Consider the following 57671-nt stretch of genomic DNA (forward strand, 5'->3'; position numbering starts at 1 on the left):
TCATCCGCAGGGACAACTCGGGAATCAGCCGTAAGAGGTCGGCGTCGGCGAGCTGCCATGCGGCCACATCCTGTGGCGCGGAGAGCATCTCGCCGAGATCCATGCTCGAAGCCTACTCGAACATGCGTTCGATAGCAATAGGGTGAGCTACGGCTGCCAGACGTAGACCTTGCCGGCCTCGTACCCGCCCCCGTACTCGGCCCCGGAGCCCGAGCCCGAGCCGATGAACGCGATGGCGGCGAGCAGGTTCTGCAGGACGTGCACCTTGCCCTGCGGATCGGCCTGCACCACAGAGAAGAACCCGTGCCACGAGCCGCAGGAGATGCGATCGGTGCCGTACGGGCTGATGACGACCATCTTGTCGGTGGTCCAGGCCTGCGGGTCCAGTGGCACCACGAAGTGATCGCTGCACGGATACATCTCCGGCCCAGTTTGCCCCCTGGCCGCAGCGGCCGGGGCCAGCAGGGTTCCGAGACCGACGGCCAGGGCGCAGGACCCGGCGAGGAGGGTGCGGTTCATCGTCGATTGCCTCTCGGAGAGGTGGAACAGCACGGACAGTATGTTTGTCGGCCGGGAACCGGGCCCCGTTACCGCACCGTCGCGCGCCCGGCGGCGAGCGCGGGATCGCCCAGGACATCGCCGATCCCGCGGGCGGCGCCGCGCTCGAACTCCTCGGCGAACACGTCCTCGGACACGGTGTCCCGGATCAGGGCCTCGATCCGGTTCACGTCGCCGCGCTCGGCCTCGGGTAGCGGCTGCCCCACCGAACTCCTGGCCGCGGCGGCGGCTCCCAGCAGCCTCGCCGCGAGCTCGGGGCGGCCGCCCAACGCGTGCGCGCCTGCGATCCCCTCCAGCGCCAGGGCGATCGCGCGGGGGTCGCCGGTCTCCCGGACGGCGGCGAGTCCCTCGTGGTGCAGCGCCAACGCCTCCTCGACCTCGCCACGCTGCTCGGCGTTGAAGCCCAGTTCGGCGAGGATCAGCACCACCCCGTAGAACGGGACGCCCTGGGCGGCCTCGAGTCGCCGATTCCACGCGAGCCAATGCTGGAGATGCCCGCGGGCCGTATCCAGATCGCCCCGCCTGCGGGCCACCAGCGCGAGCCCGACCTCGGCGAACTGCTCGGCGAACCGGTGCGACTGTTCCGCGGCGACGCGCATCGCCCGTTCGTGCAGGTCCATGGATTCATCGAAATCACCAGTGAGCAAAGCGATTCGACCGAGTCCAGACAGCCGGTAGGAGACATCGACCCACAGGTGCAGGTCCTCGGCGAGGCCGATCCCCTCACGGTGCAGGCGGGCGGCCTCCGGATAGTCCCCGGCGATCTCCGCGAGCGCGGCCAGCACGTCGGTGGCCTGCATCCGACCCCATCCGTCCCCCAACTCCTCGAACAGGGCCACGGCCGCAGCGCCGTGATGCCCGACCGAGTCGAGTTCGCCGCGGAACAGTGCGGCGGTCGCTCGGGCGTGCTCCGCCGCCCCGATGCCCCAACGATCGCCGAGTTCACGGAAGGTCCCGATCGCCGGGTTGATCAGCTCGGAGCTCACGTCCAGCGCGCCCAGCCGCAGACAGACGTATGCCAGGAACCACTGCGCCCGCGCCCGCCCGCCGCGATCGTCGGTACCGTCGAAGGCCCGCAACGCCGCCCGGCTCCGCTCCGCCAGGCCGGCGCCCTCGCCGACCAGCATCGAGAACCCGACGAGCCAGGCGCCCGCCCTGGCGGCACGGGCGGCCGTGGCATCCCCCTGGACCGCCAGCGCCGCGTCGAGCGCCCGGCGCCCCTCGGACAACCTGCCGCGCAGAAACCAGTACCACGCCATCGCATCGGCGATCCGCAGCGCGAGGTCCACGTCTCCGTGCTCCGCGGCGCCGTCGAGCACGGCACGGACGTTGGCCGCCTCGGCGTCGAGTCGGCGCAGGCTCGCTTCTTGGCCTCCGTCCCGCAGTCGCGATTCCGACCGTTCGGCAAGATCCGCATAGAATGCGTTGTGCTGCAGCCGAACCTGTTCATACTCTCCGGACTGGTGCAGTTGCTCGAGGCCGTAGATCGCAACCGACTCGAGCAGCCGGTACCTCGGCTCCGCTCCGTCGTCCGCGACCACCACGAGCGATCGGTCGACCAGACGGCTCAGCAGATCGAGCACCTCGACGGTGTCGACGCCGACACCGGCACACACGGCCTCCGCGGCGTCGAGGGCACACCCGCCCGCGTGCACCGCCAGGCGGCGCAACACGATTCGCTCCCGCTCGTCGAGGAGGCCCCAGCTCCAGTCGATCACCGCCCGCAGGGTCTGCTGGCGGGCCGGGGCGCCCCGCCTGCCCGCGGACAACAACCGGAAACGGTCGTCGAGCCGGTCGGCGAGCTGGTGGATCCCCAACGCGCGCACCCGGCTCGCCGCCAGCTCCAACGCCAGCGGGATGCCGTCGAGACGGCGGCAGATCGCGGCGACGCTGCGCGCGTTCCCGGCGTCGAGCGTGAACCCGGGGGCAGCGGCCGCGGCGCGCGCCACGAAGAGCTGCACGGCGGAGGAGCGTGCCACGGCCGTGAGTTCCGCGTCGGAATCGACGTCGGGCAGGTGCAGCGGGGGCACGGCCAGCAGGACCTCCCCCTCGACGGCCAGTGGTTCCTGACTGGTGGCCAGGACCCGAAGCCCGGGCGCGCGACGCAGTAGCAGATCCACAAGCGCTGCAACGGAGTCCGCCACATGCTCGCAGTTGTCCAGCACCAGCAGCGACCGCCTCGATCGCAGTGCACCCGCGAGGAGGTTCGCCGGGTCGGCGGACTCGATCGCAGGGCGTGGACCGGCGGCCGCATCATCGCGGAGCCCGAGCGCCACAGCCACTGCCGCGGCCACCTCGCGGGTGGACGACGACTCCGGAGCGGCCGGCCTGCGCAGCTCGGCGAGCTCGACGAGCCACACCCCGTCGGGGAAGCCCTCGGCCGACGCCTCGGCCGCGGCCAGCGCCAGGCGCGTCTTCCCCACCCCGCCGGGTCCGGTCAACGTGACCAGGCGGGCGCCGGCGAGCCGATCCCGGGTCTCGGCCAGCTCCCCGGCCCGGCCGATCAGGTCGTTACGCGCGGCGGGCAGGTTGTCGCGGGCGCGCGGCCCGGCAGTCGGTGCCGCATGGAGACCCGGGTCCTGGTCCAGGATCGCGTGGTAGAGGGCGACGAGGTCCGGGCCGGGGTCGACACCGAGCTCCTCGGCCAGCACCTCCCGCAACTGCCCGTAGCTCGCCAGCGCCTCGCTCTGCCTGCCGGCCCGGTACAGGGCCCGGACGTGGGCGGCACGGAGGCGCTCCCGCAGCGGATTGGCGGCGACCGACGGGCCCAGCTGGTCGGCCAGCAGATCGTGGTCGCCGAGCTCGAGGCGGGCCTCGGCGTGGTCCTCGAGGGCGGTCAGCCGCAGTTCCTCCAGGCGGGTGGCCGCCTCGCGCGCGAATCCCTCGTCGGCGAAGTCGGCATAGGCGGGTCCCCGCCACAGCGCCAGCGCCTCCGCGAGCAGCCCGGCCCGCTCGCGCGCATCGACGGCTGCGCGTGCCCGCGCGGTCAGCGCGACGAACTGGCCCGCGTCCACGGCGTCCGCGTCGACCCGCAGCAGGTAGCCGGGCGGGCTGTACCCGACCAGGTCCCGGCCGCCCGGCTCCGCGCTCTCGAGGGCCCGGCGCAGCTGGGAGACCTTGGTCTGCAGGGTGTTCGTCGGGTTACCGGGGAGGTCCCCACCCCACAGGTCGTCGGCCAGCCGCGCGGCCGTCACCGGCCGTCCGTGGTGCACCAACAGGTCCGTCAACAGGGCACGAACCTTCACCTCGGGGACCCGCACCGAGGCGCCGTCGGCGGTCCACACCGCGAGCGGACCGAGTACCCCGAAGCGCATTCGGCCACAGTAACCCAGCGGATCGGGCCTCTCATGGTTCGCCGTGCGTGACCCCCCAGCGAACCGTGCGCGGTTCGTGCGCGCCCGTCGGCACAGTGGTTTCCAGCGAGGCCGGAGGAACCGGCAACCGCCTCGACGCGAACAAACACCGACCAAGAGAAGAGAGACTCATGACCGCGAACCAGACCGCCGCCACCCCGCTCACCGGCCGTGAGATCCACCTCGCCTCCCGCCCGGTCGGCGAGCCAGGGCCGGACAACTTCGAACTCGTCGAGGTCGCCGTGCCCCAGCCCGGCGAGGGCCAGATCCTGGTCCGCAACACCTGGATGTCCGTCGACCCGTACATGCGGGGCCGCATGGACGATGCCGAGTCGTACATCCCGCCGTTCCAGCTGGGTGCCGCCCTCGACGGCAGCGCGGTCGGTGAGGTCGTCGCCTCCCGGTCGGAGTCGATCCCGGTCGGCGCGACGGTGACCCACTTCCTCGGATGGCGCGAGTACGCGGTCCTCGACGCGGCCGACGCCACCGTCATCGACACCACGATCGCGCCCGCCCAGGCCTACCTCGGGGTGCTCGGCACGACCGGCCTGACCGCCTATGCCGCGCTGACCGAGGTCGCGCCGGTGCGGGAAGGTGACGTGGTCTTCATCTCCGCGGCCGCAGGAGCGGTGGGATCGGTCGCCGGCCAGATCGCACGGAAGTTGGGCGCTGCCAAGGTGATCGGATCGGCAGGCGGTCCGATCAAGACGAAGAAGCTGATCACCGACTTCGGCTACGACGCCGCGATCGACTACCGAGACGGCCGGTTGGGCGAGGGGCTCGCCGAGGCGGCCCCCGACGGCATCGACGTCTACCTCGACAGTGTCGGCGGAGATCATCTCGAAGCGGCCATCGGGTCGGCGCGGGTCGGCGGCCGAGTCGCCCTTGTCGGCGCGATCAGCACCTACAACAACACCGCACCCGCCCCCGGTCCCACCAACCTGTTCCAGGCCGCCGCGAAGGAACTGACCCTGCGGGGCCTGCTGATCGGCTCGTACTTCCACCTGTTCCCGGAGTACGTCCCCCTGGCCGCGGGCTGGCTCGCCGACGGGACCCTGCGCACCGAGGAGACCGTCGTCGGCGGTCTCGAGCAGGCTCCCGCCGCCTTCATGGGTGTGCTGCGCGGGGCGAACACCGGAAAGATGCTCGTCCGCCTCGGCGCCTGATCCCCGCCCTCACCGGACCACTCCCCCGAAAGGACCTGCGATGTCGCACTCGATCATCAACCCCGAGACCCTGCACAACCCGGTCGGATTCGGCTACAGCCACGTCGCCCGCACGCGCGGAGACGTGGTGTTCATCGCCGGCCAGTACGCCTCCGACGGCGACGGCCACGTCACCTCACCCGATTTCACCGACCAGGTCGAACGGTCGCTGGCGAACCTGCGGACCGCGCTGGCCGCGGCGGGTCTCGACCACCGCCACGTCGTCGCCCTCCGCACCCACATCGTCGACCACGACGCCGACAAGCTCGCGGTCGTCGCCAGACTGATCGGCGAGATATGGGGTGACCGGCCGCCGACCCAGACGCTGACCGGGGTTGCCGCGCTCGCCCTCCCGGACATGCAGTTCGAGATCGACGCCGTCGCGGTCACAGACTGACCACGACCTTTCCCAAGGCCGCGCCCGAGGCATAGTGGCGGTAGGCATCGGGCGCGTCGTCGAAGGCGAACACGCTGTCGACGACCGGGCGGATCCGGTTCGCCTCGATGACGCGGTTCATCGCGAGGAACTGCGCGCGGCTCCCGACCGCGACCGCGCGCACCGTGGCACCGGAGGCGAACAACACCCGGGCGTCGAGGGGCGGCGGTGCGTTGTCGGAGACGAAACCCACGCAGGCGACATGACCCGCGGTCGCCACCGCCAGGAGCGATTGCTCCAGGAATCCGGTGACGTCGACGATGCGGTCGGCGCCTCGCCCGCCGGTCAGCTCCCTGACCTCGCTCGCCCAGTCGGGCGTGGCCCGGTAGTCGATGACCGCGTCGGCACCGAACTCGGTCAGGCGGGCGGCCTTGGCCGGGCCGCTGGTGGTGGCGATCACCCGGGCCCCGAGCGCCTTGGCGAACTGGAGCGCGAACAGCGACACCCCGCCCGATCCCTGCACGACCACGGTCTGCCCGGCCCGCAGGCCGATCCCGTCACCGGTCAGGGCGTTCCACGCGGTGACCGCGACGCACGGCAGCGTCGCCGCCTCCTCGAAGGACAGATGCTCGGGGACCGGGACGAACTCGTCCTCGCCGAGGACCACGAACTCGGTGAGCATGCCGTCCAGCGAGCCGCCCCGCTGCGGCAGGTGCTCGGCCCCGAACGGCCCGTCCTGCCAGCTCGGGAAGAGGGTGGCCGCGACGCGGTCACCGATCCGGGCCGCGCGGACCCCCGGTCCGACCGCGACGATCTCGCCCGCCCCGTCCGACACCGGCACCACGTCCGGCTTCACGGGCAGCACGTAGTCGCCGCGGAGCACCAGCAGCTCGCGGTAGCTGAGCGAGACGGCACGCACCGCGACCAGGACCTGTCCCTGGTCGGGGACCGGGACGTCGTGCCTGCGGATCTTCAGGCCGTCGATCCCGGCCCCCTCGTCGACGTGGTAGCTACGCATCGGCGCTCTCCGTTCGGTGTCCGGCATCGGCAGCCAGCGGAACCTCGCCCGCGGTCTTGCTGTAGCCGAGCGCCTCGACGATCAGACCGTCGCGGACCCGCATGAGGTTCACCCCCTCGACCCAGTCGGCGGGGCCGTCGCCGAATCGGTACCGCCAGCGGATCGTCGCCCGGTCCCCTGCCACCACCACCTCCTGGGGCAGGAACTGGGTGGCACGGTCCGCCACGAGCGCTCCCCACCAGGCCAGGCAGGCCACGCGGCCCTCGACGCGTTCTCCGGTCGGGGCCGGCTGGACCGACTCCATCACGCAGTCCTCGCCGATCAGGTCGGTGAGCAGCCCGGGGTCGGCGTCGATGAAGGCCTGGTTGAAGAGATCGATGACATCGGTGGTGGTGCGGAGCGACATGGTGACAATCCCATCAGTAGATAGAACGTTCGGTCTCCTCGGAATATATAGAACGGTTGATCTACCCGTCAACACCTGGAAGGCTGGTCTCATGAGCACCCGCACCACACCAGGGCCACGAGAGCGCCTGCTGGACGCCGCCCAGGAGCTGACCTACAGCCACGGCATGGGCGTCGGCGTCGACACGCTCCTCAAGTCCGCAAGCGTGGCGCGGCGTTCCCTGTACGAGCACTTCGGCGGCAAGGACGGGCTGATCGCGGCCGTGCTCGAGCGCAGCACCGCCGAGGACGAGGCCGACTACGAGCGGACGATGCGCGCCGCGGGCGAGAACCCGCGCGATCGCCTGCTGGCCATCCTCGACAGGCTCGCCGAGGTCATCGCCCAGCCCGACTTCCGAGGCTGCCGCTATCTCGCCGCCGACCTGGCGCTGGCCGACCCCGACCATCCAGGGCACGCCGTCACCCGCGCCTACCGCGAGCGCGTGCACCGGCTCCTCGAAGCGGAGTTCGTCGCCCTCGGGCACCCGCGGCCCGCGCACGCGGCCGATCAGTTCCTGTTGCTCATCGACGGCACGCTTGCGGCCGGTGTCACCCGGCCCGATACCGACCCCGCGGCCTCCGCCCGCGAGCTGGCCGGGCAGATCCTCGACGTCCCGCGCTAGGACCGCCGCTCGCACCCGTCACGGCGGTCGAACCGCCGTGACGGGTTGCGGCTCAGCGCAATCCGTGGCGGCGCGCCACCAGCTTCTCCACCATCGTCCGCGGCAGCACGCGGCGCAGGGCGAAGGTCAGCGGGGCGTTGCTGCCCACCGCGTAGAGCTGCTTGGGCCGGTCGGCCTCGATCGCCTTCACGACGGTCTCGGCCACCTTCTGCCCGGTGATGCCCGCGCGCTCGTTGGCGTCGAGCGCGGCGATCATGGTCCGGTACTCGTCCGTGTACGGCGATCCGTCGGCGAGGTAGTGGGTGCGGCGCTCGCCGATGCCGGTGCTGATCGACCCCGGCTCCACCGTGGTGATCCCGACGCCGTAGGGCGCGACCTCCCGCCTGGCCGCGGTCGCGAAGCCCTTGATCGCCGCCTTGGTGGCGACATAGGACGAGCGGTAGGCCAACGGGAAACTGGCCAGCATCGAGCCGACCATGACGACCCGCCCGTACCCGCGCGCACGCATCCCGGGCAGCACGAGCTGGGTGAGCCGGACCGCACCGAAGACGTTGGTCTGGAAGAGCCGCTCGACCGCCTCCATCGGAAGCTCCTCGATCGGCCCGCTCTGGCTCTCCCCGGCGTTGTTGACCAGGACGTCCACCTCGCCCGCCGCTGCGGCGCACGCCTCGATGCTCGCCGGGTCGGTCAGGTCGAGGGCCAGGTACTCGACGCCGGCGATGGGGTCGCTGATCGACGAGGGGTTCCTGCTGGTGCCGAACACCCGATACCCCCGGCCGACAAGAGCTTTCGCCACCGCAGCGCCGATACCGGAGGACGCCCCGGTCACCAGCGCGGTGCGCGTGCCGGTCACGCCAGCTCCCGCGCCAGCGCCCGGCCCGCCGCGCGTCCGGAGAAGATGCAGCCGCCGAGGAAGGTCCCCTCGAGGGCGTTGTAGCCGTGCACCCCGCCGCCGCCGAAGCCGGCGACCTCGCCCGCCGCGTACAGCCCCTCGAACGGCTCGCCGTCGGCGCGGATCACCTGCGAGTCCAGGTTGGTCTCGAGCCCACCGAGAGTCTTACGGGTGAGGATGTTCAGGCGCACCGCGATCAGCGGTCCGTGCTCGGGGTCGAGCAGCCGGTGCGGCTTGGCGACCCTGGTGAGCTTGTCGCTGCGGTACTGCCGCGCGTTGGTGATCGCCATCCGCTGCAGGTCCTTGCCGAACTTGTTGTCGAACTGGCGATCTCGGGCGAGTACCTCACCCTCGACCTGATCGAAGTCGAGCTGCGGGCCGCGGGCGATCTTGTTCATCCCGTCGACCAGCTCGCGCAGGTTGTCCGCCACGACGAAGTCGACGCCGTGCTGCTTGAACGCCTCGACCGGACCGGGTGCCCCCTTGGCCAGCCGGCTGCGCAGCAGCAGCTTGACGTCCTTGCCGGTGACGTCAGGGTTCTGCTCGGAGCCCGACAACGCGAACTCCTTCTCGATGATCGACTGGGTGAGGATGTACCAGGAGTAGTCGTGCCCGGTCGCCAGGATCGCCTTCATCGTCTGGTTCGTGTCGAAGCCGGGGAAGTTCGGCGCGGGCAACCGGCGCCCGGTGGCGTCGAGCCACAGCGACGACGGGCCCGGGATGATGCGGATGGCATGGTTCGGCCAGATCGGGTCCCAGTTGACGATGCCCTCGGTGTAGTGCCACATGCGGTCGCGGTTGACGATATTTCCGCCCGCGTTCTCGGTGATGGCCAGCATCCGGCCGTCCACGTGCGCCGGCACGCCCGAGATCATCGTCTCCGGCGCGGGGCCGACGCGCTCGGTCGGCCAGTTCTTGCGCACCAGCTCGTGGTTGCCGCCGATGCCGCCGGACGTGACGATCACCGCCTTGGCACGGAACTCGAACTCGCCCACGGCGGTTCGCGAGGATGCCTTGCCCCGCTCGAGGTCCGTCGGCTCCAGCACGGTCCCCCGGACGCCGACGACCGCGCCGTCCTCGACGATCAGATCGTCGACCTGGTGCCGGAACTCGAAGTCGACCAGGCCTCGCTTCTCGCCCTCCAGAACCGGCTCGGCGAAGATGCGCACGACCTCAGGCCCGGTGCCCCAGGTGAGGTGGAACCGGGGCACCGAGTTGCCGTGCCCGGCCGCGCTTCCGCCGCCACGCTCGGCCCACCCGACGGTCGGCACGACCTTGAGCCCGAGCTCACGCAGGTACTCTCGCTTCTCGGTCGCCGCGAAGTCGACGTAGGCGCGCGCCCACTGCCGGGGCCAGTGGTCCTCGCGCTCGCGGTCGAATCCGGCCGATCCCATCCAGTCTGCAAGCGCCAGCTCGTGGGAATCCTTGATCCCCAGCCTGCGCTGCTCGGGAGAATCGACGAAGAACAGGCCGCCGAGCGACCAGAATGCCTGTCCACCAAGGTTGTTGCGATTCTCCTGGTCGAGCACCAGCACCCGGCGTCCGGCCTTCACGAGCTCGTGGGTGGCCACCAGTCCGGCCAGGCCCGCCCCCACCACGATGACATCGGCGTTCACATTCACACTTCCTCGCTGTAGTTGCGCAGCACGCTCACGAACAGGTTCGTGCGCGCCCGTCGGACGGTGTCACTTTCTGGTTCCATCAGGCATTGGACGGTGGTCCCGTCGTGCACGGCCACCAACGCCCGACCGAGGGCCTGCGGGTCCGTCGCCCGCCGCCCGGCCCGCGCCAGTGCCGCTTCGACGATCGGCAGGATCGTGGCGAGGATGGCCTCTTCCCTGGCGGCCATCACCCGCTTGAGCGACGGGTTTCGCAGGGCGTGCGCGGTGAATTCCGCGGTGATCCGGTACCACTGGTCGTCGATCGGGATCGCGTCGAGAATCCGCGCGGTGGACTCCACCACACCGAGCTCACCCGACTCCCCGGTGTACTCGCCCGACACCGCTTCGCGGAGGTCGGCGAGCATCTGTGCCGATCGCTGCTCCCACATCGCCAGGAACAGCTCGTCGAGGGAGGCGAAGTTCGAGTAGAAGGCACCCCGCGTGTAGCCGGCGCGTTCGCAGACCTGCTCGACCGTCGAGCGCCCGAAGCCCTCCTCGGCGAAGACGAGCAGCGCGGCGTCGAGCAGGCGCTCCCGCGTCTGGATGCGGCGTTTCGTCACGCGCTTCGGCGTCGCGGACTCGGCCGTGCCGTCCAGTCGCATCAGCCGCTCCTTCCCGACTCACCGCGGGGCAGTTCGATACATTCTTGCATCCGATGCGAAACCGTATCAGTTTCGCCGCCGCCCGTGTCGGGAATCGGTCGGTGCCCGCAGACGAAAGCCCCCGGCAGGTCCGGGGGCTTCGCCGCGGTTCGGATTCGTCAGTTCCGCCGCGCGGTGACGAGCATCGGCTCGTGCAGGTCGAAGTACGACACGTCCCCCATCAGCCGGCCCTCTTCCTCGAAGAGCGAGCGCAGGTCGTCGGGGATCTCGATCTTCTCGTGGGCGCGCGCCTCGGCTTCGGACGTGAAGTAGATGGTCTCGACGTACCCGCCACCGTCGTCGGTGGCGAGGGTTCCGCCGACGATCTCCGGGCGCAGCTGGTGCACCTGGTCGCCTGCCTGCGTCAGCACTTCCCGCATCCGGCCCGCGTCGCTGGTGTGGCCCTCCATGATCTGCACGAATCCGGCATCGTCCGAGCCGCCGCCGAGCCACTCGGTCACCTCAGGGCAGTCCATGAACGAGACAGGGCCCTCGAAGCAGCGCTCCGTCTCGGCCCACCAGGCGCCCTGCTCGGGGCGCTCGCTGTTGCGGCGGGCCGCCTCCTCGGACTCGAACCGTGCCACCACGATGAAAGTCCCGTCATCGGACATTCCCCTGGTCGAGCCCAGAAAGCCGGTCGCCCCCGGCTGCAGTTCTTCCGCCCACCGGTCCATGCACCGGCGTAGACCCTCCTCGTCGGACACCTTTCCTTGGACGACTTGGATGAACATCTCTGCCTCCTCGAGCCGGAGCATGGGCCCCGGCCCAACGGATCCCGGTGACCGACCGACGCGGTCCACCGATCGGCGGGCACCACCCGGCCCGCGCGGCGGCCACTACGGGTTCAATCCTTCGCCCGGCCCCCGCCGGGCGCAAGGGCAGTCATCGACCGGACCGGCCGGACGCAAGACGGTCCGCTGCCTGCATGAACCGGCCACGATCACCGTGCATCACCGATATCCAGCTCCAATCGGTCCTTGTCGACCCGGACCACCCGGACGACGCGGTGCTCGCCTGCCGCCGTGGTCACCTCGAGGCGCTCGTTCTCGGTACTCGACTCCCAGGTCCCGTCCCGGGCGTCGGTGGCGTCACCCCGGCCGATCGCCCAGTCGACGTAGGAGCCGTCCGGGCGGAACTCGATCCCGTCGCGGCCACGCGCCCGCGGGAAGTCGAACCCGGCGGGCCGGTACACCCGGATTCCGTCGTGGTCCTCCTCGAACGAATGGCCCCATCGTCCACAGACTTCCGTCATGCCGTACTCCGCGCCTACGTGGAGGCCGACATTTCCGATGGTGCGGCCGCCACCTCACCGTCGCCCGGGTGCCAGGCTGCTCGGGGGGCGGGCTCGGGTCGGCCGAGCGACTCCCAGCCGTCCTGCGACGGGCGCCACCCGGAGCCGTCCCACCACTTGTGGTGGACGGCGCCCTCCGTACCCGTCACGAACACGTCCATGCGACCGGAAGGGCTGGTGACCACCGTCGGCTGACCGATGGCGGACGCGGAGGTTCCGACGGCAGACGCCTGGCCTGCCGGTGCCTCCACTCGCGGGAGCCGCGGTTCCGGTTCGTGCCGCTCGGTCCACAACTGGCTGCGCACGCCGTCCAGGCACGCCGTCATCCTGGCGACCTGCCCCTTGGTGAACATCACCATCCCCGCGTCGTGGGTGTAGTCCATGTAGTCCATGAACAGGTCCCCATTGGGGCCGTTGTTGCAGGTGACCCTGGGGAAGGTCGGCATGCCGCCGTTGGAACCGGCCTGGTTGGGCGTGTCGTCGACCTCGTCACTGCCGCGGCAGCCGGTGCCGTCGTCACCCCAGATGTGGAACAGATTGAGATAGTGGCCGATCTCGTGGGTGGTGGTGCGGCCGAGGTTGAACGGGGCCGCCGCGGTGCCGACGGTGCCGAAGCCGGTGTGCGTGATGACGACGCCGTCGGTCGCGACCGGGCCGCCGGGGAACTGTGCGTAGCCGAGCAGTCCGTCCGCGAGCTGGCAGACCCAGATGTTCAGGTAGCGCTCGGCCGGCCACGCGGTGGCCCCGCCGCTCTCGACGAACTTGACGCCGTCGCCCTGGTCGAATGCGGCGACGTTCGTCGAGGTGCGGGTGATGCCGGTTGACGGCCGCCCCAGCGGGTCGGCGGTGGCGAGGAAGAACTCGAGTTGCGCGTCACCGACCAGCTCTTCGAAGACGGCGGGCACCGTCGACACGTCCGCGTTGGCAGCACGGAAATCCCGGTTGAGCACCTCGATCTGGCTCTGTATCTGCGCATCGGAGATGTTCTGCTCTTGGGTGTGCGCCACCACGTGCACGACGACCGGAATCCTGGCGAGGCCGCGGGCCGCGGCCGCACCGGTCGACTCCAACTCGATCGTCTGATTCTCGATCTCCGAGCGCGCGATGCGGTACGACTCCGACTCGGTCAGCAACCTGCGGTGCACCTCCATCGCTCCGCACTTGCGGCGGGTCGGCAATCCGACACTGGGATCGTTGCTTGTCATGGCGATGAACTCCTTTGTGGGCGTTGACCTTCAGAGAATGAGGTCCTGGGGGCGGATCAGTTCCCTCGGCAGGGCGCTTGCCTCGATCCGCTCGAGCGGGTCGGCCGCGACGTACGCGTCCATGCCGAGCCCGGTCAACGCGACGATCCGCCGGACCGGGACCTGGAAGGTGCGGTACGCGCCGAACGAGAACGACTCCTCCCCCTCCGCGAACTCCTCGAGCAGGGCCGCCTGGCTCAGCAGGTAGCCGGTGACCGACAGCTCACCGTCCTGCCTGACCATGGCAACGGCCTTCCAGAACTGCCGGGGCAGGGACACCCCGCGGTAGTGCGGGTCGTCGGCCGCAAGCACCGGCCCCGACACGACGCTGACCGCGATGTCGGCGTTGTCGGCGTTGTTCAGGATGTAATCCTCCAGCCCCAGCCAGAGTGTGCTGCCCGCGTTGAAATCGTGGTGTTGCGGAGAGCAATTGGTGAAGTGGAAGGTGTCGTCGTTCGCGGCCTTCGCGGACGGACCCCAGGCCGGGTCGAGCCGGCGCACCAGGTGCCCACGGTCGAGGGGATTGTCCCGGTAGACCGCCTCACCGGTCTGTTGGTTCGCGGGCAGCCGGGGATCGAGGATCCAGCGGTCGCTCTCGCGCCGCAGGTCCTGCGACTGCTTGCCGTCGATGTTCACCGCGGTGAACATCGCGAGCGCCCTTGTCCGGTGCATGACGACGCTGAAATGGTGGTAGCGCAGCTCCGCGGAGGCGACCGCCTCCAGCGCCCCGCCGTGTTCTGGCAGCGGCAGCGGTACGCGCAGGAACCCCGCGTCGTAGCCACCGCGGTTGCGGTAGTCGGGGTCGATGGAGATCGCCTCCGGCTCGGCGCCGACGGCCTGCATCGACGATCCGCCGACGGCAATCGGCGGCGATCCGCCTGTCACGGACTGCGAGGTGTCGCCTCGGGAGGCACCGACACGCACGGTGATCTCGAGTGGAATCTGCACTGTCACCTCGCCCTCGCGGGAACTCTGCCCCCGCCTTGTGGCGTCGGACATCGGCAGGTCCTCCGCCGGGGTCACCCGCTCCACCCGTTCGGCGGCAATGACCTCGTCCACGAGTCGACGCCACGCGGGCGGCAGGTCTAGGCCGCGGAGGTGCTGGAGGATCCGGCTGACCCGCACCCCCTCGTTGAGGACACCACCGAACTCGGTGTGCGCCGGGGCGGGCACGCTCGCGTGATGCAGGGCGACGACCTCCCATTGGTCGTTGAAGACCGGAGATCCGGAAGACCCCGGTTCGGTATCCGCCGAGTAGTGCAGGAACCGTTCCGGAACGTCCACGATCCGGTTCTCGCGCAGAGCGATCTGCTTCTTGGCTCCTCCTGGGTGCTGAACGATCGTGACGAAGTCACCGATGATCGACTTGCCCTCCGACTCGATCAACCGGTTGAAGCCGAACGGCGCGAGCAACTCGGGCCTGCCGCGAACCGCGACGAGGGCGAAGTCCCGCTCACGATCCGCGACGAAGAAGGCTCCCGGGTCGAGCGGGAAGGTCTGCCTCGGCAGTTCCTTGCCGTCGATGCCGTCCTGGAAGTTGAACTCGACAACACTGTTGCGGGCCGTGTCCGCGTTCGGCAGCACGTGATGATTGGTCAGCATCAGCGCGGGCGAGACGAGCGACCCCGTCCCGAAGCCCTGGTCGATCCCGCGCCCATCGCGAATGACCACCCGACAGACGGCGCGCGACGCCGCCACACCGGCGTCGAGATACCGGACACCGACGAAATCCGCTGTGTTGATGATCTTCTCGAGCACGACCTCGGCGCTGCCGTCGACGTCGGCGACGTCACTGATCCGGTTCAGCGCCTCCTCGACCACGGCCTCCGGCGGGTCAGCCGTCGGCTGTGCGGACGGCTCCTCACCGGCGTAGTAACGGCTAAGCCGGTCGAGCCGTTTCGCGATGCGCTCGGGAGTGTCCGCCGCGGCGACACCGCCGGGCCCGGACAGCACGCTCACGTGCTCGCCCCGTTGCGGGGCCCGCTCTCGCGCGCGCCGCTCGGCGGCCTCGGCCTGTCGCCTGCGCTCCGTTTCGAATGTCCCCGTATACCCTGCGGCACTGCCACTTTCCTGTCCTCCCCGGGGCCGGGGAGTAACGATCGTCATCACGATTCCTTTCGACTCACGCCCCGCCGTGCCGATCTGCTCCCGGTTCGACCGGCGTCCTTCCCTGCCATGGCACGGTCGCTGCGCTCGAGTGCCGCCGCGATCGGCGGTCGTCGCGCCCGTCCACGGTCGCCGACGGACGGCGCGTTCCCGGTGCGAAGAAGTCCGGCGGCACACCGTCGGAGAAGGTCGACTCGAGGGGCAGGAGCTCGACCGTCGCGGACTCGGTGCCACCCGGCAACAGCACGGCTATGTCTTTCATGGCGCTCTCCGCGTGGAACGGCCCTCGATCATGCGGGCCCACCACTCAGTCTCCCGGCGCGCGACCCATATCACATGAGTACTCGACTACTCGAATCGGCGATGCCGGGCAGGGTTGCGCGGGGCCTTCGAACGCGGTCGAATTGATTCGTGGACCCCGAGGAGCGCTTCACCGCGCTGGTCGACGAGTTCGCCGGCCTCGCGGGCGTGACGGTGCCCGAACAGTGCACCCGGCGGGGCTTCGGATCGGGTGCGCTCAAGGTCAACGGCTCGATCTTCGCCATGCTCACGGGCGGCCGACTGGTGGTCAAGCTACCGAGGGCCCGGGTCGAGGCCCTGGTCGGGAGCGGAATGGGCGGGACGTTCGAGGCCGGCAAGGGGCAGCCGATGAGGGAATGGCTGACGGTCACCATGGACGACGACCGGACGTGGATCTCGCTGGCCAGGGAGGCCCTCGAGTTCGTGGGAAGCAGGCGCCCGGCACCCCGATAGGAGCGCTCAGAACCCCACAAAGTACTCCCCGCCGTAGACGGAGCGGCATCGAGGTGGCATCCTTTACTCGAGACCAGGGTTCTCGACCTGAGGATCCGGCTCGCAGTAACAGGAGTAATAACGTGGCACAAGGCACCGTGAAGTGGTTCAACGGCGAAAAGGGTTTCGGCTTCATCGAGCAGGACGGTGACGGACCCGACGTGTTCGTTCACTACTCCGAGATCCAGGGCAGCGGCTTCAAGTCCCTCGACGAGGGCCAGCGCGTGGAGTTCGAGATCGGCCAGGGCCAGAAGGGCCCCCAGGCCACCGGCGTTCGCACCGTCTAAAGCGACTCAAGTCTCCGGGCGCGCGCCACACGGCGCGACCCGTCAGACCTTCCGAAGGGCGTCTCCGTTCACGGAGGCGCCCTTCGGCGTTCCTGGCCCGGCCCCCAACCAGGGGACTGGACAAACGTTCAATCATTTCACTCATTCTCGTCACCTCGCTGACCCGGCTGTGCTCTACTCGGATCTTTGGTTTCACCCCCCTCTCCGAAAGACCGGGTCACCATGCCTAGCTCAACCCTGCGCCGCTCCGTGGCGCCCGTCGGCGTCCTCGCCCTGACCGCAGGACTCGCCCTCATCGGCGCGCCCGCGCACGCCGGCACCGTCAACTTCCAGACCGCATGCCAGGCCACGCCGTCGACCTCGCTCGCCGGTCCCCAGCATCAGGTTGTCGCGGCGTCGGCCTCGGTGACCGCGCCTGCGACCGTTGCGCCCGGCGAGACGTTCACCTACCGGATCCAGCCGGGCCCCGGCTCCTACCCGGATTCCCAGTCCGGTGGCACCACCGCCGGACTGTCACGGCTGAAGTTCGACTTCGAGATCCCCGCGAACTCGACGTTCGTGAACGCCGTCGTGGCGGCCGGCACCGGCGCCAACCTCGGCGGGGTCGCCCCGAACGTGCTTCGCGTGAGCACCTCCGGCACCGTCGACGCCGCCGGCCCGATCCTGCGCCTCTCCGGCGACAACCAGACCATCGGCAACGGCCCGTCCTCGAGCGGCAACAGCGAGGGCGGCATCACCGCCCCCAAGCTGAAGAAGAACCTCGACGGCACCAGCAACTCCGGCGGCAACAGCGTCTTCCAGTTGCCCGCCGTTGACGTCACGGTCGTGGCGGGCGCCGCGGGCACCATCACCCCGAAGCTGCGGGTGAGCGGGAACGCCGCCGGATACAACAGCGACGAGAACTACAGCACCTCCCTCGCCAAGGCGAGCGCCCCGTTCGTCGGCACCGTGTGGGCGCCCACCCGCTGCGTGCCCAAGGACAGCAGCGGTGGCGCGCTCAACGCCGGCGGCGGACCGCTGGCCACCGTCAACGTCGTCGCGGCCGCCGTGGCCACCGCCACGACCGTGACCGCGCCCGCCACCGCAACCACGGGCACCGCGATCGACCTCAGCGCGGCCGTCGCGCCCGCCCCGAGCGGCGGCACCGTCCAGTTCAAGGACGGCGACACCAACATCGGCGCACCGGTCAACCTCGCAGGCGGCAACGCCACCCGCAGCCACACCTTCGCCACCGCGGGCGCCCACTCCATCACCGCGGTCTACAGCGGCACGACCGGCTTCACCGGTTCCACCTCCGCGGTCGCGACCGTCGACGTCCAGGGCCCGGCCCCCGTCGACGTCGCCACCGCTACCACCCTGACCATCCCCGCCACCGCGACCACGGGCTCCGCCGTCGGTCTCTCCGCGACCATCGCGCCCGCCCCGACGGGTGGCACCGTCCAGTTCAAGGCCGACAACACCCCGATCGGCGCACCCGTCGAGGTCGTGGGCGGCGTGGCCACCCTGGCGCACACCTTCACCACCACCGGGCACCGCAACATCAGCGCCTCCTACTCCGGCAGCGCCGGATTCCTGGCGTCGAACTCCGCCTCGCAGACCATCGACGTGAACGCCCCCGCTCCCACCGACACGGCAACGGTGACCAAGGTGACCGCGCTGAGCACCGCGACCGTCAACAAGCCGATCGACCTCTCCGCGACGGTCACCCCCTCCCCGGCCGGCGGCACCGTCCAGTTCATGGACGGCACCTCCGCGATCGGTGGACCCGTGACCGTGGTGAACGGCGCCGCGATCCTGTCGCACACCTTCACCTCGGCCGGCGAGCACAGCATCACCGCCGTCTACAGCGGGGCGCCGGGATTCGTGGCCTCCACGTCCTCGCCCTTCGCGGTGACCGCCTCGGCCGCAGGGACCCCGGGCGGCAGCGGATCCGCCGGCAGCCCGTTCGGTTCCTGATCACACCCCCTAGACCCACCCCCTCAGGAGTTGTTTTGACATCCCCCACCCCCCTGCGCCGCGGTGCGGCGGCCCTCGCGGCCGCCGGATTGACCGCGGGCGCACTGCTACTGGCCACCCCGGCCTCCGCGGCGCCGACCACCACCGGCTTCGACGCCGCGTGCTGGGGCAAGTTCAAGAGCCTGCTGGACAACACCCACAAGTCCATCAGCACCGGCGTGACCGTCGAGGCACCGGCAAGCGTCGTCACCGGCGAGACCTTCACGTACCGCCTTCAGCCCGACACGATGACGCTGGCGCGCAACGGCGAGAACCTCCGCATCCGTTCGAGCGTGTCCAGGATCAAGTTCGACTACGAGATCCCCGCGGGCGCCCAGTTCGTCTCTGCCACCGTGGTTCCCGGCACCGGGGTCAACCTCGCCGGGTCGGCGCCGACGGTCACCCGGGTGGCCGAGAACGGTAGCCCCTCCGCCACGGGCACGATCCTGCGCCTGTCCGGCAACAACGAGACCGTTGGCAACGGACCCGCCGCCAACGACGGCGCCGAGGGCGGCATCGTCGTGAACGCGGGCTCCGGCGACACCTCGTACCGACTGCCTGCGATCGAGGTCACGGCCGTGGCGGGCCCGGCCGGATCCGTGGTGACGCCGAAGCTCCGCACCACCGGGGCGGCTGCGAACTACAAGGCCGACGAGAACTTCTTCACCTCTCTTGTCCGCGAGAAGGACCCGGTGTTCTCGGTGTCCTACTGGTCCGCCACCCGGTGCGTGCCGAAGAACGGCACCGACCCCGGCAGCGGCGTCCCGCTCAACGCGGGCGCAGGCCCGCTGGCCACGATCAACGTGACCGCCCCGCCGGACGCGACGACCACCACCGCGGTCGCCGCGCCTGCGACCGCGAACACCGGCGCGGCCGTCGATCTCACGGCCACCGTCAGCCCCGCCCCCGCGGGCGGCACTGTCCAGTTCAAGGACGGCGACGACAACATCGGCGGACCGATCGCCCTCAGCGGCGCCACCGCCACCCTGAGCCACACCTTCACAGCCGCGGGCGCGCACGCCATCACCGCGGTCTACAGCGGCGCACCGGGGTTCGCGCCCTCGACCTCGGCGCCGCGCTCGGTCGAGGTCAGCGTCGCCACCGTCGACACGACCACCGTGCTGACCACGCCCACCCACGCGAAGACCGGGGTGTCGGTCGGCCTGGCCGCGACCGTCGCGCCCGCGCCGAACGGCGGGACGGTGCAGTTCCTCGACGGGGGCGCCCCGATCGGCGCCCCGGTGACCGTCGCGGGGGGTGTGGCCACTCTGGCGCACACCTTCGACTCCGCAGGCAGCCACTCGATCACCGCCTCGTTCAGCGGTGCGCCCGGCTCGGCCCCCTCGACGGCGGCGGCCAAGACCATCACGGTCTCCGTCCCGGCGCCGAACGAGACGGCCACCAGCACCACGCTGGACGCCCCGACCCCGGCCACCCAGAACCAGGCCGTGACCCTCACCGCCACCGTGGCGCCGAGCCAGGCGGGTGGCACCGTGCAGTTCTTCGACGGTGTCACCGCGATCGGCGCCCCGATGCCGGTTGCCAACGGCACCGCGACGCTGTCGCACGCCTTCGGCACCGTCGGCGCGCACGGCATCACCGCCGTCTACAGCGGTGCGGCGGGATTCCTGGGCTCCACCTCGGACGCGCACGTGGTCAACGTGACCGCAGTTGGCACCCCCGGCGGCGGTAGCGGCTCGGCGGGCAGCATCTTCGGCTCCTGATCGAACCGCTCGCCCCACGGCGGGTGCGTCGCCTTCCGGTGACGCACCCGCCGTTTCTCGTACTGCGGGCCTGTTCGCGGCCCTGCCGATGCGCCGGCCGGGAGAAAAATGTCGATTTGATGCCAGATTCGGGGCGCGTAACCTATCATCTGAGGCTTTTGGCGCTGGTTGGCGCTACTTGTCGCCCGGCACCACGCCGAACAATCACGAAGATTGGAGCAGAGATGCGTATCTTTCGTGCGTTTGTAGGAGCGGTCGCCGGGGCGATCGCCCTGGTTCTGGCGCTATCTCTTCAGGCGCCCTTGGCTTCCGCTCAGGCCGAGTGCATGAGAATGCCGTACTTCACGCCGTTCGGATATGCCAACTTCGATTTCCCCCCGCGAATCGTCGGGCTGCTGAACCAAAACGAGATCGCGGTCGAAGGCATCACGCCGTTCCAGGCCAAGCCCGCGAAGACCGGTCTCTATCTGCCGATCGGCTCGCACACCAATTATGTCGACGCGTGCATGGGTGTGTACTACCCCGGCGGGCCGCGGTTCGTCGGCAAGACCGGGAACTCTGTTTCGGTCGAGAACATCTGGCTGCGGATGGACGGCGCCTACGGGACCGTGAAGGTCAACGGGGTCGCCCAGGGCGAGAGGATGGTGGCCACCTACAACATCGGCGAGATGATGCCGACGCTCATGACGCCGCACGGTGGCGGGATCGGCCCCACGTACTGGCCGTTCCGCTTCACCCCGTACTTCGCGCAGGCCTTCAACGAGACGGCGGGCGCCAACCTCGTCACGGCCGGTGAGGTGTTCGCCAACCTCGACGCCGTCGGGAAGTTCGCGCCCTGATCTGACCCGAAGCAGACGACTGCAGGGGGCACCCCCAACACGAATTCGCGTGAGGATGCCCCCTACCGGGCGCGGGGTGTGCCCCCGCCTCGATCAGCTCTCGGCCAGCGCAGGCATCTTGACGACCTGGCCGGCGTAGGACAGGCCGGCGCCGAACCCGAGCAGCAGCGCGGTCGCACCGGGCTGAACCTGACCGGTGCGCAGCATCTTCTCCATGGCGAGCGGGATCGACGCAGCCGAGGTGTTGCCGGTCTCGATGATGTCGTCCGCGACGGGAACGCCCTCGGGGAGGTCGATCGACCGGACGATCACGTCGTTGATGCGCAGGTTCGCCTGGTGCGGCACGAACGCGTCGATCTGGTCGATCCGAAGGCCTGCGCGGTCCAGAACCGTCTTGGCGATCTTGCCCATCTCGAATGCAGCCCACCGGAAGACGGCGGTGCCCTCCATGATGATCCAGGGGCGCTTCTGCGCAGGGTTCTGCGCGAAGCCGACCCAGTCCGGCTCCTGCCGGATCGAGCGGCCCTGCGCGCCGTCGGAGCCCCACACCGTCGAGCTGATGCCGACCTCGTCGGAGACGCCGACCACCACGGCGCCCGCACCGTCACCGAAGATGGCCCGCACCGAGCGGTCGGTGGGCTCGGTCGAGTCCGTCATGCGGTCGACCCCGACCACCAGCACCTTGTTCGCGGTGCCCGCCCGGACCAGGTCCGAGGCCACCCCAAGGGCGTAGCAGAAGCCTGCGCACCCGGCGGCGACGTCGAAGGCCGAGGGGCCGCCTGCGCCCAGCATGTCGGCGAGGATCGCCGCGCCCTGCGGCGTCTGGATCGGGTAGGTCGACGTGGCCAGGATGACCACGTCGAGCTCGGCCGGCTCGACTCCCGCGGCCGCGAGCGCGGACCGGGCCGCCGACTCGGACATGTCCAGCACGGACTCCTCCGGGTAGGCCTTCGCGAACCGCCGCTCCTTGATCCCTGTGCGCGACTGGATCCACTCGTCGGTCGAGTCGATCGACTGGCAGATCTCCTCGTTCGTCACCACGCGCTCGGGTCGGTGCACCCCGAGTCCGAGCATGGCGGTGTTACGGATTTCGGTGGAGTTCGCGATCACTGCACCCATGGTCTATCTCCTCTTGTTCAAAGTTCCGCTTCGGGATGCTCGGGCGAAACCCACGAACTCTCCTCGCTCGACACCGTAGCGCCCAAACCAACTGGACGGTGATATAGCCCACAATGGTGATGCAGTACACAACCGCTCACATGGGCGTCCGATCGACTCAGTACCCCCAGCGAGCTGCCACGTCCGGGTGCGCGCGCACCCTGCTCTTCCACGCGTTCGCACCGTAGGTGTCGAAGATGTGGTTGCCCGGGTCGGTGCTGACCCCGCGCGCCCGGCCGGCCAGCTCCGCGGGCAGCGTCAGCACCGGCACCACCGCGTCGAGCGCGGGGTTGAAGAAGTAGGGCACCGAGATCCGCTCGGGCGATCCGGGCGGCGAGAGCACCCGATGCCTGGTTGCCCTCAGGTATCCCGCGGTGGCCACCTCGAGCAGCTCGCCGATGTTGACGATGAAGGCCCCCGGCAGCGGCGGGGCGTCGATCCAACCACCGTCGCGCCCCTCCACCTGCAATCCGCTCGACCCCGGCTCGACCAGGAGCAGGGTGAGCACGCCCGAATCCTTGTGTGCACCAACACCCTGGTCGCCCTCCCGGTCCGCCACCTCGCCGACGCGATGACCGGGATAGCGCACCACCTTGATCAGGGTCGCCGGGTCCGTCACGAACGCCGGATCGAACACGTCGGCACTCGCACCCAGCGAGACCGCCCACTCCCGCAACAGTTCCAGGCCGAGCCGCGACAGTTCGGCGTCCCAGCGGATGATGGTCTCCCGCAGCTCGGGCAGCGCCTTCGGCCAGCGGTTCGGCCCCTGCAGATTCCAGTACCCGACCGCATCGGGGATCGCCGCGCGCTCGGGCCCGATGTCGATCTGCTCCCGCCAGTCGGTGCGACCCTCGGTGAGTTCACCGCCGAGCCGGGTATAGCCGCGAAAATGCGGGCTACCGAGCATCTCGATCGACATCTTCTCCTCGACCGGCAGCGCGAAGAATCTGTGGGCCACATCGAGGACCTCGTCGATCAGCACCCTCGGCACGCCGTGCCCCGTCAGGTAGAAGAAACCGAGCTCGTGCGTCGCCCGGCGCAACGCCAGTCGCCCCCGCGCACTGGTCAGTTCGCCGAAGTCGACCACCGGCAACATGAATACAGGGTATCCCCGTGAATCCCTGCAATCCGGGCCATTCATTACTAGGATCTACCTGGCGTGCGCATCGCCGCTCACGCCACGGGAACTGGTGTCCATGACCAACAGTCGCGGTGAACGTCGATGGGGTGGTGTGATCGTGGGAACTTCCAAGAGATTCGTGCAGGTCTCGGCGATCGGAGCGGCGGCGCTGCTCCTGCTGGCCGGTCCCGCCTCGGCCGATCCGAACACGGTGAACCCGATCCCCGGGCTCAACGGGACGAACGGGCTGCCGGTGCTGAACGGCCGCTCCTCGGCCGTCGCCCAGGCCACGGGCCTGCTCAGCCCCAATCGAACCCAGGACGCCAACGTCCTCGGCACCGACCTCGGCATCATGTGGGACAACGGAAACGGCGAGGTACTCACCGCGTTCGGCGATTCGGCCGGGCTCGGCATCCCGAATCTCTTGAACGGAAGCCTCTGGTCGTGGCGGAGCAACACCCTCTTCCGCAGCGCCGATCGAAATCTCGCCGACGGCATGAGCTTTGACAGCTCGCCGCGCGATTTCCTCGGCCAGGCCAAGGAACTGATCCCCAGCCCGAAGATCCCGTACGTGGAGATCAGCAGGATCCCGACCGCCGGTGTCGCGGTGGACGGCGTGCAGTACATGTCGCTGATGTCGGTCAAGAACTGGGGCGAGCCGGGCCGGTGGGACACCAACTACTCCGGCCTCGCGTTCTCCACCGACAACGGGGAGAACTGGACCGTCGCCCCCGAGACCAACCGCCCCGCCACCGACGGCAACCGGAACTTCCAGATGAGTGCCTTCGTCAAGGACGGCGGCTTCGTCTACCAGTACGGCACCCCGCCGGGCCGCGGCGGACTCGTGCACCTGGCCCGGGTGCCGGAGAAGCAGATCCGCGACCTCGGCGCCTACGAGTACTGGAACGGCCACGAGTGGAAGAAGGGTGACCCGAACGCGGCCGCACCCATCGTGTTCGGCGGTGTCGCCGAGCTGTCCGTGCAGTACAACCAGTTCCTCGGCCAGTACCTGATGCTCACCACCGACAACTTCAACTCCGTGGTGATGCGGCGCTCGCCGACACCCACCGGCCCCTGGAGCCCCCCGGAGGTACTGCTCGACGCCCGTGAGCTGCCGACCGCCTACGGGGCGTACATCCATCCCTGGTCCACCGGCCCCGATCTGTACTACCTCACCACCGTGCACTCCAACTACAACGTGCTGTTGATGCGCACCACCCTCAATCGGTGAACGCAGGCCGGCAGCGCACCGCTACCGTCACCGCAATGGACGCAGAGGACTGGAACGAGAAGTACGCAGGCGCGGACCTGGTCTGGGGTGCGCCCGCCAACGCGGTGGTGATGGAGTTCGCCACCTCCCTGCCCACGGGGCGGGCCCTGGATCTCGCGTGCGGCGAGGGCCGAAATGCGTTGTGGCTGGCCACTCGTGGCTGGCAGGTCACCGCGGTGGACTTCTCCTCGGTGGCACTCGAGAAGGGGGCGAGGGCCGCCGCACCACTGCCGCGGTCCGTGCGCGAACGACTCGAGTGGATGCACGGCGATGTGACGAAGATCGAATTCCAGCAGGAGTATGACCTTGTTCTCGTCGTTTACCTGCATCTTTCGCCAAATCAGCGGCCAGAACTGCTGCGCCGGGCCGCGGCCGCGCTCCGGCCGGGCGGCACGCTGATAGCCCTCGGGCACGACGCCGCCAACATCTCCGAGGGCGTTGGCGGGCCACAGGACATCGAGATCCTATACACCCCAACGGAGCTGGTCGACGAGCTGGGCGACGCGGTGATCCCCACCGTCGCGGAGCGGCGGTACCGACACACCGATACCGGCACCGCGATCGATGCACTGGTGGTGGGAAGGCGGCCCTCTCTTGGCAGCTAACTGAATGCCGAGTAATATCGGCTAAGTTACCGACGAGTAGCTACTTGGGCGGTACTTGACACAGCTAGACCGCACCGTCTCACCGGGAGAAAAAGACATGGGCCATTACAAGAGCAACGTCCGTGACCTGGAGTTCAACCTCTTCGAGGTACTCGGTCTCGAGAAGCCGCTGAGCGAGGGCGCCTGGGGCGACCTGGACGCGGACACGATCCGCACCATGCTCGGCGAGGTTGCCAAGCTGGCCGAGGGCCCGCTCGCCGAGGCTTTCGCCGACGCGGACCGCAACCCGCCCGTCTTCGACCCCGAGACCCACACGCTGGCGCTGCCCGAGTCGTTCAAGGCCTCCTTCAAGGCCATGTGGGACGGCGAGTGGTACCGGATGGGCCTGCAGGAGGAGATCGGCGGCGTCGCCGCTCCCCGCACCGTGGTCTGGGCCATCGCCGAGATGCTGCTCGGTGCGCAGCCGGCCGCCTTCATGTACGCCGCGGGCCCGTCGTTCGCGGGCGTGCTGTTCGAGAACGGCACCGACGAGCAGAAGAAGTGGGCCGAGACCTGCGTCGAGCGCGGCTGGGGCGCCACCATGGTGCTGACCGAGCCGGACGCCGGCTCGGACGTCGGCGCAGGCCGCACCAAGGCGATCAAGCAGGACGACGGCAGCTGGCACATCGAGGGCGTCAAGCGGTTCATCACCTCGGCGGTCTCCGATGACCTGTTCGAGAACATCTTCCACCTGGTCCTGGCCCGCCCCGAGGGCGCGGGACCGGGCACCAAGGGCCTGAGCCTGTTCTTCGTGCCTGCCACCCACTTCGATTTCGAGAAGAACGAGATGGGCGAGCGCAACGGCGTCTTCGTCACCGGCGTCGAGCACAAGATGGGCCTCAAGGCCTCCGCGACCTGTGAGCTCACCTTCGGCGGCCACGGCATCCCCGCCAAGGGCTGGCTGGTCGGCGAGGTCCACAACGGCATCGCCCAGATGTTCGACGTCATCGAGCACGCCCGCATGATGGTCGGCACCAAGGCCATCTCCACCCTCTCGACCGGCTACCTCAACGCGCTGGCGTACGCCAAGGAGCGCGTGCAGGGCGCCGACCTGACCCAGATGACCGACAAGGCCGCGCCGCGCGTGACCATCACCCACCACCCGGACGTCCGCCGCGCGCTCGCGATGCAGAAGGCGTACGCGGAGGGCCTGCGCTCCGTGTACCTCTACACCGCCGCGCACCAGGACGAGGTCGTCGCCAAGCAGGTCTCCGGCGCCGACAAGGACCTGGCGTTCCGCGTCAACGACCTGCTGCTCCCGATCGTCAAGGGCGTCGGCTCCGAGCGGGCCTACCAGTACCTGACGGACAGCCTGCAGACCCTCGGCGGCTCGGGCTTCCTGCAGGACTACCCGATCGAGCAGTACATCCGCGACGCGAAGATCGACTCGCTGTACGAGGGCACCACCGCGATCCAGGCGCAGGACTTCTTCTTCCGCAAGATCGCTCGCGACCGTGGCGTCGCCCTGGCCCACGTGGCGGGCGAGGTCAAGAAGTTCATCGAGCGCGAGGACGCCGACAACCGCCTCAAGTCGGAGCGCGCACTGCTCGCCACCGCGCTCGAGGACGTCCAGACGATGGCCGCGACCCTGACCGGCTACCTGATGGGCGCGCAGGAGCAGACCACCGAGCTGTACAAGGTCGGCCTCGGTTCCGTGCGCTTCCTGATGTCCGTCGGCGACCTGCTCATCGGCTGGCGCCTGCTGGAGCAGGCCGAGATCGCCATCAAGGCGCTCGACGCCGGTGCCGCCGACAAGGACAAGGCGTTCTACGAGGGCAAGGTCGCCACCGCGTCCTTCTTCGCGAAGAACGTGCTGCCCGAGCTGACCGCGAGCCGCGCCATCATCGCGGCCACCGACAACGACATCATGGAGCTCGACGAAGCCGCGTTCTAAACGGCACGAGCTCGACCGGGCCCATGGCCCGAACCGGATCAACGGCGATGCCGCACACCGACACGGTGTGCGGCATCGCCGTTTTCCGTACCGGAGGAACCGCGGCCACCTCGGCCCGGATCAGGTATTGACAACACGCGTTGTCATCCTGCATGTTGACCATGGCCCGCGAGCAGATCTGCGGCACCGGGATACTCCGAACGAAGGGCGCATCGTGACGAAGAGTCTGTCGGCTACGGCTGGAGCGGGTGCACCGCGACGGTTCATGCGGGATCCGATCGCCGCGCGCAGGGTGGCGGCACCCCTGCGCCTGCTCGTCGGCTCGGCGCCGGACCCCGGTCCCCACGAACGCGACCGGCTCGGCCGGGCGCTGATGGAACGCGACGAACCGGGCGACGCGCTGGTCCGGGCGATCCGCGAGGACCACATCGTGTCCATGCCGATGTTCCGCCAGGCCCTCGAACACGGCATCGACTCGATCCCCGATCCGCCGGAGCAGCTGCAGGAGTTCTTCGAGATGCTGACCCGGACCCCCGACTGGGTGGACGGGGCGAAGTTGGCGCACGGCGCACGGGTGCTGCGCAGGGTTGGCCTCGACGCTTCCCTTGTCCTCGGCTACGGCTCACTTCTCGGCGGCTACAACAACTCCGGGCCGCTGCCGCTGTTGATGGCGTCGGGCAAACTCACCGGCGAGCAGACGCTGCGCCGGGTCTCCGAGACCAGCGTGTGGTGGCGCGGGGTCACCGCGCCCGGCGGGCTCGACCGCTTCGGCGAGGGCTGGAAGCTCACGGTGCACGTGCGGGCGATGCACGCGTTTCTCAACTACCAGCACGAGCACGACCCCGCCTGGCACAGCGACCTGCGCGGACTGCCGATCAACCAGTTCGACCAAGCGGGCACCCTGGGACTGTTCTCGACCACCTTCCTGATCCACACCCGGGTCCTCGGCATGCGCTACACCAGGGCCGACGCCGAGGCCGCGATGCACCTGTGGTGTTACGTCGGCTGGTTGATGGGCGTGGACGAGCACTGGCTGCCGTTCACCGAGGCCGATGGCCGGCGGATGATCTATCACATCGGGATCTCGTCCCCGGCCGCGGACGCGAACAGCCTCGCGCTGGCGAAGTCACTGATCGATTCCCCGAAGTTGATCCACCACAAGAACTTCCAGCGAATCCGTCGCACCTACGACTACGAGCGCGGACTGAGCCTGGCCACCACGCTGCTCGGTCCCGCGGGAGTGCGTGCGCTCCGGGTGCCGATGCGGCCGCCGTGGTACCCGGTGTGGCGGGCCGCCGCGAACACCGCCAAGCATCGCGTCATCGCCCGGCTACCCGGCGGTCAGCGCTGGGTCGATGCCCGCGCGGAACGCCAGCTGGAGCGCGCCCACCGACGGCTGCTCGGCGGCGAGCGACCTCCGATCGGACAGATCGCCCACTCGGCCTGAGCCGCCGCTCCCCCGAACCGCTACTCACACTTGACGATGGGCACCGGGTCGTACTTGACGGTGCGGGTGTGGCGCGAGATCTCCTGCCCGGTGGCGTGATCGGTGATCACCCTGGTGTCGCTGGTGGTGAAGCCCTTCGCGCCGCTCGAGGCGATGCAGCCCGGCCCCTTGGGCAGGGTCACGGTGTTCGGGTCGGTGGGTGCGGACCGCTCGCCGGGGATGGATTGCACGTCCACGGTCTTGGTTCCCCAGAGCCGTACCGTCACATCGGATCCGGTCCCGAAGGCCTGGATCAGCACACCGGTCGGCGAGTCGTTCTTGAACTTCAGGTCGATCGCGCCCTCGAACACGGTGGCCTCCCTGGCCGCGGGGTACCGGGAGATGTAATAGCTGTGCTCGGTGTGGCCCGCGTCTTCCATGCCCGCGAAGTAGGCGGCGTTGTAGAGCGTCGTGGCGAGCTGACTGATGCCACCGCCGACCGCCTTCGCGGGGCGGCCGTTGTTGATCACCCCGGACTCGACGTAGCCCTCCGCCGATCCGCGCGGACCGGTATACCCGTTGAGCGAGAACGTCTCTCCCGGCTTGACCACGGCGCCGTTGATCTCGCTCGCCGCCAACCGGATGTTGACCCCCGAGGCGTACTCGAAGCCGCCACTGGTGAATTCGCCGATGACCTGCCGGATGCCGAGCTTGTCCGCGGCGGCGGTGGTCAGCGCGGGCGGCTTCTGCTCGTAGACGGCGGCGGTGGTACGCGGACCCGTCTGCGCCAGCAACGCCGGCAGCTGCTCGAGGGTCTTGCGCCACTCGATCATGTCGCCGGTCACCGCGGGCACCACCGTCGGCGCGCCCCCGGTCAGGCTGAACGTCGCGTCCTTGGGCTGGACCTCGGTGCCTGCGAGTTGCGGCGCGAGCAGCCCGATCGCCGCGTCGACGTTGTACTGCGGGGTGAGTCCACCGTTCCCGTCGGGGGCGAAGGTGAGCACGCCGCCGACCTGGTCCCGACGCAACACCGCGGACTTGTTGTCCCTGCCGGTCACCACGAGATCCGTCGCAACGGCCGGGACCGCGACCTCGCTCATCGCCCGGTCCACGCCGTCCTGCCCCACCGAGACGGGCACCACGCTCACGGGCAGGTCCACACCGTCCCCGTTCGCCCAGTTCTCGGCGAAGGCGGTCTCCGCGGCCTGTCCGTCGAGATTCTGGCCCTGCCGGGGCGTGACGGCGATCGGCGTCGCCCCCTCGAACACGACGTTGCCCTCGAGCGGCGCGCGGTCGGTCTGCAGCCGGATCCCGTCGATCGCCTCGGTCAGCTTCGCGGGGTCGGTCGTGGTGACGACACCGATCTCACGCTCGGAGAACAGCGAGGTCAACCGGGTGACGGGGTTCAGCGGCTGGGAACCGGCCCGGTCCAGCGTGGCCGACCAGTCGACGGCGAGTCCCGCCTCGCTCGGCACGATCTCGGTCTGCACCTCGCCCGCCTGCACCGGGACCGGCTGGTCGGCCCTCGGTCCGATCTGCGCGCGCAGCTTCGCCTCCGCGTCGGTAGTGCTCAGCCCACCGACATCGACCCCGGCCACCGTGACGCCCCGCGGGACCGAATCGCCTGACAGGACGTAGTCCGCCCCGTAGGCGACGAGCCCGACCGCGGCCAGCGCCGCGGCGCCGATGGCGATCTTGACGAGCGGGGATCGGCCCGGCGACCCGGGCTGCGGCGCCCCCTGGCCGTCCTGCGGACCCGTCGGCGGTCCTGCGGGCGGGACGGGCGGAGGTCCGGGGGCGGCGGGATCCGACGGCGCTGCAGCCGCCGCGGTTGCGCCCGGCACGCCGCTGTAGGCCTGCGCCTGCGCCGGGAAGGACTCGGACGACGCATCCGCGGGCTGGTCGGAGCGCACCACGGGAATGATCGTCGTCGCGGCCTCGTCTTGGCCGCCGCCGTCACGCGGGTCTACCTGCGTCTGGTGCGGGCGCTCGATCCGCGCGGTCGGGACCTCGGATTCCTGGCCCTGGTCGACGACGATGCGAACCGTCTCGGCGCCATTGGCGTCGCCGACGGAATGGCCGGGCACCTTCCCGCCATCTCCGGTCGGGGGTGCGACATGCCCGTTCGCATGCCTACCGCTCCCGCCGTTACCGTCCGTCACCCTGGCCCCTCCTACCGAATTGTCGCTGGGCCAACCGCCTGTTATCCGAGGTCCAGACTAACGCGGCGCGCATGGGGGCGCCGATTCGTCGAGTCGCCCGACCCGGGAACCGACTGATTCCAGGCGAGGTGATCGCCGGACAGCGCGGCGGCCTCACCACGAATGATTCGGCCCCTCGGGAACTTTGGCGAAAATGTTGGTCGGGCGTCCAATCAGGCGGACACCCACACGCGGAAATGGGTAGTCCCGCGCTGCAACCGGGTCGGGGGTCAGGCTGCAACGCGGGACTACACGGGTATCGAGCGACGTCGAGATCCCGTTACAACCATTGTCAGAAATCTTCTCGGCCATCCCAGGATTCGGGATGGAGCCGCGTCACCTGCGCAAATCGCACCACGGCCGGATCCCTTCTCCGCGAGCACGTTTGCCGACGGGACCACACGGCCCCTTCAGTGGCGGACGTCACGGGTGGAGCAGAACGTCCAGACCGCGCTGGAAGTCCGCCACCCGCCGCTCGAGGGCGTGGTGGCCACCGTTGACGACCTCGGACACCCGAACGATGCCCGCGGAGTCGGCGACCTGATTGAGGTCCCTCGACGTCCAGTACCAGACGGCGGTGTTGAACGCGTTCTCCGGCGCCTCGAGGAGCTCGGGATGGGCGACGAAGTCGACACCCGTGAACTGGCTCACACTCTCGTAGTTGTGGCGGCCGGTGATCTGGATGGCGCCGCGACCCTTGTAGCGCTCTCCGTCGCCCGCCTGGGTGTTCCCGAGGTCGGCTCGGCCCTCGTAGGCGCGACCGGACGCGTACTCCTCGAAGGTACGGAACGAGTCGGATTCGACGGCGAGCTGCGCGATGAACGCAGCCTGCCGGACCGGGTTGTCGATTCCGCCGCGCGCCATCGCCGCGTTCAGTGGCGCGATGTACTCCGCGATCTTCTCCGCGGGCATGCCGGGCACGATGCGCGCCAGGTCCTCAGGAGTGACGGCGAGCGGCGCAGGGGCGGGCGGCTGCGGCGCAGGCGCAGGCGCAGGGGCGGCCTCAGCGGCCGGCTCGGCCGGAGCCGGCTCCGCAGCGGCAGGAACCACGGCCCGAGGGGGCGCGGACGCGTCGAGGGGGCCGTAGAACCCGGCCGGGACAGTGGCGGCGTTGGCGACACCACCGGGTCCGGCAACTGCGGCGCCGGTGGCGATCAGGGTTGCGGCAGCAAGGGCGACGCCGAAATGGCGCGATCGTGAAACATGCAAGGGTCGTGCTCCAAGATTCGACCGAATGGTGATCGGCCTCCGAACGGTGCCGCGGGCACTCCCAGAGAACGTCGCCGTCCCTGTCAAGTCACCGTCACGCAGCAATTAGGTCACAACCAGGTAACGTCCCAGGTAACCCAGATTTCAACCAATTGCGACGAGCGTCACAATTGACATAGCGGTGTGTCGGGTTGACATTCCCGGCCGACCGGGAGCGGCACGGCCGGCGCGGCGCGACGGCCTTCTTCATCGAAACCTCGGGCAGGCGACGGCGGCCGGGTCAAGGCAGTGGATTTCCCAGTATTGTTTTGCCGCAATGAGATTCGCCGATCTCATCGCGCTGATCGGGCACTGCCGGAGGCCGGAATCCCCTGCTCGCACGCGGGGCGGCGAGGTCAGGGCCGGTGTCATCACCCGGCCGGTACGCACCCTGCATCCTCGACATCCCCGCATCGGCGGGGCGGTCGGTTTGTGTCCCACACAACATCGGCGAAAGGTCCGCCCGCCGCCCGCGATCGACACGAATCGACACCGAAATCGCGCATCCGTGACATTACCGAGACCGGACACCTGCCCCGCGGCTCGACCGCAGGCGCGTTCGACGGGCCGGTCTGTCGGGCGCGGCCTACTCCCGGCCGGAGGACACCCAGGTCGGATCGGCCGACCGCGCCCCTACGGTGATGGCGGCCAGCTCGTCGAGCCGGGCGATCCGGTCGGCTGACAGCTCGAGGGCCACCGCCTCCGTGTTCTCGGTGACCCGCCCGGCGAAACGTGTCCCCGGGATCGGCACCACCGGCAACGAGAACTCACGCCCCTTGGCGTACAGCCAGGCCAGCGCGACCTGGGCCGCCGTCGCATCGGACTCGCGGGCGACCGCTTCGATCACCTCGAGCACCTTCGCGTTGCCGCCGAGCGCCTCGGCGTCGAACCGGGGGAACCGGCGGCGCAGGTCGGACTCCCCGAGCGCGGCCGGATCGTAGGTACCGGTCAGGAAACCCCGACCGACGGGCGAGTACGGCACGAAACCGACGCCGAGCTCGGCGGCGGTGGGGACGACGCTGCGCTCGACGTCACGGCTCCACACGCTCCACTCGCTCTGGATCGCGGCGATCGGGTGCACCGCGTGGGCTCGGCGCAGCTCGGCACCGGTGGCCTCGGAGAGGCCCAGGTGTCGCACCTTGCCCGCGGTGACCAGCTCGGCCATCGCGCCGACCGTCTCCTCGATCGGGACGTTCGGATCGACCCGGTGCAGGTAGTAGAGGTCGACGCTGTCGACCCCGAGACGGCCGAGCGACGCCTCCAGATAGCCCGCGACTCGCTCGGGACGCCCGTCTATGCCCCGCTGTCCCGCGGCGATGTTGCCGACGAGACCGAACTTGGTGGCCAGCTGCACCTCGCCGCGCCTGGTGCGCAGCACCTTCCCGACGGCCTTCTCACTGGCGCCGTCGCCGTACACATTGGCGGTGTCGAGAAAGGTGACGCCGATGTCGATCGAGTGGTGCAGCGTGGCGAGGGCCTCGGCCGGGTCGACCGGCCCGTAGACCGGCGCGACCGACATGGCCCCGTAACCCTGGGCGCTGACGACGAGTCCTTCGGCGAGTGCAACGGTGCGAACGGTCATGACTCGCATCCTCACCCAGAACGAAGCAAAACGCACGGTCTGGGATCAGCGTGATCCCAGACCGTGCGTCGACAGCAGGGCAGGCTCGGCGGCCCGCCCGTTCGGTTACCGCTCGATGATCGCCGTGACGCCCTGGCCACCCGCCGCACAGATGGAGATCAGGCCACGGCCGGATCCCTTCTCCGCGAGCATCTTTGCCAACGAGGCCACGATCCTGCCGCCGGTCGCCGCGAACGGGTGCCCGGCCGCGAGCGAGGAGCCGTTGACATTGAGCTTGGAACGATCGATGCGCCCCAGTGCTCCATCCAAGCCGAGCCGCTCCTTGCAGTACTCGTCCGACTCGAAGGCCTGCAGCGTCGCCAGGACCACCGAGGCGAACGCCTCGTGGATCTCGTAGTAGTCGAAGTCCTGCAGCGTGAGCCCGTTGCGGGCCAGCAGGCGCGGGATCGCGTAGGTCGGCGCCATCAGCAGCCCGTCGCCGCCGTGCACGTAGTCGACCGCCGCGGTCTCCGAGTCGACCAGGTGCGCGAGCACCGGCAGGTTCCGCTCGGCCGCCCACTCGTCGGTGGACAGCAGCGCCGCCGAGGCACCGTCGGTGAGCGGGGTGGAGTTGCCCGCGGTCATCGTGGCATCGCCGAGCTTGGTGCCGAACACCGGCTTGAGGGTGGCGAGCTTCTCCACCGTCGAGCCGGGCCGCAGGTTGTCGTCGCGCGTCAGCCCGAGGAACGGCGTGACCAGGTCGTCGAAGAAGCCGCGGTCGTAGGCCGCCGCCATGTTCTTGTGGCTGGCCGCGGCGAGCTCGTCCTGGTCCTCGCGGCGGATGCCGAACTCCTTGGCGGTGATCGCCGCGTGATCGCCCATCGACATCCCGGTGCGGGGCTCGCCGTTGCGCGGGATCTCCAGGCCGAGCATGGAGGGGCGCACGTTGCCGAGCAGCTTGATCCGGTCGCCGGTGGTCTTGGCTCGGTTGATCGACAGCAGGAACTCGCGCAGCGCGTCGTTGACGCCGATCGGGGCGTCGGAGGTGGTGTCGACGCCGCCGCCGATCCCGGCCTCGATCCGGCCCGAGGCGATCGCATCGCCGACCGCGATGATCGACTGCAGGCCGGTGCCGCAGGCCTGCTGCAGGTCGTAGGCCGGGGTGTACGGGCTCAGCGCGCTGCCGAGAACGCTCTCGCGCATCAGGTTGAAGTCGCGGCTGTGCTTGAGCACCGCGCCGCCGACCACCATGCCGAGCTGCTCCCCCTGCAGGTTGAAGCGGCTCACCAGGCCGTCCAGCGTCGAGGTGAACATGTCCTGGTTCGATGCCTGCGCGTACGCCTTGTCGGAGCGCGCGAAGGGGATGCGGTTGCCGCCGACGATGGCGACGGGGCGAAGCTGCCTGCCGCCCGCGCTCGGGGCTGCGGCGGCCGGCTTCTTGCTGGTTCGGGCTCTGGGGGTCACGTCGGTCTCCATGTAAGTGGGATCCGCCTCGGCTGAAGGGTCCGGGCCTCGACATTGAACTTACTCCGCAGTAAGTTAGATGTCGACACCGCACCCGAAATCCGGGTGCCCGATTGCGACAAAGAAGGTGGACCGTGGCAGCCAGCAAGGGCGCTCCCGACCTCTACTCCCAGTTCCTCAACTCCGCGCCGGGCGCATTCATCGCCAAGCAGGCCGGGCTGCCGCAGCCGGAGAACCTGCGTCGCTACAAGGCGGGCGAGCCCGCCCTGGCAGGCCCGGTGCTGATCGGCGGCAAGGGCCGCCTGGTCGAGCCGCTGCGGAACCTGCTCTCCGACTACCCCGCCGCCGCACCCCACGACGACCGCCTCGGCGCGCTCGTCTTCGATGCCACCGGCATCGGTCAGGTCAGCGAGCTGGTCCAGCTCTTCGAGTTCTTCCAGCCGGTGATCCGCAACCTCGCACCCAGCGCCCGGGTCGTGGTCCTCGGCACCACCCCCGAGGAGGCCTCGGGCGTCGACGAGCAGATCGCGCAGCGCGCGCTCGAGGGCTTCACCCGCAGCGTCGGCAAGGAGGTCAAGCGCGGCGCGACGGCGCAGCTGGTCTACGTCTCGCCGAACGCGTCGACCGGGCTGTCCGGCGTCGAGTCCACCCTGCGCTTCCTGCTCTCCGCCAAGTCCGCGTTCGTGGACGGCCAGGTCATCCGCGTCGGCGCCGCCGACTCGGTGGCCCCGGCCTCCTGGGACCGCCCGCTCGAGGGCAAGGTCGCCGTGGTGACCGGTGCCGCCCGCGGCATCGGCGCCACCATCGCCGAGGTGCTCTCCCGCGACGGCGCGAAGGTCATCTGCGCGGACATCCCGGCCGCGGGCGAGGCGCTCTCGGAGACCGCGAACAAGGTCGGCGGCACCGCGCTGGCCCTCGATGTCACCGCCGACGATGCGGGCGAGAAGCTGGCCGAGCACCTGCTCGAGCGCCACGGCGGCGCCGACATCATCGTGCACAACGCGGGCATCACCCGCGACAAGACGCTCGCGAACATGGACGACGCCCGCTGGAACATGGTGATCGCCGTGAACCTGCTCGCCCCGCAGCGGATCACCGACACCCTGCTCGCCAAGGGTGCGCTCCGCAGCGGTGGCCGGGTGGTGGACGTGTCGTCCATCGCGGGCATCGCGGGCAACCGCGGCCAGACCAACTACGGCACCTCCAAGGCAGGCGTCATCGGCCTGGTGCAGGCCACCGCCCCGGTGCTGGCCGAGAAGGACATCACCATCAACGCCGTCGCGCCCGGCTTCATCGAGACCGCGATGACCGCGGCCATCCCGTTCGCCACCCGCGAGGCAGGCCGCCGGATGAGCTCGCTGCTGCAGGGCGGCCAGACCGTCGACGTCGCCGAGCTGGTCTCGTACTTCGCCAGCCCCGCGTCCAACGCCGTGACCGGCCAGGTCGTCCGGGTGTGCGGCCAGTCCCTGATCGGCGCCTGATGTCCACGCGGAAGGCAGGCCTCGTGCAGCTCACGGAGCAGCCCCGGACACTCGAGATCTACGCCCGCGCCGCGCTCGGCACGCTGCCCGTCGTCGGCAAGTCGGGGACAAGGCGCAGCCTGCCGAAGCAGACCCTCGCCCTCGAGGGTCTGCGGGTGGACCCGGACAACCTCGCCGCGTACGCGCGTGTGTGCGGGCTGCGGTTCGGCGACACCCTGCCGATCACCTACCCCTTCACCCTGGTCTTCCCGACCGTGATGAAGCTGATGGTCTCGGCCGAGTTCCCCTTCCCGGTGATCGGTTCCGTCCACACGGACAACGTGATCGAGCAGCTACGCCCGATCTCCGTCAGCGAGCCGCTCGACCTGAAGGTGCACGCGGAGAACATCCGCAGGCACCCGAAGGGCACCCAGGTGGACCTCGTCAGCGAGGTGTCCGTCGGCCGCGAGCTGGTGTGGCGGCAGGTCAGCAGCTTCCTGAAGATGCACCCGACCGGCGAGCCGAAGGAGCCGAAGCAGGTGCACGCGGACGAGGTGCCGCCGCGCCCGATGCGGACGCTCCGGGTCGATCAGTCGACCATCAGCCGCTACGCCGCGGTGTCCGGGGACCGGAACCCGATCCACGTCTCCTCCCTCGGCGCCAAGGCGTTCGGGTTCCCGAGCAGCATCGCGCACGGGATGTGGAGCGCGGCCGCGGTTCTCGGCTCGATCGAGGGCCGGATCCCGGACCGGGTCACCTACAGCGTCAAGTTCGGCAAGCCGATCGTGCTGCCGGCCACGGTCAACGTCTACGCCGATCAGGTTCCCGCGACGGACGGTTCCGCGGGCACCGGCTGGGACCTGGCGCTGCGCCACCCGAAGAAGGGCTACCCGCACCTGACCGCGACCCTGCGGTAAGGCGGCTCCGCCGCCTGTGAGTACTTCTGGTCCTTGTCCGGGCCAGAAGTACTCACGGGCGCGCAGCGCCTACTTCTTCTTGCCGGCCAGTCCGCGCCAGGCCAGGCGCTCGAGCAGGTCGGCCGCGGCATCCACGGCGATCTCCCCGCCCGCGATCCGGTCCGCGACGGCCTCGCCCGCGCCGACGAGCGCGACGGCCATGATGGAGAAATCGGTCCCCTCGTCGGGATCCTTGGTGCTCGACTCGAGGAGCTTGGCGGTCAGCTCGATCAGCCGGTCGCGCGAGCCGCGCACCTGGCCTGCGAACGCCTGCTGACCGATCGCCTGCCGGTAGAGCACCATCCAGGACGAGCGGTTCTGATCGACGAAGCCGAGGAACCCGACCAGGGCGGCCCGCAGCTGCTCGCGCGGGGACAGGCTCGGGTCGCCCGCGGGCGTGATCGCCTCGACGAAGCGCAGGCCCTCGCGGTGGATGCACGCCGCGAACAACTCTTCCTTGGAGCCGTAGTACAGATAGAGCATCGGCTTGGAGATCTGCGCGGCAGCGGCGATGGCGTCCATCGACGTGTCGTGAAACCCGTTGACGGAAAACACCTCGACCGCGGCGTCGAGCATCTGCTGCTCGCGAACCGCCCGAGGCAGCCGTTTGGTCCCGCCAGCCATGTGTCCTCCAGAGGTAAGACCCTTTATCTTACTCTAGAGTAAGTAGATCGATTGACGTCCTACATTCTGCCGGATCCGCCCGTTGCGCCTGCACGCGGCCGGTCGCGAGCCGGGAAAAGCCGTCGCTAGCAGGTGACGACGCCCTTGGCCCGGGCCACCCGCAACACGGAATCGTCCACGTGCTGCTGGCTGAGCCGACCGGAGGCCACCAACTCCTCGAGGTGGTCGAGGACCTCGGGCACCTCGTCGGTGGTCAGCCACAGCGCGACGTCGGCGCCCGCGGTCAGGGCCGCCGCCACCGCCTGCGGGGTGTCGAGCTTGTCGGTGATCGCCCGCATGCCGCTCAGGTCGTCGGTGAAGATCGGTCCGTCGAAGGGGGGCGCGCCGTACCCGGTCCCCGTCCGCAGCAGGTTCATCGCGGCGGGGCTGATGCTCGCGGGCACGCCTGGCGCGGTCAGCCCCGGCACCTCCAGGTGCCCGACCATCACCCCGACGCCGGTGTCCACCAGCTCACGGAACGGCACCAGGTCGCGGGTCTGCAGCTGGTCCAGCGGCGGCGTGGTGACGGCCCCGGTGTGCGAATCACCCGATGCCGCACCGTGTCCCGGGAAATGCTTGATCACCGGCAGCAGACCCGCGTCGCGCAGGCCGCGGGCGTACTCCCCTGCGTACTCGGTGACGACGTCCGGATCGTCGCTGAACGACCGGTCCCCGATCACCGAGTTCGCGGGCTGGCTGCTGACGTCCACGACGGGGGCGTAGTCGACGGTGATGCCGAGACCCCGCAGGCCCCGCCCGCGTTCCAGCGCCATCTCGTAGGTCTGCTCGGGCGTCATCGTCTCCGCGACGGTGCGCGGCGGCGGGTCCTCGCCGAGCAGGTCCGCGACCCGCGACACCCGGCCGCCCTCCTCGTCGATGCTGACCATCAGCGGCACCTTCGCCACCGCCTCGACCTGCGGGACCTGCTTGCGCGCCAGCATCGACTCGTCGGTCCAGCTGCCGATGAAGATGCCGCCGATCTGCTCCTTCCGCACCACGTCCACCGCGTCGGCGGTGCCGGTCACACCCACGTTGAGCAGCTGCGCCAGCTTCTGCCGACCGGTCAGCGACGCGAGGAAGTCCGCACCGCAGTGGGCAGGCAACGTCTGATCCCTTGCACCGGTGACGAGGTCGTGCTCGGGCGCGGCCGACGTGGAGGGCGACGGCTCGGTGTCGGTCCCGTTGCTGCCGCAGGACACGAGCATCCCGAGACCGAGGACGAGGGCGACGGCGCGGGGCACTCGAGTGGACTTCACCATTCGAGGGTAGGACAGATCCCCCGTCCGCCACACCCTGCAACGGGTAGCGTGAGAGGTGGATCGCCCCCGAAACGAGGAGGTCTCGATGCCCGCAGATCTGATGCTCATCGCCTACGACGGCTCCGACAACGCCAAGCGCGCAATCGAATACGCCGGCCGCTTCCTCAGCGCCGAGCGGGCCGTGGTGATGACCGCCTGGGAACCGATGGTCCGCCAGGCCGCCCGGATGTCCGGGCTCTCGGGCGTGATGCAGCCGGAATGGGTCCCGGACGCGGAGTCCGAGGACATCGCGCTGACCGACGCCAAGGCCATCAACATCGAGGGGCTGGACCTCGCACGGGACGCGGGCCTCAACGCCGAGGGCCGGACCGTGGAGTGCGTCACCACCATCTGGACCACCATCGTCGAGGCCGCCGACGACCTGAACGCCGACATCATCGTCACCGGCACCCGCGGCACCACCGGGCTGCGGTCCCTGCTGCAGTCCTCGGTCGCCGACCACGTCCTGCGGCACAGCCACCGACCCGTGCTGATCGTCCCGCCGGGCCGATAGGCCGCGCGGGCACCGAGCCACCGGCCGGGCAGGCCGTCGCGCGGGCGCGGGACTATCGTCGTGAACCGATGGACGGTTTCCTGCTCTCCCGCGCCGACCGGACCCTGCGCACCTCCGGGAGCCGGGAACGGTTCCACGAGATCGACGCCGCCGCCGAGGCTCTCGCCCGTCGCCGGGTGCCGCTCGTGGTCGGCGCGCTTCCGTTCGACCCCGCCGAGCCGGCAGCGCTGACAGCGCCGGAGACCGCGCGCTTCACCGACGGCCCGTGGCGGCCGGAATCGCTGCCCGCGCTGCCCACCGTGCGACTGACCGAGGAACTGCCCGCGCCGCAGGAGCACCTGCGCCGGGTGGCCCGCCTCATCGACCGGCTCCGCGGCGGCGACCTGCAGAAGGTGGTCGCGGCGCGCTCGGTGGTGCTCTCGGCGGCGACGCCGATCGACCCGTGGTCGCTGCTGGCCCGGCTGGTGTCGCGGGACCACGCGGGCAACGGCTTCGGCGTCGACCTGTCGCCAGCAGGCGACGGCTATCTCGGGCACGCACTGGTCGGGGCCAGCCCCGAACTGCTGCTGCGCCGCACCGGCCGCGAGGTGGAGTGCTTCCCGCTGGCCGGTACCGCCCCGCGCCACGCCGACCCCGACGAGGACCGCGCGGAGGGGCAGCGACTGCTGGCGTCGGCGAAGAACCGGTCCGAACACGCCTTCGTGACCGAGTGGATCCGCTCCGTCCTCGACCCGGTCTGCGCCGAACTGACCGTGCCGGAGTCCCCCCGGCTGATCAGCACCCCCGCGGTATGGCACCTGGGCACCCCTATCAAGGGCGTGCTGCGCGATCCGTGTCCGTCGGCGCTGGAGCTGGCCCGCCTGCTGCACCCGACGCCCGCCGTCGGCGGCACCCCGACCGACGGCGCGATCGTCGCGATCCGCGAGTGCGAGGAGCCACGCCGGTTCTACGGCGGCGCGGCCGGCTGGTGTGACCACGACGGCGACGGCGAGTGGGTGGTGGCCATCCGGTGCGCCGAGATCGACGCGGACGGCCTGCGCGCGCGGGCGTGGGCGGGCGGGGGCATCGTGGCGGCCTCCGACCCCGACTCCGAGCTGGCCGAGACGTCCGCGAAGCTCCGCACCCTGCTCGGCGCGCTCGGCGTCGACCCCGAGCCTGCGGGCCGCGGCGCGTAACCGGTAAGCGAACCCGACCGCCGGGTGCCAGGTGATACCTTGACGCGAGACGTTTCCGGTCAGCAGTAGCAAATGGGAGATCCGAGATGAAGTTCCTTGTCCCCGGTGTGGCAAGCGCAGTGATCGGTGCGGTGCTCGGTCTGGGTGCCGTCTTCGGGATTACCGCGGCCGCGTCGGACAACACTCGTCCGGACATCGACCGCAGCGGCAACGCCGATTCCTCCCTGCTGAACCAGGTTGAGTACGGCAGCCGCTGAGAACGCTGGAAGCGCGAGTCCCCGCACTCCTTCTGTCTTGGCGTCCGAGGCGCCGAACAACGCCCCACTGACCCGTCGGTGGCTGTTCGGCGCCTCCGCCATAGCGTTTCTCCTGGCGTTCCTGCAGGCCCCCGGCCAGCTGGTCGCCGACACCAAGTTCGACCTCACCCAGAACCCGCTCGGGTTCCTCGAGCGCGCGTCGCACCAGTGGAGTAGCCAGGCACCGCTGGGCCAGGTGCAGAACCAGGCCTACGGCTACTTCTTCCCGCACGGCGCATTCTTCAGCCTCGGCGAGCTCGCCCACATCCCACCGTGGATCACCCAGCGCATCTGGTGGGCGCTGCTGCTCATCGCCGGGTTCTGGGGCATCATCCGAGTCGCCGAGGCGCTCGGCATCGGCAGCCGCAGCTCCCGGATCATCGCCGCCGTCGCGTTCGCGCTCTCGCCACGGGTCCTGACCACCCTCGGATCGATCTCCTCCGAGACCCTGCCGATGATGCTGGCGCCCTGGGTGCTGCTGCCGGTGATCCTGGCGACCTCGTCGCTCGTGAGTACTTCCGGCCCCCGTGGGGACCAGAAGTACTCACCGGCGCGGCTCGCCGCCCAGTCGGCGCTCGCCGTCGCGCTGATGGGCTCGGTCAACGCCGTCGCCACCGCGGCCGCGTGCCTGGTCGCCGCCCTGTGGTGGGCCGCGCACCGCCCGAACCGGCGCTGGTGGATCTTCACCGCGTGGTGGATCCCGCTCTGCCTGGTCGCGACGGCCTGGTGGATGGTGCCGCTGCTGCTGCTCGGCAAGGTCAGCCCCCCGTTCCTGGACTACATCGAGTCGTCCGGGGTCACCACCCAGTGGACCAATCTGGCCGAGGTGCTGCGCGGCACCGACAGCTGGACACCGTTCGTCTCACCCGAGCGGATCGCGGGTGCGGTACTGGTCACCCAGCCGGCCGCGGTCCTGGCCACCGGGCTGATCGCCGCCGCAGGCATGGCCGGCCTTGCGATGCGCTCGATGCCTGCCAAGGGCAGGCTGGCGCTGATCCTGTTCGTCGGGCTGGCGGGACTGGCCGCGGGCTACGTCGGCGACCTCGGCTCCCCCATCGCCGAGCAGGTCCGGCTGTTCCTCGATTCCGGCGGCGCCCCGCTGCGCAATGTGCACAAGCTCGAGCCGCTGGTCCGGCTGCCGCTGGTCCTCGGGCTCGCCCACCTGCTCGGCAAGGTGTCGCTGCCCGGATCGGTCCCCCGCGCCCGCTGGCGGACCGCGCTCGCGCACCCCGAACGCGAGCCGATGGTCGCGCTGACCAGCCTGATCCTGGTCGCGCTCACCCTCGCGACCTCGCTGGCCTGGACCGGCAAGCTCGCCCCGCGCGGCGCCTACCCGGAGGTGCCGGGGTACTGGCACGAGGCCGCGGACTGGCTCGGCGAGCACGCGGCGGGCAGCTCCCCCGACGGGTCCGACGCGCAGCGCGCGCTGCTGGTGCCCGGCGCCCCGTTCGCCAGCCAGGTGTGGGGGCTGACCAGGGACGAGCCGATGCAGGCGCTGGCCGACACCCCATGGGCGGTGCGCGACGCGGTGCCGCTGGTGCCGCCCGGCGCCATCCGCGCCCTCGACTCCGTGCAGCGCCTCGTCGCGGACGGCAGCCCATCGGCCGGCCTGGCGGAAACGCTGCTGGGACAGGGCATCGGCTATGTGGTGGTGCGCAACGACCTGGATCCGGAGACGTCCCGCTCGACCCGTCCCGCGCTGGTCCACCAGGCCATCGACGGGTCGCCCGGGCTGGAGAAGGTCGCGCAGTTCGGTGAGGACGTCGGCGCGGGCGAGGCCGAGGGACTGGTCACCGACAGCGACCTGCGGCCCCGGTACCCGGCAATCGAGATCTACCGGGTCAACCACCCGAGCCGACCCGGCGCCGTCGACTCCGGGCCGTTCACCGTGGACCTGGACGCGGCGCCGCGGGTGCAGGGCGGACCGGAATCGTTGCAGCGCTTGGCCGCCCGGCGCGGCCTCGGCGACACCGAGCTCGACCTACCTGCCGGCCCCGTGCTGCTTGCCGCCGACGCAGAGCGAGCCGGGCTGCCGGTGGACTCGGTGGTCGTGACGGACACCCCGACCGATCGCGAGACCGACTACGGCCAGGTCGACAACCACAGCTCGGCGCTACGCACCCCCGACGACCCGCGGCGCACCCACAACCTGGTGCCGGACTACCCGGTGCCGGGAGCCCCGCTGGTCACGGGCGAATGGGACGGTGCGCGGATCACGGTCTCCAGCTCGGCCGCCGACGCCACCCAGCTCGGCGGCACCGCGCCCGGCAACGGGCCCGCGGCCACCGTGGACGGCGACCCGGCGACCGGCTGGTTCAGCAACGGCCTGGAAAGCGCTCTCGGACAGTGGATCCGACTGGACTTCGACGCGCCCGTGACCAGCGGGCTGCTGAAGCTGCGCACCAGCCCGGGCGCGCTCGGCGTGCCGGTGAAGCAGCTCGAGGTGACCACCCCCAACGGCAGCACCGCCGTCCGCGTCGGCAAGCCGGGTGAGGTGATCACGGTGTCACTCCCCCCCGGCAAGACGGACTGGCTCAAGGTCACCGCGACCAAGACCGAGGACGGCTCGGTCGGCACGCAGTTCGGGGTCAGCGAGATCTCCGTCGAGGACTACTCCGATCGCGACGCCCCGGTGGCGGTGCCGATCGCGTTCCGTACCGTGCTGCCGCCGACCCCGACCGGCGCGGCCGTCGAGGGCTGGGACCTCGGCCAGGAACTGCCCGGCCGGACCGGGTGCGTCGACGCCCCGGACCGGGTGCGGTGCAGCCGGGGACTCGGCCTCGCCCCGGAGGAGCCGGGCACCTTCCAGCGAACCCTGTCCGTGCCGGCCGCCACCGCGGTGACACCGCAGCTGATCGTCCGCTCCCGGCAGGGCCCTGCGCTCGACGCGCTGCTCGCCGAGCCCGGCCGTGCACAGGCCGTCGGGCAGGCCGCGGTCGGCGACCTGCGCGGCTCGGCCTTCGCCGCCACCGACGGCGACCTGCGTACCGCGTGGACCGCATCCGAGGACACCACCAGCGGCAAGGACGCGAAACCGACTCTGACGGTTCGCCTTCCGGAGCCGACGCTGGTCACGGGGCTGGACCTGACACCGAGCCTCGGCGCCCTTCCCGCCGCGCCGACCACCGTCGCCGTCGACCTCGGCACCGGTCCCCAGGTCCGGGAACTGAGCGACGACGAACCGATCCGCCTCGAGCCTGCCGTCACCGACCGCATCGTGCTCAGCCTGGTCGACTGGGAGGACGTTCTCGACCAGACCGCCCTCGGCTTCGCGAAGGTGCAGCCGGCCGGGCTCGCGGAGATCGGCGTCCTCACCACCACCGAGGACGGAACCGACCTGGTGGTGGCGGGCACCGGGGTGGAGGAGCAGCCCACCGACCGGACCGTCACCGTCGGCTGCGCGGACGGGCCGACGCTCTCGCTCGCCGGACGGACGCTGCGCGCCTCCGTCACCGCGACCGTTGGGCAGCTACGGTCCGGCGCACCTGTACCCGCGACCGTGTGCGCGGACGACACCGACGAAACCGAGAGCACCGCAGTCGATCCCGATGCCCGCGCGAGCGCCGCGATCTCGCTGTCCGCCGGACGTCAGGACGTCACCGTCGCGCCAGGCGCCGCCTTCTTCGTCGACGGACTGCAGCTCGTCGCCGCCCCCGCGGGCGGAACCCCCGCCGCACCGGGGGCGCAGGACGCCGTCCGCGTGCCCACCGACGGGTGGACCCCCAACGAGCGGTCCCTGCACGTGACCGCCCCCGACGGCGACCGGCTGCTGGTGGTGCCGGAGTCCCACAACATCGGCTGGATCGCGACCGCACCGGACGGCGCCGAGCTGACGCCGGTCGTCGTCAACGGCTGGCAGCAGGGCTGGATCGTGCCCGCGGGCACCGACGGCACCGTCGTCCTGGAGTTCCCGACCGACCGCTGGTACCGGCTGGGCATCTTCGGCGGCCTGCTGCTGCTGATACCGCTGCTGCTGCTGGCGGTGCTGCCCGCCCGCCGACGGGTGGTTCCCGGCCCGGCGCCGCGGACCTGGCACGCCGTCACCGTCGGCTACCTCGGGCTGCTCGCGCTCGCGACGGTGATCGCGGGGCTGCCGGGCACGATCGTCGCGGCGCTGGTGACCGGGCCGGCACTGGCCCTTCGCATCCGGCGCGGGCCCGCGAGTGCCGCTCGCGTCCTGGTCGGAACGGCCGGGCTCGGCGCCATGCTCAGCGCCGCACTGCTGTCCACCGGGCCGTGGCGGGCCATCGACGGCTACGTCGGCCACTCGGTGCTCGTTCAGCTCCCTGCGCTGATCGCGGTGGTCGCGGTGGGGCTGGCCGCGTTGCCGCTTGCCGCCTCGCCCCGCGCCTCCCGCGCGTTGCGGCGGCTCTCCCAGTTCTTCACCGCGAGGCGGACCGGCTCCTCGACCAGCGCGTAGCTCGCGGAGGCGACGGCCAGGCTGAGGCAGATCGTCACCACGAGCACGAAGACGAAACTCCCGCTGAAGGGCACGATGCCGAACACCGGGAAGATGATCGACAGCACCGCGAGGTGCCAGATGAAGACCCCATAGGACCAGCGCCCGACCGCGAGCGCGAACGGGCTCGCCAGGATCCGGTGCCGCACGGTGTCGCCGAGCACCAACGGCGCCAGCAGCGCGAACGCGAGCACCGCGCCGAGCGCGATCTTCACCGAGTACTGCCACGGTTCCGCGCGCGTGAGCCCTTCCGGCCCAGCGAGATCCGTGCACGAGAGCGCGAACGCGACCACCGCGATCACCGCCATCCACCCGCGCCTGCGCGCCAGCCGGTGCGCCGGGCTGTCGACCAGCAGCGCGAGCTCGGCCAGCACCATGCCTGCCGCGAACCACGGCAGGTACCCGGGCAACCAGTTGTCGGAGTGGATGGCGTCCGGCGTCGGCACCGGCACGAAGACCCAGCCGAGACTCGCCGCGGCCGCGGCGAGGAGCACCGGGATCCGCAGGCGGGCACTCGCCCCGCGCAGTCGGACGAACACGAGCGCGATCAGCGGGAGCAGCACATAGAAGGCCACCTCCACCGACAGGCTCCACATCTGGGTCAGGCCGCCGGTCAGGGTGAGCGGCACGAACACCTGGACCAGACCCAGGTTCGCCAGCCACACCTGCAGCCCGCCGCCCGCCTCCGGCAGGAACAGCAGGATCAGCACGACCGCCACCCAGTAGGCGGGCAGGATGCGGGCGGCGCGGTGCAACAGATAGCGCCCGGTCGCAGGCGCCGTGCCCAGTCCGCGGGCCACCGCAGCGTGCGGGCGCCACAGCAGGAACCCGGACAGCGCGAAGAACAACGCCACCGCCATGTCGAAGCGACCCCAGATACGACCGAGCACCGGATCGCCGGTCGCGCCGGTCTGAAAGGCGACGTGGGTGACCAGGACTCCGAGCGCGGCGAATCCCCGCATGCCCTCCAACGCGGGGATGAACCCGCGCGGTGCGGACACGACCTGCTGCGGGTGGGAAGCCTCGGTACTCATTTGCGGACCAGTGTGCCCCAGCCCGGCGTGTCGGACGAGGACACCCGGGTGCCGGGACACGGAAATACGGCGTGCCAGCGCAATCGGACACTGGACACTGTTACTGTCTGGCTCACTGAGTGTCGCAACCCGGACGCTCTGCGATCGGTGCCGCCCATGGCAGCACTCGGGCTGACAATGATTGACGAAGGAGATTCAGCATGGCGGGACGCTCAGGGCCGAGCAGGACACTTGCCTGCATCCTGGTGGGGCTCGGCGCTTTCCTATTGGCTGCCGCTGTCCTCATCCCGACGTACACGGTCGACAAGCTGAAGAAGACGCCGCTCGACCTCGAGGTCACCACGGTGGCCGAGGGCGTCGGCGAGGTCCTCGACTCGAAGTCGCTCACCGCCGGCAAGGCCGTCGTCAACAACAACGTGCCGCTGGTCGCCCAGCGTTACGTCACCGTCGTCGACCCGTCCGACGCCGAGAAGATCACCGTCCAGGCCGGCCAGACGCTGCGTCGCACCGACAAGCAGGGTGACACCGGTCTGCTGACCGCGACCGTCGACACCGTCACCGTTGACCGGGTCAGCTCCATGCCGATCCAGGACCCGATCGGGTCGATCCAGACCCAGTCCGACAAGCCGGCCGAAGAGGTCGAGCACACCGGCCTGCAGTACAAGTGGCCCTTCGACGCCGAGCAGCAGGCGTACCCGTACTTCGACATCAATGCCCGCGCCACCAAGGACATCGACTTCGTCGAGGAGACGGAGATCAACGGCATGAAGGTGTACCACTACAACCAGAAGGTCGGCCCCGTCGACCTGTCCAAGGTGGTCGCCTCGCCGACGAACAAGCTGACCCTGCCCGCCGCCACCTGGGGCGTCGAGGGCGGCGACGCGCCGGTCACCATGACCCGCTGGTACGCCAACGAGCGCGACACCTGGGTCGACCCGATCACCGGCGTCGTCGTCAAGGGCCAGGAGAAGCTGTACCAGTACTACGCCCGTACGGCCGACAAGCCCGAGGTGACCGTCCTCAAGGCCACGCTGCCGTTCAACGAGGACACCATCGAGTACCAGATCGGCCAGGCCAAGGACGGCGCGGACAAGCTGTCGATGTTCGGCCGCACGGTTCCGATCATCCTCGGCATCCTCGGCCTGATCTCCCTGATCGCCGGCATCTTCCTCGGCGTCCGTGGAGGCAGCGGACCGAAGACCCCTGCCGCCGCGAACGGCACGGGCACCGCCCCGAGTGGCTCCGCCAACGAGCCCTACGACTCCGGCAACGCGGAGACCGAGCAGTTCCCGCGTCACGACTGGACCTCGGACAAGACGGAGGAGTTCCCGGCCGTCGACACCCGCGACCAGGAACCGCCGACCACCCGCCTGTAGGCACGCATCGCAACGCGAAGGGCCCGCACTCATCTCGAGTGCGGGCCCTTCGCGTTGGCCGGCGTAGGTTGGGCGTAGTCGAGAGCGCGCCCATGAGCCAGACCCGTCACCGCTGCGAGTTCCGCTTCTACGAGGAGCTGAACGACTTCCTGCCGCCCGCGCTGCGCAAGCGCGACGTCCCGCACGACTTCGACGGCACCCCGACGGTGAAGGACCGGATCGAGTCGCTCGGGGTGCCGCACACCGAGGTCGACCTGATCCTGGTCGACGGCGGCTCCGTCGGTTTCGGGCACCGGCTGCGCGGCGGCGAACGGGTCGCGGTCTACCCCGTGTTCGAGCGATTCGACCTGGACGGCCTCACCCGGCTGCGCCCGCTGCCGCTGCGGGAGCCGCGGTTCGCGGCCGACGTGCACCTGGGCCGGCTCGCGTCCTACCTTCGACTGCTCGGCTTCGACTGCCTGTACCGCAACGACTTCGCGGACGACGAGTTGCTCGCGCTCTCCCTCGGCGAGCACCGGACGGTGCTGACCCGCGACATCGGCCTGCTCAAACGCGCGGCCCTGCGACGCGGCGCCTTCCTGCACGAGACCGATCCGCGGCGGCAGCTCCGCGAGGTGCTGGACCGGTTCCAGCTCGATTCGCGGATCGCACCGCTGACCCGGTGCGCCCGCTGCAACGGACCCGTCGCCCCGGTACCGAGGCGGGTCGCGGCGGGGCTGGTGCCGGACAGCGTGGCCCGCGATCAGCACGAGTTCAGCCGCTGCCGTTCCTGCGGCCAGCTGTACTGGCCGGGCAGTCACCTGGTGCGCCTGCGTCGGCGTCTGGCCGCGGTCGGGGTGCGGTTCTAGGGCGCCGCGACGCCCTCGGCGCCGCGGAGGGCCGCGATGCTCACCACCGCCGCCGCGAGCGCGGCCGTGATCACCGCGATCGTGATCAACTGCCGGATCGTCGAGGCGAAGGCCAGGATCAGGGCGACCTCGATCGCCAGCGCCACCCACGCGGCCAGCGCCAGCCGGGTGCGCTCGCGGGCGATCGCCGACAACAGTGCCCCCTGCAGCACCGCCAGGCATGCCCCGTCGAGCGCGAACAACCACAGCAGACCCTGCACCGGCGCGTAGTCCTGCCCGACCAGCAGCGGCGCAAGCGGCGCGACGAGCGCGACGCCCGCGACCGTGACGGCGCCGAGCCCCACCAGCACGCCGAGCGCCGAGCGCACCGCGCGCCCCGAGTGCGTCGGGCTGGCCATCCGCGGGTACAGCACCACGCCGACCGCGGCGGGCAGCCAGAATGCCGCCTTCGTCGCCACCGCGCCGAGCGCGTACTGCCCGGCCTGCGACTCGTCGAGCACCACCCGGGTCAGCAGCAGGTCCGCCGACGACAGCGCGATCAGCGCCAGCTGGACCTGCGAGGCGCGCAGCACCGCGGCGACCCCAACCGGAACCGCTCGCTCGGCACCTGCGGCCACGCCCCCGCGGCCGACCAGCAGCCGGGCGCCCGCGGCCACCGAGCCCGTCCCGATCGCCGCCACCGTCAGCGCCGCGCCCGCCCCGCCACCGACCGCAAGGACCGCGACCGCGGGCACGACCTTCGCGATGCCCGTGGCGGCCAGGATCACGCTCAGCTCACCGAACCGGCCGCGTCCCTGCAGGAGTCCCTGTTCGGTGGCCAGCAGCACCAGCAGCGGCGCGGTCAGCAGCGCGGCGGCCGTCGCCCCGACCCCGGTGTCCAGCACCGCAGCCACCGGGACCACGAGCGCCGCCGCGATCACCGCGACGATCACCGCGCACCTACGGCCGAGACCGCGCAGCGCGGCGTCTCCCTCGCCGAGGACCACCTCGCGGGCGACCACCGTCTGCAGGGCCAGCGCGGGCACCGCGAGGACCAACTGGGCGGCCAGCAGGCTCGCGAACTCGCTGTAGCCGGCCGGCCCCAGCCACCGGCTGGCGACCAGCGCCAGCACGTACGAGGCCAGGTTCGCGGTCATCGAGCCGACCGTCACCATCGTCATCCCGGCCACCGCGGAGGTGGCGGCGGGGCGAGGTGTCATCCGCCCATGATCGCACCCGTTATCGTTCGGACCATGATCGCGCGGCCCGCGGGGCTCACCCGGGCCGTTCCCGCGCTGTATTCGCTGGCGCTCGCGGCGATCGTCCTCGGCCCGCTGCTCGGCCCGGGATACCTGTTGCTGCGCGACGCGGTGAGCACCCCTCGCTCGTATCTGACCGACTCGGCGCTCGGACTGACCGACGCCGCCGCACGCGCGGTCCCGCAGGATGCCGCGATCGCCGCGCTGACGTCGGTCATCGACGGCGGCCTGGTGGTGAAGGCGATCCTGCTGTCGGCGCTGTGGCTCGCGGGGTGGGGTGCGGCCCGCATGGTCGCCGCGCTGCTACCGACGGCCGGGCTCGGTCCGCAGCTGCTGGCCTCGACGGTGCTGCTGTGGAACCCGTACGTGGCCGAGCGGCTGTTGCAGGGGCACTGGAGCCTGCTGACCGGGTACGCGGCGTTGCCGTGGACGGTGCTTGCCGCGCTGCGCCTGCGTCGGTCGGCCACCCCGTGGTCGCCTCGGTCGTGGTGCCCGCTCGGGCTGACGCTGGCCGCCGCCGGGCTCACCCCGACCGGCGCGCTGCTGGCCACCGCGCTGGCCGCGGTGCTGCTGGCCCTGCCGGGCGGCGCGGGCGCGCGGTGGTCGCGACTGGCGGTGGCCGCGGCGCTGGCCGTGGCGGCGTCGGCGCCGTGGCTGACCGCGACGGCGCTCTCCGGCGCGGGGGCACAGGGATCGGACCCGGCGGGGGTGGCGGCGTTCGCCGCGCGCGCCGAGCCGGGGCTGGGGACGCTCGGCAGCCTGGCCGGGCTCGGCGGGATCTGGAACTCCACCGCGGTCCCGGCGACCAGGACCGGGATCTTCGCCCTCGCCGGGACGGCGGTGCTGCTGACGGTGGTCGCGTGCGGCCTGCCCGCGCTGTGGCGCCGCCGCGGCAATCCGGTGATCGCGGCGCTGGCCGTGGTCGCGGCCGCGGCGGTCCTGCTGCCCGCGCTGGCCGCCACCGGGTGGGGCCTGACCGCGGGCGAATGGGCGGCGACCCGGGTGCCCGGCGCCGGGCTGCTGCGCGACGCCCAGAAGTGGGTGGCGTTGGCGGCGCCGTTCTACGCGCTGGCCGCGGCGGCCGGGGCCGGGGCACTGGCCCGGATCGGTGGTCGGGTGTTCGGCCGGCACCCCCTCGGCCGCGAATCCGACGGCCGCCCGCCGACCGCAGGGCGGAATCGTTCGGGGGTCGCCGCCGCCGTCGGGATCGTCGCGGTGCTGCTCGCGCTGCCCGACCTGGCCTGGGGGGTGGGCGGCGCGCTGCGGCCGGTGCACTATCCGGCGTCATGGGAGCGCGTCGCCTCGCAGCTGCTGGTCGCCGACGAGGGCGGCGACGTCGCGATGCTGCCCGCCGGGATGTTCCGACTGTTCCCCTACAGCGGCGACACCCCGGTGCTCGACCCGGCGCCGCGGATGCTGCCCGTGGACGTCCTGCAGACCGGCGAGCTGATCGTCGCGGACGGCACCGTCGAGGGCGAGGGCAGCAGGGCCCGCGACGTCGAACGGCTGCTGCTCGCGGGCGGGGACGCGGAGGGCCTGGCCCGGCTGGGGGTGCGGTGGGTGCTGGTCGAACACAGCACGCCCGGCCCGCTCGCGCAGTCGCGCCGGACCCTCGACCAGCTCGACGAGGCGTACGCCGACGAGGAGTTGTCGCTGTACCGGGTGGCCGGGCCCGTCGCGGTGACCGCCGCCGACCCCGCGCTCCGCGCGGCCTCCGTCGCGGCCCACCTGCTGTGGGCGGCGCTGCTAACCGGCAGCGCGCTGGGACTTCTGGCCCACCGGGCCCGCGGCCACCGCGGCCGGGGCCGCGCCGATCAGGCCTGACACGGGCCGCCCGGCGGCCGAGGCCGACAGCACGGTGCGCACGCCGGACGCGGTCTGCGCCCAGGAGAACTCCGCGGCCCGCGCGCGGGCCTTCTCGCCGAGCTCGGCGCGCTGCTCGGCGTCCGCGAGGAGGGATGCCACCGCCTCGGTCAGGTCCGCGACGTCACCGTCCGCGACCTCGTCGCCGCCGACCAGTGACCCGGTGACCCCGTCGATGATCGAATCGGTCAGGCCCCGCGAGCTGCGGTAGCCGACGGTGGGGACGCCGTGCAGGGCCGCCTCGATCACCGCGAGACCCCAGCCCTCCTTGCGCGAGGGCATCACGTGCACCCAGGCCCGGGAGAGCAGCTCGTGCTTGCGTTCCTCGGGGACGTGCCCGTGGAAGGTGACCGCGTCGGCGATGCCGAGCTCGAGTGCGCGGTCCCGGAGGTTCTCCTCCCACCAGCCGCCGCCGATCACGTCCAGGCGCAGGTCGGGGGTGCCGCGGCGCAGCGTCGCGACGGCGGAGAGGGCGTCCTCGATCTGCTTGTGCGGCACCAGCCGCGAGAGCACGCACACGCTGGGGTGTTCGGTGCGGGTGTCGTCGGACCCGATCCGCACGGCGGGCGGGACCGAGTCGGCGCCGTTGCGCACCACCGCGATCCGTTCGCGGTCGACGCCGAGCGCGGTGAGCTCCTCCGCGGAGGGCAGCGACACCGTCAGGTATTGGTTGCGGCGGTGGACCCGCGGCGACAGGGTGGACTCCACCCACCAGCCGACCCGCGCCATCAGCCGTCCGGCCACCGGCCACTGCTCGCGGTGGCAGTGGTGCACGAGGACCGTGACCGGGGCGCCCGCGACCGCGCGCGCGAAGAAGGGGATGCCGTTCTGGGTGTCGATCACCGCGTCCGGTCGCACGCCCTTGAGCGGGCCGATGCCGAGGCGACCGAGTGCGATGGCGGCCAGCGCCCGCGGGTAGACGGTCAGCCGTCCGCCGCCGCGACTGATCGCGATGCCGTCGAGGGTGTCGGTGCGCGGCGCTCCCCGGTAGCGGGCGGTGCGCAGGGTGACCTTGATGCCCTGTTCCGCCAGACCGGCCCCGACCTGCTCCAGGTACCGCTCGCTGCCGCCGCCCTGCGGGTGCCCGCTGTCACGCCAGCACAACAGCAGAACCTCGCGCACGGTCACAACTCCTGTTTCGGATGGCTACGGCCGCGGTGGCGGTCAAGAGGACACAATAACCGCTGCGCAGCGCGATCGTGTCCGCTACGGTGATCCGTCGATCCGTGCGCCGCGACGCGGCCGCTATGGTTCCTACCCGTGACCGCCCTTCCCGTGACCCGCATTTTCGCCCGCCGGGCCACCCTCCGACGGTCCGTCGGACTGCTGAGCGACTTCCGCCACGAGCAGGACGACCCGGACCTCTTCTACGGCGCGTTGGCACGAGATTCGCTGGAGCTGATCGAGGACCTGTACGCCGGGATGACCGGGCAGGCCCTGACCGGCCGGACCGTGCTCGACGTCGGCGGTGGCCCCGGCTACTTCGCGGAGGCCTTCCACCGGGCCGGAGCGCGCTACATCCCGGTCGAACCGGACCCGACCGAGATGCACGCGGCAGGGCTGACGGTCGGCGGCGCGATCAGGGGATCCGGGATGGCACTGCCGTTCCGCGACGACAGCGTCGACATCTGCTTCTCCTCCAACGTCGCCGAACACGTGCCGGAGCCGTGGACGATGGCCGACGAGATGCTGCGGGTCACCAAGCCGGGCGGGCTGATGGTGCTCTCGTACACGCTCTGGTGGGGGCCGTTCGGCGGGCACGAGACCGGCCCCTGGCACGTGTTCGGGGGCGAGTACGCGGCCCGCCGCTACGCGCGCAAGAACGGCCGCGAGCCCAAGAACCGGTTCGGTGTCTCGCTCTTCGACGTCGGGGCGGCCGACGGATTGCGCTGGGCGCGCACGACTCCGGACGGTGAGCTGCTCGCGGCGTTCCCGCGGTACCACCCGCGCTGGGCCTGGTGGATGGTCCGCCTCCCCGGCCTGCGTGAGCTGCTGGTGAGCAACCTCGTCGTGGTGCTGCGCAAGAAGTAGGCGCTGACGCGCCTGTGAGTACTTTTAGCCCCCAGGTGGGCCAAAAGTACTCACAGGCGGCGGAGCCGCATACCCTCGCGGGATGACCGGACTCGCCCTCGACATCGGCGGCACCAAGCTCGCGGCTGGACTGATCTCCCCCGACGGTGAACTGCTCGCCGAGAAGCGCAGCCCGACCCCGGCCACCGGGGTGTGGGACGCCGCCGCGACGCTGCTGCGCGAGGTCGCCGACGGGCACACGGTCACCGGGGTCGGGATCGCCTCCGCGGGGCCGGTCGACATCGAGGCGGGCACGGTCAGCCCGCTGAACATCCCCGACTGGCGCGACTTCCCGATCGTCGACGCGGTCCGCGAGCTCTTCCCCGGCGTGCCGGTGCGGATGGCGATGGACGGGACCTGCACCGCGCTCGGCGAACACCGTTTCGGCGCGGGCCGCGGGACCGGCAACATGCTGGGCATGATCGTCTCCACCGGGGTCGGCGGCGGGGTCCTGCTCGACGGCAGGCCGGTCGGCGGCCGCACCGGGAACGCCGGGCACATCGGGCACGTGGTGGTGCCGGGAGCCGAGGACATCGCCTGCGCGTGCGGCGGCATCGGCTGCCTGGAGGCGGTGGCGAGCGGACCGTCGTCGGTGCGGTGGGCGAACGCGCGGGGCTGGGCGGGCTCGACCGGGCTCGAACTCTCGGAGTCAGCGCAGGCGGGCGACGCGATCGCGCTGGCCGCGCTGCGCAGGTCCGGGACCGCGGTCGGGGTGGCGATCGCGTCCGCGGCCGCCCTGCTGGACCTGGATCTGGCTGTGGTCGGGGGCGGGTTCGCGCAGTCCGGCCCGCCGATGTGGGAGCCCATGGTCGAGGCCGCGGCACGCCACGCCGGGCTCTCCTTCACACGCGGGCTGCGGATCGTGCCCGCGGCGCTCGGCGGACGGGCGACACTGATCGGCGCGGGGGCATTGACGCTGGTCGGCTAGCGTTTTCCATTTTCGTTACGGCCCCGACCGAAACTGGGACTTGTTTACCCTCCACGAGGCTGTAACGTGTTCTAGTGTGCTTCTCACCACACTTCGGTTTCCCGCCAGGGAACGACGGATCGAGGGCACGTGAGCACCACAGGAACAGCCCCAGACAACGCGGCCGAGGTCGCCCGGCCAAGCGACTCCAAGCGCGACCCCGACGACCTTCGGCTCGCGCTGCAGGACTGGCTGACCAGCCGCCTGCACGACGGCGCGGACCCGCTGGTCTCGGACGTCCGGCTGCCCGACGCCAACGGCATCTCCAGCGAGACCATCCTGTTCGACGCGACCTGGACCGAGTCCGCGGATGGCGCGGAGCCCGGTGCCCGGCTGACACACGAGCTGGTCGCCCGGGTCGAGCCGACCGCCGAGTCGATGCCGGTCTTCCCCAGCTACGCGATGGGGACCCAGTTCGACGTGATGAAGACGGTGGGCGAGCTCTCCGACGTCCCCGTCCCGACGGCGTACTGGTCCGAATCCGACCCCGCCGCGCTGGGTGCACCGTTCTTCGTGATGCAACGCATCGACGGCATCGTCCCGCCCGATGTGATGCCCTACAACTTCGGGTCGTGGGTCTCGGAGGCCACCGACGAGCAGCGCCAGACCCTGCAGGACGAATCGGTTGCGGTGCTCGCCCGGCTGCACGCGATCGAGGATCCGCAGCGGCACTTCGGCTTCCTGCGCCTGCGCGACGCGGGACCGAGCGCCGAGGAGTCCTTCCGGGCGCACCTGGCCCGCCAGCGCGGCTACTACGAGTGGGCGACCGCCGCAGGACCGCGCTCGCCGCTGATCGAGAAGTGCCTCGACTGGCTCGAGGCGAACGTGCCCGCCGACGACTCCCCCGCCGTCCTCTGCTGGGGCGACGCGCGGATCGGCAACATCATGTACCGCGACTTCACGCCGGTCGCGGTACTCGACTGGGAGATGGCCGCGCTCGGCCCCCGCGAGATGGACGTGGCGTGGATGTACTTCCTGCACAGGTTCTTCGAGGACATCGCCGGTGTCGCCGGCCTGGCCGGACTGCCGACGTTCATGCGCCGCGACGACATGATCGCGGAGTACGAGAAGCGCACCGGGCACCGCTGCCGGAACTTCGACTACTACAGCCTGTACGCGGCGCTGCGGCACGCAACCATCATGTTCCGCATCCAGTCCCGCGCGATCGCCTTCGGCCAGGCGCAACAGCCGGAGGACCCGGACGACATGATCCTGCACCGCGGCACGCTCGAGTCCATGCTCGACGGCACCTACTGGGCGCGGCTGCCGTGACGCCGCCGTGCACCGAGGAGGGTCCGCCGCCGTAATCGTTCCCAGGCAAGCGAACACCGACACCGATACCCGAAACCCGCTCACCAGCAAGGAAGATTTCATGACTGACTACGACAAGCTCTTCATCGGCGGAAAGTGGGTGGCGCCCGCCACCGACGAGCGCCTCGAGGTGTTCTCGCCCGCGACCGAGGAGCGGTCGGGCAGCGTCCCGGTCGCCGCCCCCGCCGACATCGACGCCGCGATCGCCGCCGCCCGCACGGCACTGGAGACCGGCCCCTGGCCGCAGACCACCCCGGCGCAGCGTGCCGAGATCCTCGTCAAGGCGGCGAAGCTGATCGAGGAGCGTTCCGACGAGCTGTGCACGCTGATCACGTCCGAGATGGGCGCGCCGCGCGCAGGCGTCGAACTCATGCAGAAGACCCCGACGCTGGCCGTGCTGAACAGCTACGCGGCGCTGGCCGAGACGTTCTCCTGGGAGGAGGAGCGCACCGGACCGTTCGGCCTCTGCAAGGTCATGCGCGAGCCGGTCGGTGTCGTCGCCGCCGTCATCGCCTGGAACGTCCCGCTGTTCCTGCTGGTCAACAAGCTGGCGCCCGCCATCATCTCCGGCTGCACCATGGTGCTCAAGCCCGCGCCGGAAACCCCGATGAACGCCAACCTGGTCGCGGAGATCTTCGCCGAGGCCGGCCTGCCCGAGGGCGTGCTGTCGATCGTCCCCGGCGGCGCGGAGACCGGCGAGTACCTGGTCTCGCACCCCGACGTCGACAAGATCACCTTCACCGGCAGCAGCGCCGTCGGCCGCAAGATCGGCGCGATCGCCGCGCAGAACCTCAAGCGCTGTTCGCTCGAGCTCGGCGGCAAGTCCGCCGCGATCCTGCTCGAGGACATGGACGTCCCGGCGACCATGCCGATGCTGATCATGTCGGGCCTGATGAACTCCGGCCAGGCGTGCGTCGGCCAGACCCGCATCCTGGCACCGCGGTCTCGTTACGACGAGATCCTGGAGTCCATGGTGCAGTTCGCCGGGTTCATGCCGATGGGCATGCCCGACGACCCGGCCGCCCAGCTTGGCCCGATCATCACCGCGAAGCAGCGCGACAAGGTGCTCGGCTACATCGAGAAGGGCAAGGAGGAGGGCGCCCGTCTC

General features: G+C 70.7%; 47 protein-coding genes and 1 pseudogene (1 of these 48 running past the window's edge). 25 read left to right on the forward strand and 23 right to left on the reverse strand.

Annotated features, from left to right (window positions below):
- Positions 1-147: 147 nt before the first annotated feature.
- Both BR31_RS29650 and BR31_RS0121455 read right to left on the reverse strand, forming a co-directional pair.
- The gene (locus BR31_RS29650) at positions 148-519 is read right to left on the reverse strand and encodes a hypothetical protein (protein ID WP_156042578.1); all 372 of its coding nucleotides are present in this window, start codon (positions 517-519) and stop codon (positions 148-150) included.
- Between the two features lie 68 nt (positions 520-587).
- Complete coding sequence (locus tag BR31_RS0121455; protein ID WP_027502774.1) at positions 588-3872, reverse strand: AfsR/SARP family transcriptional regulator; 3285 nt, start codon at positions 3870-3872, stop codon at positions 588-590.
- Positions 3873-4042: 170 nt separating this feature from the next.
- Here BR31_RS0121455 and BR31_RS0121460 point away from each other — a divergent pair, with 170 nt between their 5' ends.
- Together BR31_RS0121460 and BR31_RS0121465 are read left to right on the forward strand one after the other, a co-directional pair.
- The gene (locus BR31_RS0121460) at positions 4043-5077 is read left to right on the forward strand and encodes an NADP-dependent oxidoreductase (RefSeq protein ID WP_027502775.1); all 1035 of its coding nucleotides are present in this window, start codon (positions 4043-4045) and stop codon (positions 5075-5077) included.
- 40 nt (positions 5078-5117) lie between these two features.
- Complete coding sequence (locus BR31_RS0121465) at positions 5118-5513, forward strand: RidA family protein (RefSeq protein WP_027502776.1); 396 nt, start codon at positions 5118-5120, stop codon at positions 5511-5513.
- On the opposite strand, the gene BR31_RS0121470 is transcribed toward BR31_RS0121465, so the two are convergent.
- The gene (locus BR31_RS0121470) at positions 5503-6510 is read right to left on the reverse strand and encodes a zinc-dependent alcohol dehydrogenase family protein (RefSeq protein WP_027502777.1); all 1008 of its coding nucleotides are present in this window, start codon (positions 6508-6510) and stop codon (positions 5503-5505) included. The genes BR31_RS0121465 and BR31_RS0121470 overlap by 11 nt on opposite strands.
- The gene (locus BR31_RS29655; RefSeq protein ID WP_051637631.1) at positions 6503-6916 is read right to left on the reverse strand and encodes a nuclear transport factor 2 family protein; all 414 of its coding nucleotides are present in this window, start codon (positions 6914-6916) and stop codon (positions 6503-6505) included. The genes BR31_RS0121470 and BR31_RS29655 overlap by 8 nt, the downstream gene beginning before the upstream one ends.
- A gap of 91 nt (positions 6917-7007) precedes the next feature.
- On the opposite strand from BR31_RS29655, the gene BR31_RS0121480 reads away from it, so the two are divergent.
- Positions 7008-7577 carry a TetR/AcrR family transcriptional regulator gene (locus BR31_RS0121480; RefSeq protein WP_027502778.1) on the forward strand — a complete coding sequence of 190 codons (570 nt, stop codon included), beginning with the start codon at positions 7008-7010 and terminating at the stop codon, positions 7575-7577.
- Positions 7578-7629: 52 nt separating this feature from the next.
- Here the strand turns inward: BR31_RS0121480 and BR31_RS0121485 are convergent, their stop codons facing one another.
- From BR31_RS0121485 to BR31_RS0121520, 8 genes are all read right to left on the reverse strand, one after another.
- Positions 7630-8430 carry an SDR family oxidoreductase gene (locus BR31_RS0121485; protein WP_027502779.1) on the reverse strand — a complete coding sequence of 267 codons (801 nt, stop codon included), beginning with the start codon at positions 8428-8430 and terminating at the stop codon, positions 7630-7632.
- A complete protein-coding gene (locus BR31_RS0121490; RefSeq protein ID WP_231496643.1) occupies positions 8427-10085 on the reverse strand; it encodes an FAD-binding dehydrogenase in 1659 nt (552 codons plus the stop codon). Before BR31_RS0121490 ends, BR31_RS0121485 begins: the two co-directional genes overlap by 4 nt.
- 2 nt (positions 10086-10087) lie before the next feature.
- Positions 10088-10732 (reverse strand): TetR/AcrR family transcriptional regulator, encoded by a 645-nt coding sequence (locus BR31_RS0121495; RefSeq protein ID WP_037177680.1) that lies wholly within the window; start codon positions 10730-10732, stop codon positions 10088-10090.
- A 158-nt stretch (positions 10733-10890) separates the two neighbouring features.
- Complete coding sequence (locus tag BR31_RS0121500) at positions 10891-11502, reverse strand: hypothetical protein (RefSeq protein WP_027502782.1); 612 nt, start codon at positions 11500-11502, stop codon at positions 10891-10893.
- Positions 11503-11711: 209 nt separating this feature from the next.
- The gene (locus BR31_RS0121505) at positions 11712-12023 is read right to left on the reverse strand and encodes a hypothetical protein (protein WP_027502783.1); all 312 of its coding nucleotides are present in this window, start codon (positions 12021-12023) and stop codon (positions 11712-11714) included.
- 14 nt (positions 12024-12037) lie between these two features.
- Positions 12038-13267, reverse strand: a complete 1230-nt coding sequence (locus BR31_RS29660; RefSeq protein ID WP_081830628.1) for a zinc metalloprotease — start codon at positions 13265-13267, stop codon at positions 12038-12040.
- 30 nt (positions 13268-13297) lie between these two features.
- Entirely contained in the window at positions 13298-15412 is a 2115-nt protein-coding gene (locus tag BR31_RS0121515; RefSeq protein WP_027502784.1) for a DNA/RNA non-specific endonuclease, read from the reverse strand.
- 16 nt (positions 15413-15428) lie between these two features.
- Entirely contained in the window at positions 15429-15674 is a 246-nt protein-coding gene (locus BR31_RS0121520; RefSeq protein ID WP_156042579.1) for a hypothetical protein, read from the reverse strand.
- A 149-nt stretch (positions 15675-15823) separates the two neighbouring features.
- On the opposite strand from BR31_RS0121520, the gene BR31_RS0121525 reads away from it, so the two are divergent.
- From BR31_RS0121525 to BR31_RS0121545, 5 genes are all read left to right on the forward strand, one after another.
- On the forward strand, positions 15824-16165 hold the full coding sequence (locus tag BR31_RS0121525; protein WP_027502786.1) for a hypothetical protein: 342 nt from the start codon (positions 15824-15826) through the stop codon (positions 16163-16165).
- Between the two features lie 122 nt (positions 16166-16287).
- Positions 16288-16491 carry a cold-shock protein gene (locus tag BR31_RS0121530; RefSeq protein ID WP_027502787.1) on the forward strand — a complete coding sequence of 68 codons (204 nt, stop codon included), beginning with the start codon at positions 16288-16290 and terminating at the stop codon, positions 16489-16491.
- A gap of 222 nt (positions 16492-16713) precedes the next feature.
- On the forward strand, positions 16714-18447 hold the full coding sequence (locus tag BR31_RS0121535) for an Ig-like domain-containing protein (protein WP_027502788.1): 1734 nt from the start codon (positions 16714-16716) through the stop codon (positions 18445-18447).
- Positions 18448-18482: 35 nt separating this feature from the next.
- Positions 18483-20210, forward strand: coding sequence for an Ig-like domain-containing protein (locus BR31_RS0121540; protein ID WP_027502789.1), 1728 nt, complete (start codon positions 18483-18485; stop codon positions 20208-20210).
- Positions 20211-20536: 326 nt separating this feature from the next.
- On the forward strand, positions 20537-21049 hold the full coding sequence (locus BR31_RS0121545) for a hypothetical protein (RefSeq protein WP_231496645.1): 513 nt from the start codon (positions 20537-20539) through the stop codon (positions 21047-21049).
- A gap of 93 nt (positions 21050-21142) precedes the next feature.
- On the opposite strand, the gene BR31_RS0121550 is transcribed toward BR31_RS0121545, so the two are convergent.
- Both BR31_RS0121550 and BR31_RS0121555 read right to left on the reverse strand, forming a co-directional pair.
- The gene (locus BR31_RS0121550) at positions 21143-22168 is read right to left on the reverse strand and encodes a beta-ketoacyl-ACP synthase III (RefSeq protein ID WP_027502791.1); all 1026 of its coding nucleotides are present in this window, start codon (positions 22166-22168) and stop codon (positions 21143-21145) included.
- A 157-nt stretch (positions 22169-22325) separates the two neighbouring features.
- Positions 22326-23303, reverse strand: coding sequence for an isopenicillin N synthase family dioxygenase (locus tag BR31_RS0121555; protein ID WP_027502792.1), 978 nt, complete (start codon positions 23301-23303; stop codon positions 22326-22328).
- Between the two features lie 142 nt (positions 23304-23445).
- On the opposite strand from BR31_RS0121555, the gene BR31_RS0121560 reads away from it, so the two are divergent.
- The 4 genes from BR31_RS0121560 to BR31_RS0121575 all read left to right on the forward strand — a co-directional run bounded on the left by BR31_RS0121560 (position 23446) and on the right by BR31_RS0121575 (position 28582).
- Positions 23446-24558: a DUF4185 domain-containing protein gene (locus tag BR31_RS0121560; RefSeq protein ID WP_027502793.1), complete on the forward strand. Its 1113-nt coding sequence runs from the start codon at positions 23446-23448 to the stop codon at positions 24556-24558.
- Between the two features lie 35 nt (positions 24559-24593).
- Positions 24594-25202, forward strand: coding sequence for a class I SAM-dependent methyltransferase (locus BR31_RS0121565; protein WP_027502794.1), 609 nt, complete (start codon positions 24594-24596; stop codon positions 25200-25202).
- A 97-nt stretch (positions 25203-25299) separates the two neighbouring features.
- Positions 25300-27135: an acyl-CoA dehydrogenase gene (locus BR31_RS0121570; protein ID WP_027502795.1), complete on the forward strand. Its 1836-nt coding sequence runs from the start codon at positions 25300-25302 to the stop codon at positions 27133-27135.
- 214 nt (positions 27136-27349) lie between these two features.
- On the forward strand, positions 27350-28582 hold the full coding sequence (locus tag BR31_RS0121575) for an oxygenase MpaB family protein (RefSeq protein ID WP_231496649.1): 1233 nt from the start codon (positions 27350-27352) through the stop codon (positions 28580-28582).
- Between the two features lie 20 nt (positions 28583-28602).
- Here BR31_RS0121575 and BR31_RS29665 read toward each other — a convergent pair whose 3' ends face one another.
- From BR31_RS29665 to BR31_RS0121595, 4 genes are all read right to left on the reverse strand, one after another.
- On the reverse strand, positions 28603-30555 hold the full coding sequence (locus tag BR31_RS29665; protein WP_051637637.1) for a VanW family protein: 1953 nt from the start codon (positions 30553-30555) through the stop codon (positions 28603-28605).
- A gap of 630 nt (positions 30556-31185) precedes the next feature.
- Positions 31186-31971 carry a glycoside hydrolase family 19 protein gene (locus BR31_RS0121585; protein WP_027502797.1) on the reverse strand — a complete coding sequence of 262 codons (786 nt, stop codon included), beginning with the start codon at positions 31969-31971 and terminating at the stop codon, positions 31186-31188.
- Positions 31972-32596: 625 nt separating this feature from the next.
- The gene (locus BR31_RS0121590) at positions 32597-33592 is read right to left on the reverse strand and encodes an aldo/keto reductase (protein WP_027502798.1); all 996 of its coding nucleotides are present in this window, start codon (positions 33590-33592) and stop codon (positions 32597-32599) included.
- A gap of 105 nt (positions 33593-33697) precedes the next feature.
- Positions 33698-35035 (reverse strand): acetyl-CoA C-acetyltransferase, encoded by a 1338-nt coding sequence (locus BR31_RS0121595; RefSeq protein ID WP_027502799.1) that lies wholly within the window; start codon positions 35033-35035, stop codon positions 33698-33700.
- A 134-nt stretch (positions 35036-35169) separates the two neighbouring features.
- On the opposite strand from BR31_RS0121595, the gene BR31_RS0121600 reads away from it, so the two are divergent.
- Positions 35170-36516, forward strand: coding sequence for a 3-oxoacyl-ACP reductase (locus BR31_RS0121600; protein ID WP_027502800.1), 1347 nt, complete (start codon positions 35170-35172; stop codon positions 36514-36516).
- Positions 36516-37412: a MaoC/PaaZ C-terminal domain-containing protein gene (locus BR31_RS0121605; protein ID WP_037177685.1), complete on the forward strand. Its 897-nt coding sequence runs from the start codon at positions 36516-36518 to the stop codon at positions 37410-37412. The genes BR31_RS0121600 and BR31_RS0121605 overlap by 1 nt, the downstream gene beginning before the upstream one ends.
- Before the next feature lie 69 nt (positions 37413-37481).
- Here the strand turns inward: BR31_RS0121605 and BR31_RS0121610 are convergent, their stop codons facing one another.
- Positions 37482-38075 carry a TetR/AcrR family transcriptional regulator gene (locus BR31_RS0121610; RefSeq protein ID WP_027502802.1) on the reverse strand — a complete coding sequence of 198 codons (594 nt, stop codon included), beginning with the start codon at positions 38073-38075 and terminating at the stop codon, positions 37482-37484.
- Positions 38076-38200: 125 nt separating this feature from the next.
- Entirely contained in the window at positions 38201-39373 is a 1173-nt protein-coding gene (locus tag BR31_RS0121615) for a glycoside hydrolase family 3 N-terminal domain-containing protein (protein ID WP_051637633.1), read from the reverse strand.
- An 85-nt stretch (positions 39374-39458) separates the two neighbouring features.
- On the opposite strand from BR31_RS0121615, the gene BR31_RS0121620 reads away from it, so the two are divergent.
- From BR31_RS0121620 to BR31_RS0121635, 4 genes are all read left to right on the forward strand, one after another.
- Positions 39459-39926, forward strand: coding sequence for a universal stress protein (locus BR31_RS0121620; protein ID WP_027502804.1), 468 nt, complete (start codon positions 39459-39461; stop codon positions 39924-39926).
- Positions 39927-39994: 68 nt separating this feature from the next.
- The gene (locus tag BR31_RS0121625) at positions 39995-41101 is read left to right on the forward strand and encodes an isochorismate synthase (protein WP_027502805.1); all 1107 of its coding nucleotides are present in this window, start codon (positions 39995-39997) and stop codon (positions 41099-41101) included.
- 86 nt (positions 41102-41187) lie between these two features.
- Positions 41188-41358 carry a DUF2613 domain-containing protein gene (locus BR31_RS31260; protein WP_072753601.1) on the forward strand — a complete coding sequence of 57 codons (171 nt, stop codon included), beginning with the start codon at positions 41188-41190 and terminating at the stop codon, positions 41356-41358.
- Between the two features lie 37 nt (positions 41359-41395).
- On the forward strand, positions 41396-45817 hold the full coding sequence (locus BR31_RS0121635) for an alpha-(1->3)-arabinofuranosyltransferase domain-containing protein (protein ID WP_027502806.1): 4422 nt from the start codon (positions 41396-41398) through the stop codon (positions 45815-45817).
- Positions 45818-45840: 23 nt separating this feature from the next.
- Here the strand turns inward: BR31_RS0121635 and BR31_RS31265 are convergent.
- Positions 45841-46890 (reverse strand): annotated as a pseudogene (locus BR31_RS31265) (acyltransferase family protein); the annotation flags it as partial.
- A 200-nt stretch (positions 46891-47090) separates the two neighbouring features.
- Between BR31_RS31265 and BR31_RS0121645 the strand changes: the two are divergent.
- Together BR31_RS0121645 and BR31_RS0121650 are read left to right on the forward strand one after the other, a co-directional pair.
- Positions 47091-48266 carry a cell envelope lipid trafficking protein PgfA gene (locus tag BR31_RS0121645; RefSeq protein WP_027502808.1) on the forward strand — a complete coding sequence of 392 codons (1176 nt, stop codon included), beginning with the start codon at positions 47091-47093 and terminating at the stop codon, positions 48264-48266.
- Between the two features lie 92 nt (positions 48267-48358).
- Positions 48359-49114 carry a Mut7-C RNAse domain-containing protein gene (locus BR31_RS0121650; RefSeq protein WP_027502809.1) on the forward strand — a complete coding sequence of 252 codons (756 nt, stop codon included), beginning with the start codon at positions 48359-48361 and terminating at the stop codon, positions 49112-49114.
- On the opposite strand, the gene BR31_RS0121655 is transcribed toward BR31_RS0121650, so the two are convergent.
- Positions 49111-50313 (reverse strand): polysaccharide biosynthesis protein, encoded by a 1203-nt coding sequence (locus BR31_RS0121655; RefSeq protein ID WP_027502810.1) that lies wholly within the window; start codon positions 50311-50313, stop codon positions 49111-49113. The genes BR31_RS0121650 and BR31_RS0121655 overlap by 4 nt on opposite strands.
- A gap of 33 nt (positions 50314-50346) precedes the next feature.
- On the opposite strand from BR31_RS0121655, the gene BR31_RS0121660 reads away from it, so the two are divergent.
- The gene (locus tag BR31_RS0121660; protein ID WP_027502811.1) at positions 50347-52176 is read left to right on the forward strand and encodes an MmpA family trehalose lipid delivery protein; all 1830 of its coding nucleotides are present in this window, start codon (positions 50347-50349) and stop codon (positions 52174-52176) included.
- Here BR31_RS0121660 and BR31_RS0121665 read toward each other — a convergent pair.
- Positions 52099-53337, reverse strand: a complete 1239-nt coding sequence (locus tag BR31_RS0121665) for a glycosyltransferase family 4 protein (RefSeq protein WP_027502812.1) — start codon at positions 53335-53337, stop codon at positions 52099-52101. The genes BR31_RS0121660 and BR31_RS0121665 overlap by 78 nt on opposite strands.
- A 153-nt stretch (positions 53338-53490) precedes the next feature.
- On the opposite strand from BR31_RS0121665, the gene BR31_RS0121670 reads away from it, so the two are divergent.
- The 4 genes from BR31_RS0121670 to BR31_RS0121685 form a co-directional block, all read left to right on the forward strand.
- A complete protein-coding gene (locus tag BR31_RS0121670; protein WP_037177705.1) occupies positions 53491-54246 on the forward strand; it encodes a class I SAM-dependent methyltransferase in 756 nt (251 codons plus the stop codon).
- An 82-nt stretch (positions 54247-54328) separates the two neighbouring features.
- Positions 54329-55213 carry an ROK family protein gene (locus BR31_RS0121675; protein ID WP_027502814.1) on the forward strand — a complete coding sequence of 295 codons (885 nt, stop codon included), beginning with the start codon at positions 54329-54331 and terminating at the stop codon, positions 55211-55213.
- A 129-nt stretch (positions 55214-55342) separates the two neighbouring features.
- Positions 55343-56524, forward strand: a complete 1182-nt coding sequence (locus tag BR31_RS0121680) for a phosphotransferase family protein (RefSeq protein WP_027502815.1) — start codon at positions 55343-55345, stop codon at positions 56522-56524.
- Positions 56525-56624: 100 nt separating this feature from the next.
- Positions 56625-57671, forward strand: partial view of an aldehyde dehydrogenase gene (locus BR31_RS0121685; RefSeq protein ID WP_027502816.1) — the 5' portion only. The gene runs 402 nt beyond the window's last position; only the first 1047 of its 1449 coding nucleotides appear in the window; it begins with the start codon at positions 56625-56627; its stop codon lies off the right edge, out of view.

This window comes from Rhodococcus sp. UNC363MFTsu5.1 (assembly GCF_000686785.1).
GTDB lineage: Bacteria > Actinomycetota > Actinomycetes > Mycobacteriales > Mycobacteriaceae > Rhodococcus_G > Rhodococcus_G maanshanensis.

Excerpts from the sequence above, each read along its gene's own strand:
- BR31_RS0121455 (WP_027502774.1), bottom strand. The coding sequence starts at position 3,872 with ATGCGCTTCGGGGTACTCGGTCCGCTCGCGGTGTGGACCGCCGACGGC.
- BR31_RS0121460 (WP_027502775.1), top strand. The coding sequence starts at position 4,043 with ATGACCGCGAACCAGACCGCCGCCACCCCGCTCACCGGCCGTGAGATC.
- BR31_RS0121625 (WP_027502805.1), top strand. The coding sequence starts at position 39,995 with ATGGACGGTTTCCTGCTCTCCCGCGCCGACCGGACCCTGCGCACCTCC.
- BR31_RS0121645 (WP_027502808.1), top strand. The coding sequence starts at position 47,091 with ATGGCGGGACGCTCAGGGCCGAGCAGGACACTTGCCTGCATCCTGGTG.
- BR31_RS0121495 (WP_037177680.1), bottom strand. The coding sequence starts at position 10,732 with ATGCGACTGGACGGCACGGCCGAGTCCGCGACGCCGAAGCGCGTGACG.
- BR31_RS0121590 (WP_027502798.1), bottom strand. The coding sequence starts at position 33,592 with ATGACCGTTCGCACCGTTGCACTCGCCGAAGGACTCGTCGTCAGCGCC.
- BR31_RS0121545 (WP_231496645.1), top strand. The coding sequence starts at position 20,537 with ATGAGAATGCCGTACTTCACGCCGTTCGGATATGCCAACTTCGATTTC.
- BR31_RS0121565 (WP_027502794.1), top strand. The coding sequence starts at position 24,594 with ATGGACGCAGAGGACTGGAACGAGAAGTACGCAGGCGCGGACCTGGTC.
- BR31_RS29655 (WP_051637631.1), bottom strand. The coding sequence starts at position 6,916 with ATGTCGCTCCGCACCACCACCGATGTCATCGATCTCTTCAACCAGGCC.
- BR31_RS0121535 (WP_027502788.1), top strand. The coding sequence starts at position 16,714 with ATGCCTAGCTCAACCCTGCGCCGCTCCGTGGCGCCCGTCGGCGTCCTC.
- BR31_RS0121620 (WP_027502804.1), top strand. The coding sequence starts at position 39,459 with ATGCCCGCAGATCTGATGCTCATCGCCTACGACGGCTCCGACAACGCC.
- BR31_RS0121550 (WP_027502791.1), bottom strand. The coding sequence starts at position 22,168 with ATGGGTGCAGTGATCGCGAACTCCACCGAAATCCGTAACACCGCCATG.
- BR31_RS29650 (WP_156042578.1), bottom strand. The coding sequence starts at position 519 with ATGAACCGCACCCTCCTCGCCGGGTCCTGCGCCCTGGCCGTCGGTCTC.
- BR31_RS0121515 (WP_027502784.1), bottom strand. The coding sequence starts at position 15,412 with ATGACGATCGTTACTCCCCGGCCCCGGGGAGGACAGGAAAGTGGCAGT.
- BR31_RS0121520 (WP_156042579.1), bottom strand. The coding sequence starts at position 15,674 with ATGAAAGACATAGCCGTGCTGTTGCCGGGTGGCACCGAGTCCGCGACG.
- BR31_RS0121660 (WP_027502811.1), top strand. The coding sequence starts at position 50,347 with ATGATCGCGCGGCCCGCGGGGCTCACCCGGGCCGTTCCCGCGCTGTAT.
- BR31_RS29660 (WP_081830628.1), bottom strand. The coding sequence starts at position 13,267 with ATGACAAGCAACGATCCCAGTGTCGGATTGCCGACCCGCCGCAAGTGC.
- BR31_RS0121610 (WP_027502802.1), bottom strand. The coding sequence starts at position 38,075 with ATGGCTGGCGGGACCAAACGGCTGCCTCGGGCGGTTCGCGAGCAGCAG.
- BR31_RS0121675 (WP_027502814.1), top strand. The coding sequence starts at position 54,329 with ATGACCGGACTCGCCCTCGACATCGGCGGCACCAAGCTCGCGGCTGGA.
- BR31_RS0121480 (WP_027502778.1), top strand. The coding sequence starts at position 7,008 with ATGAGCACCCGCACCACACCAGGGCCACGAGAGCGCCTGCTGGACGCC.
- BR31_RS0121465 (WP_027502776.1), top strand. The coding sequence starts at position 5,118 with ATGTCGCACTCGATCATCAACCCCGAGACCCTGCACAACCCGGTCGGA.
- BR31_RS0121655 (WP_027502810.1), bottom strand. The coding sequence starts at position 50,313 with ATGACACCTCGCCCCGCCGCCACCTCCGCGGTGGCCGGGATGACGATG.
- BR31_RS0121470 (WP_027502777.1), bottom strand. The coding sequence starts at position 6,510 with ATGCGTAGCTACCACGTCGACGAGGGGGCCGGGATCGACGGCCTGAAG.
- BR31_RS0121555 (WP_027502792.1), bottom strand. The coding sequence starts at position 23,303 with ATGTTGCCGGTGGTCGACTTCGGCGAACTGACCAGTGCGCGGGGGCGA.
- BR31_RS0121650 (WP_027502809.1), top strand. The coding sequence starts at position 48,359 with ATGAGCCAGACCCGTCACCGCTGCGAGTTCCGCTTCTACGAGGAGCTG.
- BR31_RS0121615 (WP_051637633.1), bottom strand. The coding sequence starts at position 39,373 with ATGGTGAAGTCCACTCGAGTGCCCCGCGCCGTCGCCCTCGTCCTCGGT.
- BR31_RS0121505 (WP_027502783.1), bottom strand. The coding sequence starts at position 12,023 with ATGACGGAAGTCTGTGGACGATGGGGCCATTCGTTCGAGGAGGACCAC.
- BR31_RS31260 (WP_072753601.1), top strand. The coding sequence starts at position 41,188 with ATGAAGTTCCTTGTCCCCGGTGTGGCAAGCGCAGTGATCGGTGCGGTG.
- BR31_RS0121570 (WP_027502795.1), top strand. The coding sequence starts at position 25,300 with ATGGGCCATTACAAGAGCAACGTCCGTGACCTGGAGTTCAACCTCTTC.
- BR31_RS0121605 (WP_037177685.1), top strand. The coding sequence starts at position 36,516 with ATGTCCACGCGGAAGGCAGGCCTCGTGCAGCTCACGGAGCAGCCCCGG.
- BR31_RS0121500 (WP_027502782.1), bottom strand. The coding sequence starts at position 11,502 with ATGTTCATCCAAGTCGTCCAAGGAAAGGTGTCCGACGAGGAGGGTCTA.